57 protein-coding genes, 1 tRNA gene and 2 pseudogenes (2 of these 60 cut by a window edge) are annotated in these 55,954 nt (G+C 61.1%); 33 read left to right on the plus strand and 27 right to left on the minus strand.

The genetic code is table 11. From position 1 onward, the window contains the following. Positions 1-638, minus strand: partial view of a mechanosensitive ion channel family protein gene (locus tag ACX80U_RS11545; RefSeq protein WP_459268512.1) — the 5' portion only. Its footprint begins 130 nt before the window's first position; 638 of the gene's 768 nt are visible here — the first part of the coding sequence; its start codon is at positions 636-638; the stop codon falls past the left edge of the window. A gap of 239 nt (positions 639-877) precedes the next feature. On the opposite strand from ACX80U_RS11545, the gene ACX80U_RS11550 reads away from it, so the two are divergent. From ACX80U_RS11550 to ACX80U_RS11575, 6 genes are all read left to right on the plus strand, one after another. Further along, positions 878-1,501, plus strand: a complete 624-nt coding sequence (locus ACX80U_RS11550; protein WP_459268513.1) for a hypothetical protein — start codon at positions 878-880, stop codon at positions 1,499-1,501. A gap of 156 nt (positions 1,502-1,657) precedes the next feature. Further along, on the plus strand, positions 1,658-2,506 hold the full coding sequence (locus ACX80U_RS11555) for a DUF2382 domain-containing protein (RefSeq protein WP_459268514.1): 849 nt from the start codon (positions 1,658-1,660) through the stop codon (positions 2,504-2,506). A gap of 305 nt (positions 2,507-2,811) precedes the next feature. Further along, positions 2,812-2,946, plus strand: coding sequence for a hypothetical protein (locus ACX80U_RS11560; RefSeq protein WP_459268515.1), 135 nt, complete (start codon positions 2,812-2,814; stop codon positions 2,944-2,946). Positions 2,947-2,957: 11 nt separating this feature from the next. Continuing rightward, complete coding sequence (locus tag ACX80U_RS11565) at positions 2,958-3,701, plus strand: GAF domain-containing protein (protein ID WP_459268516.1); 744 nt, start codon at positions 2,958-2,960, stop codon at positions 3,699-3,701. 107 nt (positions 3,702-3,808) lie between these two features. After that, complete coding sequence (locus ACX80U_RS11570; RefSeq protein ID WP_459268517.1) at positions 3,809-4,474, plus strand: GNAT family N-acetyltransferase; 666 nt, start codon at positions 3,809-3,811, stop codon at positions 4,472-4,474. 186 nt (positions 4,475-4,660) lie between these two features. Beyond that, positions 4,661-4,831 (plus strand): hypothetical protein, encoded by a 171-nt coding sequence (locus tag ACX80U_RS11575; protein ID WP_459268518.1) that lies wholly within the window; start codon positions 4,661-4,663, stop codon positions 4,829-4,831. A 146-nt stretch (positions 4,832-4,977) separates the two neighbouring features. Here the strand turns inward: ACX80U_RS11575 and ACX80U_RS11580 are convergent, their stop codons facing one another. Beyond that, positions 4,978-5,847, minus strand: coding sequence for an ANTAR domain-containing protein (locus tag ACX80U_RS11580; RefSeq protein ID WP_459268519.1), 870 nt, complete (start codon positions 5,845-5,847; stop codon positions 4,978-4,980). A 191-nt stretch (positions 5,848-6,038) separates the two neighbouring features. Between ACX80U_RS11580 and ACX80U_RS11585 the strand changes: the two genes are divergently transcribed. Further along, the gene (locus ACX80U_RS11585; RefSeq protein WP_459268520.1) at positions 6,039-6,305 is read left to right on the plus strand and encodes a hypothetical protein; all 267 of its coding nucleotides are present in this window, start codon (positions 6,039-6,041) and stop codon (positions 6,303-6,305) included. Between the two features lie 507 nt (positions 6,306-6,812). Here ACX80U_RS11585 and ACX80U_RS11590 read toward each other — a convergent pair. The 5 genes from ACX80U_RS11590 to ACX80U_RS11610 all read right to left on the minus strand — a co-directional run bounded on the left by ACX80U_RS11590 (position 6,813) and on the right by ACX80U_RS11610 (position 12,361). After that, positions 6,813-7,268 carry an SRPBCC family protein gene (locus ACX80U_RS11590; RefSeq protein WP_459268521.1) on the minus strand — a complete coding sequence of 152 codons (456 nt, stop codon included), beginning with the start codon at positions 7,266-7,268 and terminating at the stop codon, positions 6,813-6,815. Positions 7,269-7,495: 227 nt separating this feature from the next. Beyond that, complete coding sequence (gene istB / locus ACX80U_RS11595; protein ID WP_459268522.1) at positions 7,496-8,332, minus strand: IS21-like element helper ATPase IstB; 837 nt, start codon at positions 8,330-8,332, stop codon at positions 7,496-7,498. Further along, on the minus strand, positions 8,329-10,110 hold the full coding sequence (gene istA / locus ACX80U_RS11600; protein WP_459268523.1) for an IS21 family transposase: 1,782 nt from the start codon (positions 10,108-10,110) through the stop codon (positions 8,329-8,331). Before istA ends, istB begins: the two co-directional genes overlap by 4 nt. Before the next feature lie 370 nt (positions 10,111-10,480). Further along, positions 10,481-11,689 carry a globin domain-containing protein gene (locus ACX80U_RS11605; protein WP_459268524.1) on the minus strand — a complete coding sequence of 403 codons (1,209 nt, stop codon included), beginning with the start codon at positions 11,687-11,689 and terminating at the stop codon, positions 10,481-10,483. 234 nt (positions 11,690-11,923) lie between these two features. After that, complete coding sequence (locus tag ACX80U_RS11610) at positions 11,924-12,361, minus strand: pyridoxamine 5'-phosphate oxidase family protein (protein ID WP_459268525.1); 438 nt, start codon at positions 12,359-12,361, stop codon at positions 11,924-11,926. Between the two features lie 358 nt (positions 12,362-12,719). On the opposite strand from ACX80U_RS11610, the gene ACX80U_RS11615 reads away from it, so the two are divergent. The 4 genes from ACX80U_RS11615 (at position 12,720) to ACX80U_RS11630 (ending at position 15,306) form a co-directional block, all read left to right on the plus strand. Beyond that, positions 12,720-13,562 carry a universal stress protein gene (locus tag ACX80U_RS11615; RefSeq protein WP_459268526.1) on the plus strand — a complete coding sequence of 281 codons (843 nt, stop codon included), beginning with the start codon at positions 12,720-12,722 and terminating at the stop codon, positions 13,560-13,562. A gap of 219 nt (positions 13,563-13,781) precedes the next feature. Continuing rightward, the gene (locus ACX80U_RS11620; RefSeq protein WP_459268527.1) at positions 13,782-14,183 is read left to right on the plus strand and encodes a cytochrome c oxidase subunit 4; all 402 of its coding nucleotides are present in this window, start codon (positions 13,782-13,784) and stop codon (positions 14,181-14,183) included. 141 nt (positions 14,184-14,324) lie between these two features. Further along, positions 14,325-14,567 carry a hypothetical protein gene (locus ACX80U_RS11625; RefSeq protein WP_459268528.1) on the plus strand — a complete coding sequence of 81 codons (243 nt, stop codon included), beginning with the start codon at positions 14,325-14,327 and terminating at the stop codon, positions 14,565-14,567. A gap of 157 nt (positions 14,568-14,724) precedes the next feature. Beyond that, positions 14,725-15,306, plus strand: coding sequence for a phospholipase D-like domain-containing protein (locus ACX80U_RS11630; protein WP_459268529.1), 582 nt, complete (start codon positions 14,725-14,727; stop codon positions 15,304-15,306). Positions 15,307-15,827: 521 nt separating this feature from the next. Here ACX80U_RS11630 and ACX80U_RS11635 read toward each other — a convergent pair. From ACX80U_RS11635 to ACX80U_RS11670, 8 genes are all read right to left on the minus strand, one after another. Then, positions 15,828-15,900, minus strand: a tRNA-Gln gene (locus tag ACX80U_RS11635). Positions 15,901-15,950: 50 nt separating this feature from the next. After that, a complete protein-coding gene (locus ACX80U_RS11640; protein ID WP_459268530.1) occupies positions 15,951-16,175 on the minus strand; it encodes a TetR/AcrR family transcriptional regulator in 225 nt (74 codons plus the stop codon). Positions 16,176-16,293: 118 nt separating this feature from the next. Continuing rightward, positions 16,294-16,824 (minus strand): carboxymuconolactone decarboxylase family protein, encoded by a 531-nt coding sequence (locus ACX80U_RS11645; protein WP_459268531.1) that lies wholly within the window; start codon positions 16,822-16,824, stop codon positions 16,294-16,296. Positions 16,825-17,615: 791 nt separating this feature from the next. Beyond that, positions 17,616-19,133, minus strand: coding sequence for a glycerol kinase GlpK (gene glpK / locus ACX80U_RS11650; RefSeq protein WP_459268532.1), 1,518 nt, complete (start codon positions 19,131-19,133; stop codon positions 17,616-17,618). 82 nt (positions 19,134-19,215) lie between these two features. Next, positions 19,216-19,962 carry an MIP/aquaporin family protein gene (locus ACX80U_RS11655; RefSeq protein ID WP_459268533.1) on the minus strand — a complete coding sequence of 249 codons (747 nt, stop codon included), beginning with the start codon at positions 19,960-19,962 and terminating at the stop codon, positions 19,216-19,218. Between the two features lie 136 nt (positions 19,963-20,098). Beyond that, complete coding sequence (locus ACX80U_RS11660; RefSeq protein ID WP_459268534.1) at positions 20,099-20,227, minus strand: hypothetical protein; 129 nt, start codon at positions 20,225-20,227, stop codon at positions 20,099-20,101. Positions 20,228-20,240: 13 nt separating this feature from the next. Beyond that, entirely contained in the window at positions 20,241-21,116 is an 876-nt protein-coding gene (locus ACX80U_RS11665) for a lipase family alpha/beta hydrolase (RefSeq protein WP_459268535.1), read from the minus strand. A gap of 241 nt (positions 21,117-21,357) precedes the next feature. After that, positions 21,358-22,326: a sugar-binding transcriptional regulator gene (locus ACX80U_RS11670; protein WP_459268536.1), complete on the minus strand. Its 969-nt coding sequence runs from the start codon at positions 22,324-22,326 to the stop codon at positions 21,358-21,360. A gap of 442 nt (positions 22,327-22,768) precedes the next feature. Between ACX80U_RS11670 and ACX80U_RS11675 the strand changes: the two genes are divergently transcribed. Both ACX80U_RS11675 and trhA read left to right on the plus strand, forming a co-directional pair. Continuing rightward, positions 22,769-24,343, plus strand: a complete 1,575-nt coding sequence (locus tag ACX80U_RS11675) for an alpha/beta hydrolase domain-containing protein (protein WP_459268537.1) — start codon at positions 22,769-22,771, stop codon at positions 24,341-24,343. An 864-nt stretch (positions 24,344-25,207) separates the two neighbouring features. After that, entirely contained in the window at positions 25,208-25,954 is a 747-nt protein-coding gene (gene trhA / locus ACX80U_RS11680; protein WP_459268538.1) for a PAQR family membrane homeostasis protein TrhA, read from the plus strand. 352 nt (positions 25,955-26,306) lie between these two features. Here the strand turns inward: trhA and ACX80U_RS11685 are convergent. Both ACX80U_RS11685 and ACX80U_RS11690 read right to left on the minus strand, forming a co-directional pair. Next, positions 26,307-27,515, minus strand: a pseudogene (locus tag ACX80U_RS11685) (IS256 family transposase); the annotation flags it as partial. A 431-nt stretch (positions 27,516-27,946) separates the two neighbouring features. Beyond that, a complete protein-coding gene (locus tag ACX80U_RS11690) occupies positions 27,947-28,519 on the minus strand; it encodes a recombinase family protein (RefSeq protein ID WP_459268539.1) in 573 nt (190 codons plus the stop codon). Between the two features lie 559 nt (positions 28,520-29,078). On the opposite strand from ACX80U_RS11690, the gene ACX80U_RS11695 reads away from it, so the two are divergent. Next, positions 29,079-31,532: an SIR2 family NAD-dependent protein deacylase gene (locus tag ACX80U_RS11695; protein ID WP_459268540.1), complete on the plus strand. Its 2,454-nt coding sequence runs from the start codon at positions 29,079-29,081 to the stop codon at positions 31,530-31,532. Between the two features lie 100 nt (positions 31,533-31,632). Here the strand turns inward: ACX80U_RS11695 and ACX80U_RS11700 are convergent, their stop codons facing one another. After that, a complete protein-coding gene (locus tag ACX80U_RS11700; protein ID WP_459268541.1) occupies positions 31,633-32,106 on the minus strand; it encodes a hypothetical protein in 474 nt (157 codons plus the stop codon). 239 nt (positions 32,107-32,345) lie between these two features. Here ACX80U_RS11700 and ACX80U_RS11705 point away from each other — a divergent pair, with 239 nt between their 5' ends. Together ACX80U_RS11705 and ACX80U_RS11710 are read left to right on the plus strand one after the other, a co-directional pair. Further along, positions 32,346-33,008, plus strand: coding sequence for a hypothetical protein (locus tag ACX80U_RS11705; RefSeq protein ID WP_459268542.1), 663 nt, complete (start codon positions 32,346-32,348; stop codon positions 33,006-33,008). Then, positions 33,001-34,257 carry an exonuclease domain-containing protein gene (locus ACX80U_RS11710; protein WP_459268543.1) on the plus strand — a complete coding sequence of 419 codons (1,257 nt, stop codon included), beginning with the start codon at positions 33,001-33,003 and terminating at the stop codon, positions 34,255-34,257. The genes ACX80U_RS11705 and ACX80U_RS11710 overlap by 8 nt, the downstream gene beginning before the upstream one ends. Positions 34,258-34,602: 345 nt before the next feature. Here ACX80U_RS11710 and ACX80U_RS11715 read toward each other — a convergent pair whose 3' ends face one another. Together ACX80U_RS11715 and ACX80U_RS11720 are read right to left on the minus strand one after the other, a co-directional pair. Beyond that, positions 34,603-35,445, minus strand: coding sequence for a hypothetical protein (locus tag ACX80U_RS11715; protein ID WP_459268544.1), 843 nt, complete (start codon positions 35,443-35,445; stop codon positions 34,603-34,605). After that, on the minus strand, positions 35,442-36,089 hold the full coding sequence (locus ACX80U_RS11720; RefSeq protein ID WP_459268545.1) for a SatD family protein: 648 nt from the start codon (positions 36,087-36,089) through the stop codon (positions 35,442-35,444). Before ACX80U_RS11720 ends, ACX80U_RS11715 begins: the two co-directional genes overlap by 4 nt. 378 nt (positions 36,090-36,467) lie before the next feature. Here ACX80U_RS11720 and ACX80U_RS11725 point away from each other — a divergent pair, with 378 nt between their 5' ends. The 3 genes from ACX80U_RS11725 (at position 36,468) to ACX80U_RS11735 (ending at position 38,618) form a co-directional block, all read left to right on the plus strand. Continuing rightward, complete coding sequence (locus ACX80U_RS11725) at positions 36,468-37,079, plus strand: recombinase family protein (RefSeq protein ID WP_459268546.1); 612 nt, start codon at positions 36,468-36,470, stop codon at positions 37,077-37,079. Continuing rightward, complete coding sequence (locus ACX80U_RS11730; RefSeq protein WP_459268547.1) at positions 37,076-37,537, plus strand: hypothetical protein; 462 nt, start codon at positions 37,076-37,078, stop codon at positions 37,535-37,537. Before ACX80U_RS11725 ends, ACX80U_RS11730 begins: the two co-directional genes overlap by 4 nt. A gap of 169 nt (positions 37,538-37,706) precedes the next feature. Then, entirely contained in the window at positions 37,707-38,618 is a 912-nt protein-coding gene (locus ACX80U_RS11735) for a DNA/RNA non-specific endonuclease (RefSeq protein ID WP_459268548.1), read from the plus strand. A 451-nt stretch (positions 38,619-39,069) separates the two neighbouring features. On the opposite strand, the gene ACX80U_RS11740 is transcribed toward ACX80U_RS11735, so the two are convergent. Next, a complete protein-coding gene (locus ACX80U_RS11740) occupies positions 39,070-39,345 on the minus strand; it encodes a hypothetical protein (RefSeq protein WP_334210065.1) in 276 nt (91 codons plus the stop codon). 569 nt (positions 39,346-39,914) lie between these two features. Here ACX80U_RS11740 and ACX80U_RS11745 point away from each other — a divergent pair. The 13 genes and pseudogenes from ACX80U_RS11745 to ACX80U_RS11805 all read left to right on the plus strand — a co-directional run bounded on the left by ACX80U_RS11745 (position 39,915) and on the right by ACX80U_RS11805 (position 49,038). Beyond that, on the plus strand, positions 39,915-40,946 hold the full coding sequence (locus ACX80U_RS11745; RefSeq protein ID WP_459268549.1) for a BLUF domain-containing protein: 1,032 nt from the start codon (positions 39,915-39,917) through the stop codon (positions 40,944-40,946). 642 nt (positions 40,947-41,588) lie between these two features. Continuing rightward, a complete protein-coding gene (locus tag ACX80U_RS11750; RefSeq protein ID WP_459268550.1) occupies positions 41,589-42,212 on the plus strand; it encodes an ANTAR domain-containing protein in 624 nt (207 codons plus the stop codon). Positions 42,213-42,517: 305 nt separating this feature from the next. Continuing rightward, positions 42,518-43,219 (plus strand): GAF domain-containing protein, encoded by a 702-nt coding sequence (locus ACX80U_RS11755; protein WP_459268551.1) that lies wholly within the window; start codon positions 42,518-42,520, stop codon positions 43,217-43,219. Continuing rightward, positions 43,219-43,644 (plus strand): hypothetical protein, encoded by a 426-nt coding sequence (locus tag ACX80U_RS11760; RefSeq protein ID WP_459268552.1) that lies wholly within the window; start codon positions 43,219-43,221, stop codon positions 43,642-43,644. The genes ACX80U_RS11755 and ACX80U_RS11760 overlap by 1 nt, the downstream gene beginning before the upstream one ends. 118 nt (positions 43,645-43,762) lie before the next feature. Then, positions 43,763-44,020 carry a hypothetical protein gene (locus ACX80U_RS11765; protein WP_459268553.1) on the plus strand — a complete coding sequence of 86 codons (258 nt, stop codon included), beginning with the start codon at positions 43,763-43,765 and terminating at the stop codon, positions 44,018-44,020. A 51-nt stretch (positions 44,021-44,071) separates the two neighbouring features. Continuing rightward, positions 44,072-44,434: a hypothetical protein gene (locus ACX80U_RS11770; protein ID WP_459268554.1), complete on the plus strand. Its 363-nt coding sequence runs from the start codon at positions 44,072-44,074 to the stop codon at positions 44,432-44,434. A 109-nt stretch (positions 44,435-44,543) separates the two neighbouring features. Then, positions 44,544-45,164, plus strand: a complete 621-nt coding sequence (locus tag ACX80U_RS11775; RefSeq protein WP_459268555.1) for a hypothetical protein — start codon at positions 44,544-44,546, stop codon at positions 45,162-45,164. A 69-nt stretch (positions 45,165-45,233) separates the two neighbouring features. Continuing rightward, a pseudogene (locus tag ACX80U_RS11780) lies at positions 45,234-46,154 on the plus strand (PRC and DUF2382 domain-containing protein). Between the two features lie 268 nt (positions 46,155-46,422). Further along, positions 46,423-46,695 carry a hypothetical protein gene (locus ACX80U_RS11785; protein ID WP_459268556.1) on the plus strand — a complete coding sequence of 91 codons (273 nt, stop codon included), beginning with the start codon at positions 46,423-46,425 and terminating at the stop codon, positions 46,693-46,695. A 61-nt stretch (positions 46,696-46,756) separates the two neighbouring features. After that, entirely contained in the window at positions 46,757-47,017 is a 261-nt protein-coding gene (locus ACX80U_RS11790) for a GlsB/YeaQ/YmgE family stress response membrane protein (RefSeq protein ID WP_459268557.1), read from the plus strand. Positions 47,018-47,628: 611 nt separating this feature from the next. After that, positions 47,629-47,880, plus strand: a complete 252-nt coding sequence (locus ACX80U_RS11795) for a hypothetical protein (protein WP_459268558.1) — start codon at positions 47,629-47,631, stop codon at positions 47,878-47,880. 131 nt (positions 47,881-48,011) lie between these two features. Further along, the gene (locus ACX80U_RS11800) at positions 48,012-48,293 is read left to right on the plus strand and encodes a hypothetical protein (RefSeq protein ID WP_459268559.1); all 282 of its coding nucleotides are present in this window, start codon (positions 48,012-48,014) and stop codon (positions 48,291-48,293) included. Next, a complete protein-coding gene (locus ACX80U_RS11805) occupies positions 48,286-49,038 on the plus strand; it encodes an ANTAR domain-containing protein (RefSeq protein ID WP_459268560.1) in 753 nt (250 codons plus the stop codon). Before ACX80U_RS11800 ends, ACX80U_RS11805 begins: the two co-directional genes overlap by 8 nt. A gap of 120 nt (positions 49,039-49,158) precedes the next feature. On the opposite strand, the gene ACX80U_RS11810 is transcribed toward ACX80U_RS11805, so the two are convergent. The 3 genes from ACX80U_RS11810 to ACX80U_RS11820 form a co-directional block, all read right to left on the minus strand. Then, on the minus strand, positions 49,159-49,935 hold the full coding sequence (locus tag ACX80U_RS11810; protein WP_459268561.1) for a GAF domain-containing protein: 777 nt from the start codon (positions 49,933-49,935) through the stop codon (positions 49,159-49,161). A gap of 799 nt (positions 49,936-50,734) precedes the next feature. Beyond that, positions 50,735-51,232 (minus strand): GNAT family N-acetyltransferase, encoded by a 498-nt coding sequence (locus tag ACX80U_RS11815; protein WP_459268594.1) that lies wholly within the window; start codon positions 51,230-51,232, stop codon positions 50,735-50,737. A gap of 321 nt (positions 51,233-51,553) precedes the next feature. Then, entirely contained in the window at positions 51,554-52,603 is a 1,050-nt protein-coding gene (locus tag ACX80U_RS11820; protein ID WP_459268562.1) for a GAF domain-containing protein, read from the minus strand. Positions 52,604-53,629: 1,026 nt separating this feature from the next. Here ACX80U_RS11820 and ACX80U_RS11825 point away from each other — a divergent pair. Continuing rightward, positions 53,630-53,884 carry a hypothetical protein gene (locus ACX80U_RS11825; RefSeq protein WP_459268563.1) on the plus strand — a complete coding sequence of 85 codons (255 nt, stop codon included), beginning with the start codon at positions 53,630-53,632 and terminating at the stop codon, positions 53,882-53,884. A gap of 500 nt (positions 53,885-54,384) precedes the next feature. Here the strand turns inward: ACX80U_RS11825 and ACX80U_RS11830 are convergent, their stop codons facing one another. The 3 genes from ACX80U_RS11830 to ACX80U_RS11840 all read right to left on the minus strand — a co-directional run. Then, positions 54,385-54,537 carry a hypothetical protein gene (locus ACX80U_RS11830; RefSeq protein ID WP_459268564.1) on the minus strand — a complete coding sequence of 51 codons (153 nt, stop codon included), beginning with the start codon at positions 54,535-54,537 and terminating at the stop codon, positions 54,385-54,387. Between the two features lie 604 nt (positions 54,538-55,141). Then, on the minus strand, positions 55,142-55,480 hold the full coding sequence (locus ACX80U_RS11835) for a hypothetical protein (RefSeq protein ID WP_459268565.1): 339 nt from the start codon (positions 55,478-55,480) through the stop codon (positions 55,142-55,144). A gap of 380 nt (positions 55,481-55,860) precedes the next feature. Beyond that, positions 55,861-55,954: the 3' end of a helicase associated domain-containing protein gene (locus ACX80U_RS11840; RefSeq protein WP_459268566.1), read on the minus strand. The gene runs 632 nt beyond the window's last position; 94 of the gene's 726 nt are visible here — the last part of the coding sequence; its start codon lies off the right edge, out of view; its stop codon occupies positions 55,861-55,863.

The following is a 55,954-nucleotide window of genomic DNA, read 5'->3' on the forward strand; positions in this document are numbered from 1 at the left end:
TGCTCAGCCTTGTTCAGGTAGCCTTCCCACCGGCGGGACATGGGCCCGATGAGCCCGCCGCCGACGCCGACGACGATGACGCCGACAACGGCCGAGAGGACGGCGATGAGGATCGGGGTGGTGACCGTTGTGGCGATCTCGACCTGGTTCAGGGCGGCGATGATGCCGATGCCGAGAATGAAGACGCTGGCGATGTTGGCGAGGATCTTGCCGTAGGACAGGCCACCGAGGGCGTTCTGGATCAGGGACTTCACCGCGGCCGCGATCGCAGCGGCGATGACGACGATGACAATCGCGACAATGATTTTCTGCAGGAACGCGATAATGCCGACTAGCAGGTCACTGACCGGGTTGGGGCCGAAGACGCCGAAGGCGAACTGCAGGACGAACAGGACCAGGAAGTAGTAGACGATCTTCGAGACGATGTCGCTCGCGTCGAGCTTGGACTGCGAGAGGGCTTTCTTCACACCGCCGCGTTCAACGGCACGGTCGAAGCCAACCTTTTCGAGAAGTTTGTCCAGGGCCTTGGAGATGACCTTCGCGATGATCAGGCCGACAACCAGGATGACGAGGAACAGGACGAGTTTCGGTACGAATTCGATCACGGTCGCCAGACCGGATCGGAGTGTTTCTTCCATGCGTGGATGCTCCTTGATGCGAGTGAGGGCCGGTTTTCATGGCGTCCTCCAACGCGACCAGCAGTTGTCAACCCCACCGTAAGGTCGTGCCGAAAACAATGCAAGGGTGCTGATCATCAGCCTCCTTAGGTATCGTTTTTTGGGGGGTATTCTTCCTCGGGCAGTTCCCGGCTCACCTGCCCGAGGGACGGACGCTAGCTGCACACCAGACTCTCGAACCCTGATGCGAAGGACATGACATGGCAGACAAGAACACCTCCGGGGCGAGTACCCCGAAGGCGCGGAAGAATGACGTCGTCGCCGCGGAGAAGGAACGCTTCGGCGGTATCAAGTGGGGTTCGGCGTTCTTCGGCTGGCTGACCGCCATCGGGATGACCGTCATCCTCGGCGCGCTGGCAACAGCGATCGGCGTCGGCGTGGGAGCTGCGAACACCGCCGGCGCCCAGGATGCCGCGAACCAGGCAACCCAGAACGCGGAGACCCTCGGTATTGTCAGCGGGATCGTGCTCGCGATCGTCCTGTTTCTGGCCTACTACTGCGGCGGTTACGTCGCCGGCCGCATGGCGCGCTTCGACGGCGCGAAGCAGGGTGTCGCCGTATGGCTGTGGGGCATCATCATCGCGATCGTGGTGGCGATCCTTGCCGCTATCGCCGGGGATCAGTTCAACGTCCTCTCCAGCATCGGCGGAGCACCGCGCATCCCCGTTGACGGCAGCCTGCTGACCGCCTCCGGCCTTATCGGTCTGGCCATCACCGTCCTGGTTCCCCTGATCGGGGCGATCCTCGGCGGCAAGGCCGGCATGAGCTTCCACCGCAAGGTCGACCAGGTCGGCATCAACCACCAGGCCGGCCTCAACGGCTAACCAACAGCGTCTCTCACTAGAAGCAATAGAGGCCGCCACCACCTACTAGTACCGATAGCCAGCAGTGGCTCCTCGAAAAGGAAGAACGCTGCAGGGGCTGATACTCACGACCAGACCGGCCAACACTCCCGGTCCCATCTACAAAAGGAGTTCCACATGATCACCCAGAACGACATCGACACCCTCCTCTCCGGCCGCGGCCACGTCCTCGCCTCCGATGGCTCCAAGATCGGCTCGGTCGGCCAGGTGTACCTGGACGACCAGACCGGTGACCCCAGCTGGGTCACCGTCAAGACCGGCCTGTTCGGCACCTCGGAGTCCTTCGCACCACTGCAGGGAGCGAACGTCAACGGCAACGACGTCACCATCGGATACACCAAGGAGCAGGTCAAGGACGCACCCCGCATCGAATCCGACGGCGACCTCAGCCCCGAAGAAGAGGACCGCCTCTACCGGCACTACGGCCTCGCCGGTCACACCGGAACCACCAACACCGCCGATTACGCCGGCACCACGACCGGCACCACGACCGGCACCACGAGCGATTACGATCGCGCCGGAACGGTTGGTCACGACACGTCCGGTCCGACCACGGATGACGCGATGACCCGCTCCGAGGAGCAGCTCCACGTCGGTACCGAACGCCGCGAGGTCGGCAAGGCCCGGCTGCGGAAGTACATCGTCACAGAGAACGTCACCAAGACAGTCCCCGTGTCCCATGAAGAGGTTCGGATCGAGCGCGAGCCCATTACCAACGCGAACCGCGGTGACGCCCTCGCGGGACCGACCATCAGCGAGGAGGAACACGAAGTGATCCTGCACGCCGAGCGTCCTGTGGTCGAAAAGGAAGCCGTTCCTGTCGAGCGCGTGCGCCTCGACAAGGAGACAGTTACCTCTCAGGAGACCGTCACCAGCGACGTCCGCAAGGAACAGATCGAACTCCTGGACGACGCCACCGACGGCATCACCACGGACGGCATCGATGGCACCGGTCGCCGCCACTGAGCAACATGCTGGTGGGTGATCCGGCCAGCACAAAGCACGACACCGAGGGGCGCCGCACAAGCGGCGCCCCTTGGCGTGTTCTAGAGGAGCGGGTTCTGAATGAACAGCACTACGGCTCAGTGTTGACGCAGAAACTTACGATGGTGCCGGATCGGTTGCAGGTTTTGAGGCTGGGTATTGATCAGTCGCCGCCTGCAGCAAGAAGGGCGACGGAGGACACATCGAAGTCTAGAATCATTCGGTAGCAGCGATCCTGATGGACGCCGGCCCGGACTAGCCGCAAGAACTTGGTAGAGGATGAAAACGTGCTGGATGAGTATGTGCAGCAGTGGAGCGCGATCCAAACAGTACGGGCATCCGGTCTGGGTTTCGAGGAGGTCTATGAGAACTACTTCGGCATCGGTGGTGATGCGACGAAATCGAGGTCAAAGGGTATCTGACCGGGCTGGTCATGCTCCTGGTGTCCGAGCGGGACCTGCTGGCCCAGGCCATCAACGAACTCCTCGACAGTGTCGGCTCCATGGCCGATGGTGCGCACTACAGCGCTCAACAGGTCGCAGCCTTCTCCGGATACGGCGACTACCTCCGGTCCCTGGCGCTCTCCCCCGATGAGTACGACTTCAACGCCCCACCGGCCGGGGACCACAGCACCAGTGCCATCAACCGCCCTGACCTTCCTGCGCCCGGTTCCGGTGATGCCGCGGGCGGAACTGTCGATGACCTTGACTTGGATGAGGCTGAGTTCCGGCGCCTTCATGCCCTGCACGAGTCGGGGTTGCTCGAGACCGGGGCGGAGGAACGTTTCGACAGGATCACCCGGCAGGCACGGGACTATTTCGGCGTCAGCTCAGCCTCCATCGCCTTGATCACCGAGGACGCGCAGGTCATCAAGTCCGTCGTCGGACCTATCGGGCAGGACCTTCCGCGGGGCATCGCTCTGTGTGCGAGGACCATCGAACACGATCGCACCCTGATCATTCCCGATGCCAGTCTCGACCCGCAGTGGCGGGACCATCCCCTCGTTGCCGAGGGTCCCGGCATCCGCTTCTACGTCGGCCATCCCGTGTGTACGGCCGACGGCTGGCGCATCGGCACTCTCTGCCTCATCGATGACCGGCCGCGGGCCTTCACCGATGAGGATGTGCAGGTCCTCCGGCGCCTGGCCGCGCAGGTACAGATGGAGATCTGGGTCTGACGAGGACTTGAACCTCCGGTGACACAAAAGGGTCGTAAGCCTGCTTAGTTTGATTCCGGGCGTCTCTTCGATAGTGTCCTTAGGACACCGGGGTCTAGACGAAGGCCATGGTTCTGACGAACACGGGAACGGCTATGACAGAACTTTTGAACCCAGTCCACACCGGACCGGCGACGACCACGGCGGACGCTGAGCCGGGCGACGTCCTGACACTGACGGAATTCTCGACCAGTCGCCGGGCATCGGAGGCGCGCACCACGCCTCACCAGCGTGAGAACGCCCTGCCGGACAATGATCTGTCTGCTGAGGACCTCGCAGCCTTGTCGACCCGGCAGTTGCGTGTCATGGTGAACCAGGCTTACAAGCTGATGGATACGCCCTACCCGCCTGCCGGCTCTACCGACTGTTACGAGATGATCGTCGACGAGCTCGAGCATCGAGCACAGCAGGCCATGGATCGCGGCACTGAGCACGCCCACCAGCCCAGGGAGACCTTCCGCGATAACCCCCTGTACTGCCGGTTCGAGCTGTTCATCGACGGAACCCTCGCCGCGTACGTGAAGTACACCATGAACGGCGGCCAGGTCGTCCTCCTCGACGGCGTGGAACAACCAGACTTCCAGGACCAGGGTCTCGACGCGACCCTCATGCGGAATGTCGTACTCAACACCCACAAACGGCGTTTGAGCCTTGTTCCGCAATGCCCGATGGCATGCGCCTTCCTCGCCGACCACCCTCAATACCAGGTTCTCATCGGCCAGCCAGGTCGCTAAGTGCCCAGAGTGAGCGCCTTGACGCACTGTCGATAGTAAGTGGCAAGGACTGCCCCCTTCCGCCCTAGTGCTTTGCGGTTGCGCGGGGACAGTGGAGACTAAAGGGCAATGATGAGGGTGGGAGGGCTCGTGGGTTCTGGTGATCTTGACCGTGTTGTCGCTGCTGCGCAGTCCAACACTTCCCTCATGGACGCAGGCCTTGTTGCGGATCCCTTCCCGACTGAGCTTCAGATGGCCGTTGCGTCAGCTGTCAGCAACGGCGAACCACTGGCCGTGGTCGCCGCGGTCGCTGAGCTGCCGGCACTGGCTGTTCTGGACGCCGTCGACGCACTTCATTCATCCGGGCAGACCAGGTAGGACGCAGTCGAACCGCCACCCATGAGTTGTGCCTCCTAAGGTGCCCTCCTGGTCGGAGTGGTTGGTAGAGAAGCGAATGCTGGTTAGTTTTCGATGATGGGACCGAGCTCGTTCGAGGGAGGAAGGCTGTTCATGAGCATCTTTCGTCAGTCAATAGCGGTTACAAGGTTCTGCGGTCTGAGGGTGTCTGGAAGAGCTCCAGCAGGGTCTGAGTGCGGGGATGATCGCTGCCCTGGGTGAGCCGGTGGGCGCGGTCGATGATTTCCTGGGACACAACGACAACTTTTTCGGTTCGTGGTCTGGCTGCGCCGGCTGATGCGTTCGAACGCCTCCGTTGCATTCAGGCCCGTGCGGCCCATGAGGATGCCCTTGGCCCGTTCAATGACGGTAGAACTCAACGCTGATGCCGCCACGGCCTCATTGGTGATCCTATGGGTGTCCACATGGATGGAACGGGATAGATTCACAACCAGTGCCCACACGCCGACCGGGTTCTCGTCATCCGGAATGAGGTCGCCGAAGATCAGCACCTCGCGGGTGCGTCCACCGGCGTCGAGAAGGGACAGATACATTGAGAGCGGACCACCCGCAGTCGTCAGTGTCTCCCGGAAAGCTCGTGCGGCGTCCCAGTCCTGGGATTGGATGTGGAACGAACCCAGGTCCAGGGTCGGAACAACGTCACCGCGCGCATACCCGTGAACCCGATACAACTCATCCGACCAGGTGAAGGTCGAAGAGTCGAAGCAGTGCTCGACGATACCGGTCGGGCAGTCGATGAAGGACTCGATACTCGCTCGAACGACAACGGGGTCAAGAGTGGATGGTGATGATTGGAAGGCAACGACATGCCCGTAGCCAATCGACGTACTCGAGTCAGGCCAGCGACTTGACCCGACTCCACATCTAAACGATAGCAAGACCCCGATTACCAAAGCCGGAAATCTTCTTTCATCGGGTCTCTTCACCGGGTCTCTCGACCAGGCAAACGGTGGGGCCCACACCTCATGCCCAGGCATCGGAGCTCAGGTGTCCGCAGACCGGGCGACCGACCTCCGGGACCACGTTGACATGGAGGAGCACCAGCACCACATGTTGCCTGCTGCCTGCTGTCGGTCAAGGCCTTCCCCTGTGATCATGTCGATGGTCCGTCTTGCCCTCACTTCCTAGACTGGAAAGAAGTTGGGAACAGTGGGAGCAAGTTGGCGAGATGAAGCACCAGGATCAATCAGACGATGACACGCCGGATGCGCGGTTGCAGCTCCGGACGGCCCTGGCGCTTACCGGCTACAGCATTTCGGATTCGTGGGTGTCGTACTTCGCTCTTGCCGGGGCTGTCGATGAGCAGGACCTAGAAGCCTGGCTTCTAGGAGCGATAGAACTGCCGCGCTTACAAGTCGATCTGATGAGCCTCGCAGCCGATGAACTTCTCGAACTCTCCGGCTACGACCTGCGCGTCTCGTCCGAGTCTTACTGACCACATCTCCAACCCGCGTTTCACCCCCAGCACAAATGCAACCACTGCCCTGCTAGCGCCGCCCGTTCATCAAGCACTCACTGGTCTATCACCGGCTCCTCAGAGGAGCAGATTGCCGGAATTGCATACGGGTGAGAATGTCAACGCGAGTGGAGACCACTTCCGCAGCCTGACTTGAGCCCACCATCCCTCCTGACGACTCACCAGTGGACTAACCGCAGTTTCACTTGAGCCCACCCCACCGCAGGCCGGAAGCGTCGGGACAGGAAGCTATGTAGGAGCCCGCTTCCAAATGCGTTCTACCTGGATCCTCTACCGTCTGCAACTGTGCATCCTTCTGCGCTGGGGAGTACGAGGGCTGGACCGTTTAGCGCATGGTTTCATCAGCGAGGGCTCGGAGAGCAGCAAGGTGAGAGTCCCGCCAGACGATCGACTAGCGGACGTCTTCTAGGAACTCCTGAATCTTAGTTCGAGCCTGAGTCCTGCTGGTGGATAGTTGGTTGGAAACTACTTTTGTGTGGGTTCTTCCACGAGAAACCGGTTCCTCGTCTCGATGAGCTTCTTGAGGTACCGCTCGAGGACCAGTACCTCAACCAGCCGACCTAGCGGACCTAGGGGCGCGGCAAACCGGATCCGATCGACCATGGTCGTCACCCCATCGGCGTGACTAAATTCGTGAGCGTGACGGAAACGGCGGAAAGGGCCTTTGATCTGCTCATCCACGAAGTAGTCCGGTGATTCCATCTCCACGATCCGGCTTGTCATGTGGATTGGAAGGCCGAAGTGCCATGCACGCCACGTCACCTGCTCTCCCAACGAGATGAGGCCGGTGGTGGTACCAGCGATAGCCTTCTCCCTTGAGTGAGCCATAGAGCCAGTGTGAGCATCGATGCTTCGAGAGCGGTTAAACAGCTCCGCCTGGGAAACGTGTGCTCGGGTAGTGCACTCAAAATAGACAGCCATGGACTCAGTTTCGCACCACAGCTCCAACCCTCATCAACCGCCGCTCCTAAACCCGTGAAAGGGACGTTCGTTCATCGCCATGAGAGCTGTCCGGTAGCGGATGGCTCGCCGTGCGTCGTCCGGGATCATCCGCGGGACCTTTTCGCCCGGCTGCAGTTCGAGCCCCTGTCAGAGGCACCCACCTGAGGTGCCGGCAATAGTTGTCGAATCATTGGGAATGAGCAGCCCTAGATTGAGGCCCTGTCATCGATGAGGTGTTGGTTCCGCGTTTGGGCGAGGCGGTAGGAGTCGGTGCCGGTTTCGATGATGGTGCCTTTGAAGGTGAGTCTGTCGACGATGGCCGCGCAGAGGCGGGGGTCGGTGAAGGTTCTGGTCCAGCCAGAGAAGGATTCGTTGGTGGCGATCGCGACGGAGGCTTTCTCTTCGCGTTCGGTGAGGACCTGGAAGAGGAGTTCGGCGCCGCGTTTGTCGAGTTCCATATACCCGAGCTCGTCGATGCAGAGCAGATCGACCCGCCCGTATCGGGCGATGGTGCGGGCGAGGACTTTGTCGTCTTCGGCTTCGACGAGTTCGTTCACAAGTCGGGTGGCGAGTGTGTATTTCACTCGGTATCCCTTTTCGGCTGCCGCGGTCCCCAAACCGATGAGCAGGTGGGACTTGCCGGTGCCTGAGTCCCCGATGAGGCAGAGGGGCTGGCCTTTGCGGATCCAGTCCCCGGTGGCCAGGGTGTTGATGGTGGCCTGGTTGATGTTGGGGTTCGCGTCGTAGTCGAAGTCACCCAACCATTTGTCGCGGGGGAAGTTCGCTGATTTCACTCGTCGCACTGATGAGCGGCGATCCCGGTCGTCGCACTCGGCCAGTAACAGTTCGGCAAGGAATCCCTGATAGGACAGCTGCTCCTTGCCCGCGACGGTGAGTGCTTCACCTAGGACCGCGCGGATGGTGGGTAGTCGTAGCCGGCGGCAGGCCTGTTCGACTGCAGCGGTTGCTGCTTCTTCGGTCAGCCCGCGCCGGCGCCTCAGGGTTGATGAGACGGTGATCGGGTTGGCGTTGGTCGGGCTCATGAGATGGTTCCCCTCGTCTGGCGGGTCGTTCCGGTCAGTCTCTGGTCAGCTGGATCACGGGTGGTATCTGGGGTTCGTCGGGTGAGGAGTTCGTCATAGCCAGCTACGGTCGGCAGGGGGCGGGTGTCCGGTGGTAACCCCGCGATGACGGCAGCAGGGTCAGCCAATCGACGTTGGGTAAGGCTGATGACGCGTTGTTCGCGCGCAACGGGACGCGATGCGTGCGCGCCGATCCAAGCCGGATTACTCAAAGCAGTGACCCGGCGACCGACACCTATTGATTGGGAGTCGCTTTCGGCGGGTGAACGGTTTAGCCGTTCCGCAATGATCCGATCAGTGGCCGCCCGCCGTGCTTCGACAGCGACGACGTCCGCGGTAACAGCCCCTACTGTCAGGGCAGCTGCGATTCCGTCTGCGACGTCAGTAGGGGCCATTGTTCGGTGCAGCAGGAGCACGTTGATTAGCTCCCGTGTTGCGCGGGTGTCTCCGTCGGTGCGACGGGCCGCCGCCCAGAACGCGTCATGCGCGGAGGTGAAGGACCCTGACGCGCGCGCCTGGGCCAGAGCAGTGGAACCCGGGAAAGCTCCGGGCTTGTGGTGAAGGATCTCGAGGTAGTGGTCCAGGTCAACGCAGCTACCATCCCGTGCAACGACTCGTGCGTGCCTGGCGATCAGCGTTCGTCCATCAAAGACCAGCACTTCGGATGCTCGCAGGGAAACGCGCACGGTTCGTCCTATGAAACGAACCGGAACTGAGTACTTCACCATCCGCACCCTGATCAGGGAGGACCGGTCCACTCTCGGGGTGAGCACGATTCCGGGATCGAACACTTCGGCCGGCAGCGGGTTGAGCAGGGTTCGTTCCTGCTCAAGGTCAGCACCTACTGTGGTCAGCTTCCCGCTAATCCTGCGCTTGTTGTCTTCCTCATCCCAGACGATGATCCGGGCGTTGAGTTCGGCAAGAGTATCGACAGCAGGTACGGGCGTGAGCCGGTTCCTGCGGAACCGGCCTATCTCACCTTCAATGCCGCCCTTCTCATGCGCACCTTTGATGCCTGGCTGGCAGTAGAACGCGTCGAATCCGCAATGCGACCGGAACAGGACCCACCTGTCGTTCTCTACCCGCTCACGCGAGGTCCCAAGGACCTGCTTCACTGCAGCGGTCAGATTGTCGTATCGGACATGGCCGGTAGGCACTCCACCGCACGTGGCGAATGCTTCGAGGTGCCCTTCGAGGAACGCTTCCTGCCCTTGGGTCGGATAGACGCGGTGGATGGCTTTACCGGAGTAAGACAAGCGGAAGGCGAAAATGTAGCACTTCGTGCGCACCCCAGCGAGGTCCACCCACACTTCACCGAAGTCCACTTCAGCCTCCGCACCCGGGGCATGTTCTTGCGGGACGAACGCATCCGCCGTGGTTCTACCGGCCTCACGCTCGAGCTCGGCTTTTCGGAACTTCACGTAGTGCCGGACCGTCGAATACGACAGATCCCCGCCGTGCTCGTCGACTAGCCGGTCATGAATGCGCTGAGCGGTATGCCGCTGCTTCCGTGGCGCGCTCAGATCCTCCCGCAGAAAGTCATCGATCAGAACCTTGAACCGGCCAAGCTTCGGTGCCTCCCTGACCGGTGGCTTACGTGGTGGAGGCTCTGCCGAGGTCAGCGCCTGACGCACTGTCCGCCTGGACACGCGGTACTTCCTGGCCAGGGACCGTATCGAGTCACCACTGACTCTTGCGTCCCTGCGGATCTGCTCGAATAACTCCACCTTCGACTCCATCGCTGCCTTCCACCGTTGGAAAAACATCCTGATGAATCAACGGTGGGGTGGGCTCAAGTGAAACTGCGGTTAGTCCACTGGTGAGTCGTCAGGAGGGATGGTGGGCTCAAGTCAGGCTGCGGAAGTGGTCTCCACTCAAGCTCCCATAATCACGGCGGCGCGTCCCTTATCCGCAACCATTGCTTCCTCAAGAACTCTTTCGAGTACCACCTCAAGCGTGGCCATGGTGCCTCCTCTAAAACCGCTGGTCAGGCATGGGTTAGGGTTTCTTGGCCCACTCCGTGATCACTCTGTGACCCACGGCTGATCCTTACGGTGATTGTTAGTGCGGTTCGGTTGTTGGCGGTGATTCGTTGGGTAGCGGCGGTTGCTATTGGAAGTCGGCGAGCCAGAGGTCAGGCCCGAAGACTTCGTACTGGATGTCCTGTGCCGGGATTCCTCGGCTGATGAGGGAACTGCGGACAGCTTGCATGAACGGCAGCGGCCCGCACAGGTAGTACTCCGCACCGGCAGGAAGCTGCACGTCACTGAGGTCCATGAAACCCGTGAATGTGTCGCCTGCCTGCTGTCCGTCGGTGGGGGGCTCCAGGAACCACGTGACAAGGGACGCATTCGGGAGTTGTGCCAGGTCGGCGCGTACCTGGTCCTGCAGGGCGAAAGAGCCTGCGGAGTCGTCGGCGTGCAGCAGGGTTACCTTTCGCTGGGAGCCGGATTGCACGAGGTGGGAGATCATCCCTGCCATGGGGGTGATGCCGATACCGGCGCTGGCGAAAACGATCGGCCGGTCTCCGGGCTTGAGCACGACGTCCCCGAACGGTACCGACAAAACGACCTCGTCGCCGACGTTCACGCTCGAGTGCAGAAGGTTGGACACTTCACCATCGGGTGTCGTCAGGCCGTGGATGCGTTTGACGGAGAACTGCCGGTGCCGGCCATCGTCGGCCCGGGTCAGGCTGTACTGGCGGGGCTGGTGCACACCATCGGGCATCAATGCTTTCAGCGTCACGTACTGGCCGGGCAGGGACGGCTTCACCTCACGCTCATCGGTGCGTTCCACCACGAACGTCACGACGTCCTCGGTTTCCCGGATCTTCTCGACGACCCGCCAGGAACGCCAGATCGTCTCCGGGGCAAGGCCCACAGCCGCATACATCGAACGCTCCTGATTGATCAGGACGTTGGCCATCAACCAGTACACCTCATCCCACGCCGCAGCGACCTCCGGTGTGACCGCATCCCCCAGCACGTCCACAATCGCCCACATCAGATGCTCATGAACGATCTCGTACTGATCCGAGCGCAACCCCAGCGACACGTGCTTGTGGGAGATCCGGGACAGCAGATGATCAGGCAGCTCATCAGGCCTGTTCACCAGATAACCGGCGAACGCAGCAACGGAACCCGCCAGAGCCTGCTGCTGCCTGCCATCGGCCTGATTCCCCCGATTGAACAACCCATCCAGCAGCTCCGGCCTGTCCTGGAACATGTGCGCGTAGAAACGCTCCGCGATGACACCGATATGTTCCCCCACCACCGGCAGAGTCGCTTCGACCACAGGACGGGACGTATCAGAAAGCATCAGCCAACCCCTTCACACATAACGGTTTGATGCACCCATCATAGACCGATTTCTACAGCGTGTAGAAAACCCGCTTGTACGTCAGGCACTTCGCTCCAGCGGCTGCGCATCTCACCCGGAAATGATGCTTACCTTCGGGGCGATCATGGGAGGGGACACCTGTTTGCGGTTCCAAGCGTGCAACACAGCGTCGTCGTCGTTGCTTGCCGTCGTCGTGTGCCGTCGTCCGTCGTTTCAGCTGGTGCCGACGCGGCGGCCGGAAATCGAGGCGGATACTACCTGCACAAGATGACGACGCTCCCCGCCTGCCCACGGTTCATTAGTCATCCGTCCCCATACTGAGGCCGACAGGGCCTCGTCCTGCACGGCCGCCGTGGATCCCTGGACGAGGACGGACCACCCCGACATCCGCTCGGGGGCAACGTGATCGACTTGGAACGCCACCCGATCCAACGGGGAGCGGCCCAGATCACCGGATGCCGAGGTGCGAAAGAAAATCGCCTGGTCGTGGACGAGGTAGTTCACCGGGAAGATGAACACGCGTCCATCCCTGACAAAACCAACCCGACCGGTCAGCCCGGTACCCAGCAAAGCCCAGCACTGCTCAGGCTCGAGGGGCTCATGGGAACGCCCCACTCCTGGCATCTCCCAAAAATCGTCACCGGTGGACATAACCACTCCTTACACCCAGGAACATGAACGTCCTACCAGTATGTAGGCCCTGTCGGATCTTTGTACTCGCAGCCACCGCACCCTGAGCCAAATCTCGCGACCATCCAATATGCAATCGGTCGCCTCGCACCCGGTGCTTGCAGGTGACTGGCGCAGAGGAACCCGGAGGGCTGTGACGTCCTGTCATCGTGTGGTCGCGCCCCCGGTGGTCCTCCCAGTAGCTTTCACACCTGCCACTTGTGCTGGAGAAGAAGCGTGTGCTGGAGAAGAAGGAAGCACGCCGGAGGACTTGGTTATCATCTGATGAGGGAGTCGAAATTCTATAGGCACTGCAGCTACCCGAGGTAGGAGCATCAGCATGGACACCATCAGCACTCAATCGAAACCGGTCATCGTGGGATACGACGGTTCCGACGGAGGCCGGCGGGCCGTGCTGTGGGCAGCCCGACATGCATCGGCAGCAAAGCTTCCTCTCATCGTCGTTCACTGCTGGGTGTGGCCACTCTTCACGCAAGACCTGGGCCCCGTAGCCGGCGTCAAAGACAGCGGACTGCAAAACGATGCAGAGAAGACAGCTGCCGAAGGTTTCGATGTTGCTGCTCAGGCAGAGCCTGGCCTCGAAGTCCACAAACGCCTTGTCGCCGGCTTCCCCGCCGAAATACTGACCAGACTTTCCGCCGAAGCATCCCTGCTCGTCACCGGCACCCGCGGCCTGGGAGGTTTCTCCGGCTTGCTCGTAGGATCTGTCAGCCTGCACCTCGCAGCCAGCGCGTCCTGCCCCATCATGGTAGTGCGAGAGGACCAACCCGCTCACGAGAACGTCCTGGTCGCCGTGGACGGATCTCCCGAGAGCGACCGCGCAGTCATCGTCGCCGCGGACCTAGCAAAGACCTTGGACTGCTCGGTTCACCTTCTGCATGTACAACCTCGGCGCCGGCACACGATCGTTGGCTCCGCCGATGTTGAGCGTGACCCCATCATTCAGCAGTCCCTGAATCTGCTGCCACCTCAAACGGACGTCGTCGTGGTCGAGGACACACTGGCAGCTTCCTCCGTTCCCGGTGCCATCATCGAACACGCTCGCACGGCATCATGCGTCGTCCTCGGAGCCAAAGGGAACAACACCCTCGGTGCCCGCCTCGGATCAACAGTTCACGCCGTCCTGCACCACGCCTCGGGAAATGTCATCGTCGTCCGCTGAGCCCGCGCTGACCCTCCCCTTGACCGAGTTGTGTTGAACTACGTGACGACACACTCCCGACACTCGGGCACGATGACCAAACGCCTGAAGCTTCAAATGCGGGAAGTGGACGACCTGGACCAGGTCATGCGTATCCTGATCAGCACCACGACGCATTTCTCCCAATGACAGCGCGCCGGCAGCATCGCTGGCGTGACAGACCGAAAAGGACGCGGAAGCATGAAGCTCGAAACGAATCTCTTCGTCTACCTGACACCCTTCTTCTTTCTGGTCGGCACTATTTACGGGTTCCTCGTCGAATGGACCGAACCCGTCGGGTTCCTCGCGCTCTACCTCACAGGTGGTGTGACCGCGATGGTCGGCTTTTACCTCGGCTTCACCGGTAAGCGAGTCGGCGACCGCCCCGAGGACCGACTCGACGCCGAGATTCATGAGGGTTCCGGCGAGCAGGGACACTTCAGCCCCTGGAGCTGGTGGCCGCTCGTCCTTGGCCTGGCGGCCGCAACCGGGTTCCTCGGCCTCGCCATCGGCTTCTGGATCCTGTACATCGGTATGGGTTTGGCCGTCATAGCCTTGGTCGGCTGGGTGTTCGAATACAGCCGCGGAGACCACGCACACTAAACCCTCCACACCAGCGAGTTACCCGGGTTGCCGGGCTCCTCGCCGGCTTACTCCGTAGCTGATGGACGGGGTGCGGGAAACTTTTTCGCACAGGTCACGACGCAGGTGATTCCTTGTCGGGCGCGCATCTATGCTTCCGGTATGAGCCTATCTAGCGCCTCACGGCTCATCGTGGCCGGCATCGTCCTTCTCAGTGCAAGCGCCTGCAATGGCGGTGTATCAGCGGAGGAGTTTGAGGCGTGCATGAGCGACGGGCAACACACCATCAGCGCGTCCATCGACGCCGGTTCTGATCCTGAGCAGACATACAAGCAGGCAATGGATGACTGTGGGTTCGGCAAACTCAGCGACGCCGAACGCGACAAGCTCTTCAACGGCCAATGAATCATCATCCGAACCACCACAGACCCAAACCGAACTGCTGCAGCGGCCGGCACCGGACAGGTTCGTCAACCATCAGCCCCGCGCTCAGTACGGTCAGTCACGCGCTCTGCGGTATAAGTCATGAGATGCGACGGTTCAGCGCAGCTAGGCTCGGTCCATGATCCACACCGGTACGAGATTTGATGTTTCTTCGCTTCGGCGTCTGGCGGTGACGTCCATCGTGAGTGGGCTCGCCGTGCAGGGGGCCGTCATCGCGGCACTGGTCACGGTTGACCTTCTCACGAGGAAGAGTCGTGTGAAACGGTCGGGGTTCCCCCGCCCTGGGACGTTCCGGACGGAGGTGGCAGATACAGCCACGACGACCTACACCTATGGAGAGGATCTTTTCAAGGACATGCTTGATGCAATCAGGCATGCCGAGCACCGGATCTTCCTCGAAACCTACCTATGGAAAGACGACGAGGTCGGCCATGAATTCCGTGACGCCCTCAACGATGCAGCCGCCCGGGGGGTCGACGTGTATGTCATCTACGACCACTTCGGGAACCTTGTTGTGCCTTCGTCCTTCTACACCTTCCATCCCGACGTCCACGTGTTCCGGTTCCCGGCCCTGGGACCCTCCCTGCAGTTCGGACCTATCGCAGCGACGGGTCTGACCCACCGGAAGATTCTCTTGGTGGACAACGAGATCGGTTTCATCGGCGGATACACCACCACCCTGGTCATTACCTCCTACTGAACAGGTCGCCGGCAGTGATCGTCTAAGCGTCTTTCAAACGCCTTACAGGAAGTAAGCGCTCCGAGAACTTGCCGTCTCAGAAACCTGAAACTTTCTAAGACAAGTGCAGCAGTCCAAGCCCGATGTCAACCATGCGTCCAGCTTCCGAAGCCCTGCCTCGGACAGGAATTACGCGAACAACTCGGCGCGGTTTGCCTCTATCCCCAGATGCTCGGCCAGCACGAGCTCGCCTGATTCCAGGGGCCCCGCTGCTACGGCGGCCCCAGTAGCGAAACCTCCGCGGACGATTTCCGGCGTCAGCCACGCCGGGAAGCCTTGCACCGGCGTCGGAGACCCTACCCTGACCCTTTCCGTCGCCATACCGGTTACGACCCGCATTTATGCCATGGCACGCTTCTTCGTGCGGGCTCGCTCATCGGCGTCGGAAGCCATTCCAGCCGTAGTTTGCGCCTTACGGAACTGCTTCCATGCGTACCCGAGCACCATCGATCCCTCTCCGACGCATGAATGCGGCCGTTTCGCCGACGCGGCAGGTGCTGCCCCTGCTCCCTCCGGGTCCAGAGCCCAGCGCTCTCGCTGTTGAGCTACACGTCGATGGACTCAATGTAGCGCCTGTCCCAAAGCACACAAGCACTGGGCGTCGACTAGAGCCATGAAGGGCAGGCGAAAAAGAGCTCATCCACTGTCTTGAAGCTTGAGTAGAAGGCACCCCTGGTGAATCCTGTTCGAGTGCAGATTGCTTCCACACTGACATTAGTGATGCCTTGCTCCCTGAATAGTGCTGCCGCAGCGTCGATGAGCTGGGCGCGAGTTGTGGGACGCCGTCGCACCGGCCTGACTCCAAGAGTTGTCGACAACGAGATATTCATGGTCCTTGGTTAATCATGTAACTGTCGGTTAGCAGTTTAGTCTCAACGCAATGGGGCTGACGCACCACCATCATCGCGTTCTGAGTCTTCGTACCTGGAGCTGTTAACGGGCAGCGTTTCACGAATTTGGGCGATGGAAGGCATTGAACACTCGGGCGTTGCTAGGAGCGTCAATCGGAACGTCGAGCACGGTTATCGTCCGTGCGATAAGGAAGTAGTAGCCGGTCTGCACGATGACGTCGACGACTTGCTCGTCGGTGAAGTGGACACGGACGTCACTGAGCATGGAGTGAGGGATCTTCGGATGCACAGCGACGGCTGCAACGAATCTCAACAGGACTCGCTGTTTGGCAGAGAAGCAGCGCGCGACCCAGTCTTGGCTGGTGATCGCTTGCCGCTGCTGCTCGGTGATTCCGAGCGCCCTGGAGAGGGGATCATGCTGCGCGGTTTCGAAAGGTGCTTCGAACAGGGCGCCAGCGGCAAGAGCGGTCATTTCCCGCTCGATGGGCTGCAGAGAGCTGGATTGGAACTGGGCGGCACCTAACCGGATTACTGGGTCGGCTACCTGAGGATTGCGAAGCATCATCCGGAAGACATTAAGGATGCCCCCGTTGTCGGCCATCGCCTGCAAATCCTTGGCCCGGTTCATCACCAATCTCTCATTGGGTGAACCAATCGGGGGTACGACAGCGCTATACGCCTGGACCTTCAGGCCAAGTAATTGGTCCTGCGCTCGGCCTTGTTCTTCACCGTGAGGATTCAATCGACACCACTTTCTCAACTTCGTAATCCGTTCCGGGTTATCGCCTCTGGGTGCGATGACGGTTGTGAGCGCGGGTCGTCAAACCGGAGTATCACCGGTACCGGTATCGATGCCTTTGTATGAAAGCGGTGAGACTGTCCTTCCAAACCGGCCACCCCCTCCCTGACGATGGGTCCGGGAGTCCGCTCCGGGGCCTGGACTTCGTCGATGTGCGGCCGGAGGCGCATGAAGACGACTTCGAGGAAGGATCGAAGTCTGCTCTCACACGCCTGACCAGGATGTAGGTCTGTCAGTTTGTGTGCACCTTGGTTGATGATGGATGCGACCTTCTTGATCGACCGTAGGGCTTTGGGGGTGAATGTCGCTCCGGCGAAGACATGGAACCCGCCCTTGCAGAGTTGTAGCTCAGCTGTCGTCCCGGACTCTGTGGCTTTCGCGGCGAAGCGTGTCGCGGACTGGTCCGACTTTTTCCGACGATCCGCGGGATGAGGTTGGGTTCGAGGATGGTGTCGATGAAGTGCTGCACCTGGTCCCGCTCCGCCTTAGCAGTGCGCGCCGTCCGGTGCCGAATGCCGGGATGCAGGAACCAGGGTGTAGCCGCATACCGGGACATCCCCGGTCCGCCGTAGGGCGGACCGGGGATGTCCCGGTATGCGGCTGCTGTGTGGCTGTGCCGATCAGCTCACGTCCTCGTCGACCCAGTCGAAGGTCTTCGTGACGGCCTTCTTCCACAGGCGCAGCTGGCGGTCACGCTCGACTCCGTCCATCGAGGGGGTCCAGCGCTTGTCCTCGGCCCAGTTGGTAGCGAGCTCGTCGGTGTCCTTCCAGAACCCGACGGCGAGGCCCGCAGCGTAGGCAGCGCCAAGTGCTGTGGTCTCCGTGACCTTCGGCCGGATCACGGGGATTCCGAGGATGTCGGCCTGGAACTGCATCAGGGCGTCGTTGGCGACCATGCCACCGTCGACCCGAAGGTCCTCCATGTTCACCCCGGAATCGGCGTTCGCCGCGTCCAGCACCTCGCGCGTCTGGAAGGCCGTGGCCTCCAGGGCCGCACGGGCGATGTGGCCCTTGTTCACGAACCGGGTCATGCCGACGATCGCTCCGCGTGCGTCCGCCCGCCAGTACGGCGCGAACAAACCCGAGAACGCCGGCACGATGTACACGCCGCCATTGTCCTCGACCGTCGTGGCGAGCTGCTCCACCTCGGGGGCGCTCTTGATCATGCCGAGATTGTCCCGGAGCCACTGCACGAGTGAACCGGTGACGGCGATCGAACCCTCGAGCGCGTAGACCGGCTTCGCGTCCCCGAGCCGGTAGCAGACCGTCGTGAGCAGGCCGTTCTTGGAGTGGACGATCTCCTCGCCGGTGTTCACGATCATGAAGTTGCCGGTGCCGTACGTGTTCTTCGCACCTCCCTTGTCGAAGGCAGCCTGGCCGAAGGTCGCCGCCTGCTGATCCCCGAGGATGCCGGCCACCGGCGTCTCGCGCAGCAGCTGCGAGGTGTGCACCGTGCCGTAGACCTCGGAGGAGGAGCGGATCTCGGGCATCATCGACACCGGCACGCCGAAGTCGGCGAGGATCGACTCGTCCCAGGACAGGGTCTCGAGATCCATGAACAGCGTGCGCGAGGCGTTGGTGACGTCGGTGATGTGCACGCCGCCGTCGGTGCCGCCCGTGAGGTTCCAGGTCACCCAGGAGTCGGTGTTGCCGAACAGGAGATCGCCGGCCTCCGCCTTCTCGCGTGCCCCGTCGACGTTGTCGAGGATCCACTTGATCTTCGTGCCGGAGAAGTAGGTGGCCAGCGGCAGGCCCACTTTGGCCTTGTAGCGTTCGACGCCGCCGTCCCGTGCCAGCTCGTCCACGATGTTCTGCGTCCGCGTGTCCTGCCAGACGATCGCGTTGTAGACGGCCTTGCCGGTGGTCCTGTCCCAGACGACGGCTGTCTCCCGCTGGTTGGTGATGCCGACCGCCGCGATGTCGTGGCGGGTGAGGTTCGCCCGGGACAACGCGGTGCCGATGACCTCACGCGTGTTGTCCCAGATCTCGGCGGGATCGTGCTCCACCCAGCCGGCCTGCGGGAAGATCTGCTCGTGCTCCTTCTGGCCGGAGGACACGATGTCACCCTTGTGGTCGAACACGATGGCCCTGCTGGAGGTGGTGCCCTGGTCGATGGCGATGACGTACTGCTGCGACATGTCTAACTCCTTCATTGGATGTGTCGATGAGTGCGGCTGCACGCGGCCGCGAAGCGGCCCCTAGGCGGCCCCTAGGCGGCCCCTAGACGGGAGGAGCGGGGAAAGAGATGAACTGGATGACGATGCCGGCGAGGACACCGCCGACGATCGGTCCGACGATCGGGACCCAGGCGTAGCCCCAGTCACTGCCGCCCTTGCCCCGGATGGGCAGGAGTGCGTGGGCGATACGGGGCCCGAGGTCGCGGTTCGGGTTGATGGCGTAGCCCGTCGGGCCGCCGAGGGAGGCACCGATGCCGACGACGAGCAGTGCGACGGCGAGGGGGCCCAGGCCGGACGGCGTGTTGCCGAACGACAGGATGACGAACACGAGCACGAAGGTGCCGATGATTTCGGTCACCAAATTCCAGCCGTACGAACGGATGGCGGGCCCGGTGGAGAAGACGCCGAGCTTATTGGCGGGATCCGGCTCCTCGTCGAAGTGCTGCTTGTAGGCGAGCCAGCAGAGGACGGCACCGAGGATCGAGCCGAGCATCTGCGCTGCGAGGTATGCCAGCGTGGTCGCGAAGGTCTTGTCGACACCGGGCGCGTATTCAGCCGCGTCACCGTTGACCAGCAGGCCGACCGTGACCGCGAAGTTCAGGTGGGCGCCGGAGAGGGCTGCGACGTAGACGCCGGCGAAGACGGCGAGGCCCCACCCGAAGTTGACCATGAGAAAGCCGCCGTTATTGCCCTTGGTCCTGGCGAGTGCGACATTCGCGACCACGCCTGTACCGAGCAACAACAACAGCATGGTGCCGAAAGTTTCGGCAACAAATACTTCGAGAGACATCTTGACTCCTCTAACTATTCATTTATCGACGGGTGCCGCCGCCTCGACGGCACCCGTTGGTTCCCCCCGGCAACCACTGCCGTTGGCACTGCACCGCTGCGTGGAGCAGCGGCTCGACCCGGAACGGCGGGCGCCGCTACGCGGTCAGGCTCTTGACCTGCACCCGGTGAGCGTCGACGAGGACCTTCTCGGCGAGCATGATCTCCGCAGCGGAGTCCGCGGCGGTCCAACCCAGCAGCGAAAGGGAGAGCCCTTCGCCGACCAATACAAGGTCGGACCTACAGGCAGCGTGGCTGGTACAGGGGATTGGCAGGAGCACCAATTTGATCAAGTGCGTGCAGTACCAGTTGCTGCACAGCCGGATCATTCGGGAGTTGGTCGTGCTCAAACAAATCAAGCGGGCATTTGTCCTGAATGGTGACGTTGGTGACTTGTCGAGCTGGGCCTGCAAGGTACTGGCTCTGGTAGGGGGTGACGATTTCGTCGTACTTGGTGGAGATCACTGTGTAGGAAGGACCTGTGACGATGTCGCCGATTGAATTGAGCTCCTGCATGAAGGGCGATCCGGCGCCCTGATCGGTGCATGCCTGACAGAGCGAGATCGAACCGGACTCCTGGTTTTCAGAAGTCGGTTCCTCAGCGGTTGACGTCTCGGAGGACTGCGAGGTTAGGTTGTTGCTGGTGCCGTGATTCGAGGGGGCTATGCCGATAAGGTGGTTCACCTTTTTGGCGCCTCCCAGGAAGCCCATGTAGTACCTGGGCATCATTCCACCTTGACTGTGTCCTACAAGGTCGGCTTTTTTCGCGTTGGTTGCGGCAAGAACAGCGTCGACAAAGTCGCCGAGTTCGGCCGCGGAATCTGTCACCGGACCGGTGGCGTGCACGCCATTCGTTGTTCCGTAGTTCAACGAGAAGACACAGTAGCCCGCGTCGGCGAGGATAGGGGACAGCGTGGCCCAGTTCTTGGCCATGCTCTCAAACGTGCCTGGTACAAGGATGACCGGGTAGGGATGTTCTGTGCTGGGCTTGCAGGACCAGTTATTGGCACCGGGTGGGGCAATGTCCAAAGTATCTGCGGCGGCGGGCTGCATACCCACGAGAGAACTGGCAGCAATCGTGAGACTTGCAACAAGAGTGGGGAGGCGTAGCTTCATGTGGTGGTACTCCTTCGTATCAACAACCCCCATTGGTCCAGCTAATAGTGGAAGCGGGCGGCGCTAAAGCGCAACGAGGATGCACAGACGTGCACGTCAGAGGGTGGTGGCGCGGCACGTTGCCCAGTCCAAGGCGCCGAGCATCTGGTTGCCCTTCTTCCACTGCTCCTGCGTCACATCGGCTGGTGTTCGCGTACACAGGCAGGTGTCGTGACGCTCCCAGGAATAATCCGGTCCTTGATCATGCGTCCTTCGTGAGCGGGTTTATTCGGCGCATCAGGGTGCGCGCCGTGATCTCATCGATGACGAGGTCCGTAACAACGCCTGCGCGCAGGGCACCCACCAGTCCCGGCACTTTCTGGTCTCCAGCGACGACGCATAGACGGCTTGGGATTTGTCGTAGCTCCATGGGCGTGGGACCGCTGGCACGTCGATTGAGGTCGATGTCGGCGTAGGTGCCGTCCTCGCGCAGAAAAACGGTGCAGACGTCTCCAACAACACGGTGGGCGGCGAACTGTTTGAATGCGTCTTCTGTCAGATAACCTCCGCTGTAAACCTCTGACCGCGTCGAGCCCTGGAACGCACCGACGCTGAAGAGAGCAAGATCGGCCGAGTTGCGCACGGAGAGCACCCGGCGCACGCTCGACTCGGCCCACATCAGTCGACGTGTCTGCTCATTATCAAAGAAGGCCGGCGTCGGGAACGGGATTAGGCTGGAGCCGAACGCTGCGGCCATCTCGGCCAGGAGTTCCGGTGAGTGCCCCATCTGCGGAGCCCGGGCACTCACTGCTCCGTTCATCTGCACCACTGTGGTGTCCTGGGTGCGTTTGGGTTGAAGATAGGAAGCGACCGCGGAAGTAGTGATTCCCCAGGCCACCGCCAGGGTCATACCGTTCCCAAACCGGTCACTGACCAGCACCGCAGCGTAGCGGGCTGCCGCCTCTAATCGCCTCGCGTCGGAAGCGGAAGCGGACGTTCCGGCTACATGGGCAGTGACGCCGAAAGTGTCCGATAACGTCTGGGCGAGCTCGCTACGAGTATTCATGGGGGTGGACAGACTGATCCTTACAATTCCTCGATCCCGCGCAGTCTGTAGCATGCGGGACACTGTGGACCGCGACACCGACAGTCGGTCTGCCACGGCCTCCATGGTGGCCCCCTGGATGTAGTAGAGTTCGGCCACCCTGTAAAGAGTTGTTTCATCGATCATGGCTCTCCTATGAAGCACGGAATTAGGAATTCTGAGAACTGTACGCAGGCCCTGCGCAGTCCCGTATATCGCTCCTGCGTACATGAACCCCTGCACGCTGTCGGCGAAACGGCAGTATCACGAAGGAGCGCGGTAGGTACAAGCCGCAGTCCCGTTACGCGGCCCGCGTTTGGTCCCAGAGATACCTTCGGTGGCAGCAAGCCTATGGCCACACCAATGTCGGGAAATGGGCCAATGCACGCTTTGGCGGCGAATCGGGGTAGCTTCTGCACGTTATTCCAGATCCTCCACGCCACCCTTGACCACGCCTGTTACGCCTAAATACTGTCGGAGAGTCTCGCGGCCTTCGCCCACATCGGCTTGGGCACGAGCGCACGGCACCGAAGCCGGCGCTCTGCGAGGCCGACCGGGCAATGTTGCCCGGTCATGATCAGGAGTGTCCATGACTACCCTCTTCCACAAATCAGTCCTGTTGTCTCTGTCTCTCGCCGTTATCAGCGCCAGCTTGTCCGCCAGTCCGGCACTCGCGAAGGACACTTCACCGGTTCCGGGCCCAGTTGCTGCCGTTTCTTCCGGCACAACGACCCCGATCCCCGCTGTTCAGGGGCCGCTGAAATCCACCGCTGAAACGTATCCGTTCGGTGCCGCCGATCATCAGGAAGTACCTCAGGATCTGACGAAGCTCGGCTACGTGGAGGAGGAATACCTAGTCAGCGGCACGTCCAACGTCTACACCTGGCCCACGACAGGCCCAGCTCAAATCCGGACCGCCGATGCTCCGTACACCACCCGTGTGCTCGTGCGGAAGCCCGCCAAAGACCAGAAGTTCAGCGGAAACGTCATCGTCGAAATGCTCAACCCGAGCAACCTCTTCGACCTCAACATCGGCTGGGCTATGACACAGGAGCAGATCGTAGCCAACGGCGATGCCTGGGTAGGCATTACCGCGAAACCCATCGCCGTGCAGGCACTGAAGAACTTCGACCCCGAGCGGTACGCATCCCTGTCCTTCGCGAATCCGCTGCCCTTGACCGACCCCAGGAACTGCACCGCTGTCGCCTCGGACTCCTCAAGGACCACCGAGAACGGCCTCATCTGGGACATCTATTCGCAGGTCGGCGCCTGGCTGAAGAGCGACGCTGCGGATAATCCGCTTCGTTACGATTCACCAACCACACGCGTCGAGCACGCATACGGCTTCGGGTACTCCCAGACAGGCGGTTTCCTCGTTAATTACATCAACGGTGTGCATCCGCTCGTGGGCAAGGCCGACGGCGCACCAATTTATGATGCATATATCGTTGCCGTCGCCGGAGGCGCTTTCGCTGGTGCCTACCCCATGAACCAGTGCGAAGCCGCTCCACCTGCCACCGACGCGCGCCGCCAGTTCAAGGACGTCGGCGTCCCCATCATGCGGATGATGTCTCAGTCCGACTACCTCCGGGGTATCGGATCCCGCCGGGCCGACAGCGACGCCCCCGGTGACCAGTACCGCCACTACGAGATGGCCGGAGCCGGACACGCGACACCCGACGAGCTGATCTTCTCTGCATCGTCAGAGGACATCATCGCGGCGGACCGCGCCGTTCCACCCGTGTCCTGCAACGAGGGACCGCGGAGCAGGTTCCCGAGTTCCATCTTCTTCAACGCAGCGCTCCGAAACCTCGACCTCTGGGTGCGCGACGGCATAGCCCCGCCACGCGCCGAGCCAATCCTCGTGCGCGACGGAGCACCAGTGCTCGATGAGTTCGGCAACGTTCAGGGCGGACTGCGCTCCCCCTTCCTCGATGCGCCCACGAGCACCTGGTACGGCACGGCAACCGGGGCCTCGTTCTGCTTCATCGCCGGGTATGAAAGGCCGCTGCCGCAGAACATAATAGACGGCCTGTACAAGAACCACGGCTCATACGTGAAGGCTGTGAAGAACAGCGTCCAGGCGCTCGAGCGCCAGGGCTTCCTGACGGATTACGACGCACGCGACCTGCAGCAAGACGCGGCGAGAAGCGACATCCCCTAGCTGTACTGCTTAGAAACGTTGGTTGATGTGTGATCGGTCGCAGCAGGTTCTGGACGCGAGGAGGACCTCCGGTCGAGTGTGGAGCTATCTAGTTCCGTCCTCGACCAGGAGGTCCTCGTGTCCCACGCCAATGCGGCTCTTGCCCCGATTCAACGTCGGCGGATCGGCAGACCGATTGTCGACAAGGGAACCAGTCGCGCACACGGCGATGTTCATTCACGTGTCATAGCCGACCGCCAAGAGGGTGGGCTGAACGGTACGCGGCCATGGGTGCGGCAGACATGCAGGATCGATCCTCGCGCCCGCACCATAGCCCGATGAGAACCGATCCCAATATTGTGCGCAAGGTCGTACATTTGCAGTGGAATAAGCGCCTCGGATCGATCAAGACCGGAGCAAATCAGCCAGACAGCGAGCACCGGAAATGAGTTGGTGTGTGAACGTTGGTGCGCTGAGCGCAAATCCTCCCGTCATGTGAGCGAGCCGGCAAACCCCAACCCACATTCCTACCGCCCAACAACTTAGAGGCATCGGAGGCTGCGGTTCCTTTATGCCGATGTCGAAAGCGGCTCTGCTGCAGGATGCATAGATGCGCAACGATATTTGGGTAGGTGTGCGTCCCGCCTAGTATCGAAGGTCGGGGGCTAGTGCCATTGTTATGTGGCGACCTGCGGAACGGCTTCTGAAGAGTGAAAGACAGAGGGATATGGCTCGTCACGCGTGGGTTTGAGCGCGCGATCCGATTATGTCGGTTGGGTCTGGGGCGCCGTATCGGACTACACCTCTAGCGCTCGAGAACATCCCGGCTCTCACAACGGGCCTACCGCACCGCGTGCGACTGCGCGAAATTAACAGGAGACACTCGTGGACAACGCAATCTTTCCACACCCTGCTCCGGATCGCGGGGCATCTTCGCATCAGGACCTCCCCCGTGTTCCGTTGGTGCAGGCCGCCGCATACGAACCTCAGGACCCCAAACCGACCTGGCGGGGCTGGATCCACCTCAGCACCGTGCCGGTTGCCCTCGTAGCTGGCATCATTCTCATCACAGCGGGCGACGGAACCGCGGCAAAGACAAGTGCCGCGGTCTTCACCGCCACTTCGCTGCTGCTGTTTGGGATCTCCGCCGCATATCACCGCATCCCCTGGAGCCCCCAAACCAAGGCAGTTTTCCGCCGCCTAGACCACGCCAACATCTTCCTGCTAATCGCCGGCACCTACACCCCCTTGGCCATCAACGCGCTGCCTTGGCCCAAGAACGCTGTCTTGCTGAGCGTGGTCTGGGGGGGTGCACTGCTGGGGATCATGTTCCGCGTTTTCTGGCTGCGCGCCCCCCGGTGGCTCTATGTGGCCCTTTACATCGGCCTGGGTTGGGCTGCTCTGATGTACATCGGCGAGCTGTTTCAGACCAACGCCGCGACGATGATTCTCGTTCTGGCCGGCGGACTCGCCTACACACTGGGCGCAGTCTTCTACGCCCTCAAACGCCCCAACCCCTGGCCCAAACACTTTGGATTCCACGAAATCTTCCACAGCTGCACAGTCATCGCTTTCCTTTGCCACTGGACCGGCATCCTACTCGTGACCATCAACCCCCTCACACACAAGTAGCACTTCGCCAAGCATCTCTACCGCGTCATGAAATCAACAACCATCAACGCCCCGAAACCCAGACCCAATTGACAAAAATAGGAGCGTCGAACAGGGTCCTTCGCCAGTACCTCACGAAGGGCTCCAACCTCCGACGATTCACAGCCGAAGACCCGGACGACATCGCGAACCGCCTCAGCGATGGGCTAGCTTCAACGACCTCTACCGAGCCCACACCACCACCACGAACCCACCAGCGATACCCTCAAAACCACGGGCGGTGCATTGACCGGGACTGTCCGATAAACGGTGTGTGGGGTCCGACGGTTCTCATCAGTGAATGGTTTTCTCGAATCGTCCGGCGAAGGGGAAAAGCGAACGCGTTGAGGGCAGGTTTCCACCTGATCACCCAGCGTGCTCTGCCGCCGCCGGTCGGGTCAAGAGATCGGGTCACGAGGTAAAGGCACTTCAGGGCGGCGGCCTCGTTCGGGAAGTGGCCGCGGGCTCTGGCCCGGCGGTAGCGGGCGTTGATCGACTCGATCGCATTCGTCGTGCAGATGACCCGGCGGATCTCCACGTCGTATTCGAGGAAGGGTACGAATTCTGCCCAGGAGCTCTCCCAGAGCTTCACGATTGCCGGGTACCGTTCACCCCACTCCGCGGCGAACTCCGTGAACCGGCCCTTCGCAGCTGCCTCACTCGGGGCGGTATAGACGGGTTTGAGGGCCTTGACGATGCCGTCGCGGTGCTGCCGACCGGCATAACGGAAGCTGTTGCGGATCAGGTGCACGATGCACTGCTGAACGACCGTCCGCTCCCAGGTGGTCGTGATCGCTTCCGGTAGACCCTTGAGCCCGTCGCAGACGGCGATGAGCACGTCCTGGACGCCACGGTTCTTCAGCTCGGAGAAGACCTGCAGCCAGAACCTCGCTCCTTCACCTCCGTCGCCGGCCCAGATGCCCAGGATCTCCCGTTCCCCGTTCGCGGTGACGCCCATGACGACGTAGAACGGGGTGTTGCGCACCTGCCCGTCACGAACCTTGACCACGATCGCATCAACGAACAGCACCGGGTAGAGCGGATCCAGCGGACGGGAGGACCACTCCGCCAACTCGCCGGCGACCTTCTCCGTGATCCGACTGATGGTGTCCCTGGAGACCTTGGCCCCGTAAACCTCCTCGAAGTGCGCCGCGATCTCCCCGGGCGTCAGCCCCCGGGCGGACAGCGAGAGCACGATCTGGTCGATGCCGTCCAGGCGCGGTTTCCGCTTGGGCACGATCACCGGCTCGAATGACCCGTCGCGGTCTCGCGGCACCTCGATCTCGACCGGGCCGATCTCGGTCAGCACTGTCTTCAATCTTGTGCCGTTGCGCATGTTCTCCGCGATCGGCGTCTGACCGTGCTCGTGCCCGAGGTGCTCGGTCAGCTCGGCTTCCAACGCGGTTTCCAGAACGTTCTTCGTGAGCTGGTTCAGCAACCCTCCGGGGCCGACCAGGCTCACGCCCTGCTCCTTGGCCTGCGCGAGCAGCCATTCGGCGAGGTCCTTCTGATCGATGATCTCTCCTGTCACAGGATCGATCATCGCCTCTGTTGCATCGGTCGTGAAGTCGTTCACGGCCATCTCCTTCCGGATCAGGCCGGACCCTCACACACCGTTTTTCTTACAGTCCCCCTGTCTGGTGTTCGTTTTCAACGGCGAAAAATTTCGCTCGACGAGTGTTGCCAGGGAATGTTGCCGACGGGCGTGCTGTCTTGCTGGCCGTCGGCGGGCTGCTGGTGCACGCCGCCTGATAGTCGCTGCAGCAGCACGGGATGCACAAAGGGGGAGAAAACCGCGGGTTCTCCCTTCCCGTATCTTCGTCCTGCCCGTCGTCGTCAGGAATTAAGGAGCTTTTGTTGCGCTTGCACCCGCTATCGACAGTCCCGGCTCCAGGCAATCAGGATCGTCCGGCCTTATGAACAGCGAACAAAATCTCATCACGCACCGCACAGAAGACCGATTGATGACCCTCGTTAGACGGGCTCACTGCTGTCGATGCTTAGGTAGCGGTAGACGGTGGCGCGGCTGGCCCCGATGATCCTTCCGATGTCAGCTGGTGCGAGCCCTTGAGCTTTCAGGTCCCGGGTGCGCTTGACCTTCGCATGGTCACTGGTGACTTCCCTCCTGCCGGCCTTTCGCCCATGTTCCGCGGCCGCGGCCATGCCTGCCCTGGTGCGCTCAGCGAGCTGGTCACGTTCGAGCTGAGCGAAAGCGGACATAACGGTGAGCATTGCTCTGCCCATCGGTCCGGTGGTGCTAATGCCTTCGGTAACGCTGCGAAAGTGCACACCCCGGTGTTCCAGGTCATCGATGAGGACCAACAGGTTACGGGTGTTACGGCCTAGCCTGTCTAGCTTCCATACGACGACCTCATCACCTTTTCGTAGATGGTCGAGGAGCTTGTCGAGCTCGGGCCGGCTGGCCGTCGTGCCACTCACCCCGTGGTCGGTGAAAATCCGGTTACACCCCGCAGCAGTGAGCGCCGCGTGCTGCAAATCGGCGCTCTGCTCCACGGTGCTGACCCTGGCATAACCGATGCTACCCATTCTTCTGCTCCTCGCACTCATCAAAGGCACTTTTTTGCTTTGTTGAGAATAGCGGATGTGAGACACGTTGTTGGGACAAGACGCGCAGGCAGGAAACGCCGTAGACGCTGGCCTCCACAGCTCCCGGCCGAGATGCCCATTCCGTCCAGTCAAGGGATCCTTTGATTGGACGGCTGTTCAACACTCCGCTGGGACACTGAAGCCACACGCACACTTGGTAGCGCATCACTCCAACACACTGAGTTGACTGATCTAGGAGATCTGGCCCGTAAGACAGGTGTAGGGCGAAGGTCCGAGAGATTTCCTCACGCAGCAGGTCTCGGTCAGCAACGACCCGTTGCGAGGTGTACCCGCGAAACAACCCTTCGCTCAGTGGCCAGGAAACGCGGTAGCTCAACAGTTTGCCGGGAATTGGGCGATAGGGCATCCACGAAACCCTCGCCATACCGTATGGAGTCAAGAACGTCTCCAGCACACCGCTGTAAAGTCGTGACGACAGGGGGAATCGGGGCTATGCGGCCGACGAAGACCGCGGAGTACCACGCGAAGGATGAACTAGATGGATGTACAAGAGCTTGTCCGCCAGATCACGCCGACGAGGACCACCCTCTTGTTCGGAGCCGGAGCTTCAATCCCTTCCGGCGCCCTAACTGGCTCCCAACTAGCCCGCAAGCTCGCGCGCCACTTGAACCCAGAACCCGAAGACGCCGACCTCAGCGAAGTCGCGCAACTCCTAGAGAATCGCAAGGGACGACCCTTCCTCGTTGAGAAGGTGCGAGATTCCCTCATTGACCTGAAACCCACCGCAGGTTTGCTTACTCTGCCAGATTTCGATTGGCACGCTATATACACTACAAATTACGACACCCTCGTTGAACAGGCCTACCGTAAGGCCGGCCGCTCCCTTGAGGTTTATAGGTCCAACTATGACGTGACAAAACCGAGGGGTGAACATACTCCCTTGGTAAAGATACACGGTTGTGTCACGCAGGACACAGCCGACGGCCATAAAAGCCGCATGATTATTACTGAAAGCGACTACGACGATTATCGACTTTACAGGCAGACCCTTTTCAACGGTTTAACTCAGGACATGTCGACATGCGACACTGTCATTGTAGGACAGTCTTTATCGGACCGCCATCTGAAGGATCAAGTTAAGCAAATTATTGGCTTGCGATCACAAGGAGTTGCGACACGCATTTTCCTGATCGTCCACCAATATCAGCCAGACCGCGCCGAGCTTTACACCCGTCTCGGCATAGAGGTCATAGCGGCTGGATTAGACCAGTTTCTACTGGAACTTATGGATGCAGGTAAGACCTCACAAACTCCCGCCTACTCCACGTCTACGGAGCAGGCTCTTCTTTCCCATTCGCTCGTACTAACCACCACCGATGTGCAGCACGCCACTTCGCTATCTTCGAGTGTAACGAAGCTCTTCAATGGATCCCCTGCCAGCTACGCCGACATCAAGAACGGGTTAACCTTCAACCGAACAGCACAAAAAGAACTTGAAGCCTCGCTAACGGGCGTTCGAGGACATTTTAACGTAATTGCTGGCGCGCGTGGCGTGGGAAAGACTACCCTCGCCCGATCTTTCCTTTTAGAACAGACGCGAAAGGGATTGCCTGCGTGGGAACATAAGCAAGACGCCATACTCAACGTAGATGCTTGGGTCGAAGTAGAGAAAAAGCTCAAGTTATCTAAAATTGATGGCTTTCTACTTATCGATGACTGCTCACGCCACCTCAAAGAGGTAAACAACCTCGTGGACAAGCTTTCAGCCCTTGATAGACCAAACCTTCGCCTCGTAATGACGGTTGACGCCGCGAAATGGAAGGTAGCACGAAAGGCTCAAGGACTTTTCGCCAGGGGATCGTTCCTGAGATTGTCGGTCTTGGCCCGCGCCGATCTAGAAGAGCTTGTAGCACTTTTAGATCGGCGCCCCGAAATAAAACAACTAGTTGAACAGAGGTTCTTGGCCCTAGGGCGAGCGGAAAAGCTCGCTCGCCTGAGGAACAAGTGCAGTTCTGAAATGTTTGTATGCTTGAAGAACATCTTCGCTAACGACAACCTCGACGACATTCTTCTTCAGGAATATTTTTCCCTGTCTGAAGAGTCAAGAGAAGTTTATCGATACGTCGCTGCAGTGCAGTCTCTTGGCGGACATGTTCATCGACAGCTGATCGTTCGACTACTTGGCCTAAGCGCCACTGGGCTGGACGCGACCCTATCGCATCTTGAAGGTATCGTTTTTGAGAGAAGTGTTGACTCACGCCAGGGAATCTACGGTTGGGAGACGCGGCATGATGTAATCGCTACAATCATCTCACGGCTAAAGTTCGCCGATCAGGGTGAGTTGGAGCAACTTTTCACACACCTAATTGATAATTTGAATCCGACTATTAAGCTAGAAATTGACACCGCGATCGCCCTTGCAACTGAAGATATGGGCATTGCAAGGCTGACCAACCTTAACTCGCAGATATCTATTCTCCGTAAGCTGATCGAGATTGTTCCATCTCACCACACCCCTCGACGCCGACTCGCAAAGTTGTTCCTAAGTCATGACATGCTCGCAGAAGCCAATCACGAGATTGCGACCTCCCTTCCTGCCCTTGGCCCCGACCCAGTAATGCAGCGATACAAGGCTCAGTCAGCATTGAGAAGAGCAGAAACTATTCTAATGGTTGAAGACTCGGACCGTCTCGCGATGTTGCTTGATGCTGAAAATATAATAAGAGGATGCATCAACAGGTTTGGGGCCGATATGTACTCCTACTCGACGTTGGGAAATATCGGCCTGGCACTTGCCGGTGGCTTCGGAGAATACCGCGCCATCGACGATGCGATGGATCTACTGACTCAGCTAGAGGCGTCCAATGGCGACCCCCAGATTCAAGTCATACATCGGGCATTGCACGATAAACTTCGTCGAGTGGAAAATACTAATGAAGTTTCGCCTTCGGGCGTGGGTAAGTTAGTCGAGTTACTTGTCGACGAGGGCTAATATCTCGTCTGGCTTGTTGGCTTATATGGCATGCGGCGCTGCAGTCATCGTGCAAGTACGTGGTCAAGAGATTCATGAGACATAGCCGTACGATCTGAAGTCAGCAAGGGTTGGAGGTGTACCACCACCACGCCTCCTCCAGCGGCGTCCAGAGGTATCTTCCTCGAACGCGCTTTTGGTACGACTCAGCGCGTTGCTGAAGCTTCAGGTCGTCCCATGAGTAGTTCTGCCAGATCCAGCCGTCACCAAATGGGCCCATGCCGTATGGTTCGTCGCCGTACCCGCCGGGGCTAGCAAAGGTTACGAGGCGGTGTGTTCGCGCTCCTCGAGCAAGAACCAGTGCCCCGGCGGCATGACCGCCTGATTGAGCGTAGATTTCGTCCTGAGCTTGGACTGCAAGCACTCCTTTAGGTCGAAAGTAAGCCTCGTGTAGGTCGTACACAGCGTGCAACCCAAAGTGCGCTTCGATGGCTGCGGCCTCGATGTCGCTGCCATGACAGGCTTCTTTGACGCGTTCAGCTGCAATTTCCAGAGCTCTCAAGCCGAGAAGGTAGATATGACTGACATGTTCCACGCTGCTGACACTAACGGTCGTTCGTCCTGGTGTATCCAGCAGGCTCTGTAGGCAGAGTGCATCGAGCAGCCGATCATCCTTCTGCGTGCGGGTTACAGCGCGTTGAAGAACGTCTTGGCCCTCAACCTCAGCAAACCATCAGGAACTACTTTGGGTTAGCTGATCTATCGGCGAGGGACGGGGCTCTGCAGCCGCTATACCCCTAGGATCACGAATAGTTACTGGTCTAGGGGGAAATTATGGTCACTGTTGATGCCGTCTCGCATGGAATTACTGTGCTTGATATTTATGAAGGGCGCTGGGGGCTCTGGCAGGTATCGGCGGTAGCTCTTACCGGCCCGCTACGCGCCACTGCCACGAACGCCGTTGTCACGGAAGGCTTCGATGAGCGGGCCTTTCGAAGCCTGACCTACAAGCGACCAATCCTGTTGACCGCGCGAGCTGAGCAGGCATGCGACGAGCCGCAGGTCTTCGACGCTCCTATGTTCGACCCGGACACGTTCCTTGCCCACTGCGCCTCCTGGGTGGACATGCTGCAGGAGATGTTCTGGCAGGAGAATGATCGCCGGACCGCCTATAACCAGGCGAAGGTGGCCGAACGCAAGGCAGCGCGCGCAGCTGGCCAGGTACCACCTGATTATCAGCGGCAAGCACCACTGCTGGATATCGATTGGCCCGCAAGTCCTCGCCCGGACGTGTGGACAACGTCGAAGGACTGTACGGATTCGGTGAACGCTGAAGCACTCCGCGTCGCTAACGGTTGCATCAAGCTCCTGAACTTCTGGATCGACATCGAAAATGACCGGCTCCGGAAATCCCGGAAGTACTTCAACGGACTCGGAGGCCCAACGGTCCGTTCCTGGCCGACGCCGGCCTCGGAGTGGGTGAGCGATCGTGGCTGAACCCCTCTTCGCGGTCGTCGACGTCGAAACAACAGGGTTCCGGCCCGGAGGTAACCATCGGATAGCGGAAATCGGAGTCGTGCGAGTCGATGCCTCCGGTCAGGTCGTGGATCGGTGGGAGACGCTGATCAACCCTGGCCGTGACCTTGGACCTCAACGGGTGCACGGTATACGGGCAGCCGACATCCTCGATGCGCCCACCTTCGCCCAGGCGGCACCCACTCTGACCGAGATCCTTCAGGGCTGCATCATGGTCGCCCACAACATCAGCTTCGACGCGGGATTCCTCGCCCACGAGTACAAGCGAGCCAGTATGCACGTACCCGAGCAATTCCTTGCCGGACTCTGCACCATGCACCTCGCCCACGACTACGTGTACGGCAACGGCCGATCCCTCGCACACTGCTGCGAGTTCCTGAGCATCACCGACTACAAGGCACACTGCGCCGGAGACGACGCCTTTGCAGCGGCCAACTTGTTGGGCCGGTACATCGACATGGATCCCGACCGTGCCGACTGGACTATGGCGCTCGAGCGGGCAACAACCATTTCCTGGCCGGCGTCGGGGCCGGGTGCGATGACATCCTTCGCACCCGTCCTGCGGTCCCCCACGGACCGGGTAGAGAAGCACTTCCTCTCCCGCATCACCGCACACATGCCCGAGTACACCGGGCCAACAGAACATGACCAGTACCTGGCCCTTCTCACCCAAGCCATGCTCGACCTGCACCTATCCGTTCACGAACAACGTGACCTCCTCGCCCTCGCCGATGGACTCGGCATCAGCCAGGAGCGATGCCACGATCTACACGTCTACTACCTCGAGCAGCTCGTCCTGGCGGCCTGGGCCGACGGCCTCATCACCGACGCAGAGCAGAACGACCTGTACAAAGCAGCGGATATCCTCGGCGTCGACACTTCCCTCGTGGACACAGCACTTCTGGCCGCCCCAAAACAAGCTACGCAGACACTTGGGGTGGCGGACCCGCGGTCGGTCAAGCCCGGCGCCACGCTGGTACTGACAGGACAAATGACCCGTCCGCGCGGCGAACTCGCGGAGATCCTGAAAGGCATGGGCTACATCGTTGCTGAGAATGCGACGAAGAAGACCGACCTCGTGATCGCCGCCGACCCGGACACACTGTCCGGTAAGGCCGGCAAGGCAAGGAAATACCGCATCCCGGTAGTAGGAGAGCAATTTCTCTACGAGAGGCTCGGCATCCCGGAGGTACACGCGACGGGCAAGTAAAACCACCGGCACGCCGAAGCTAGCCCCTGTCCCCGCTGCAGCAGCAAGGTCACGAGCTCGAGAACCAGCGACCGTTAGGAGCATCAACCGATAAGTGGGGTCCAGCCCACCTGCCGGGACGGTCGAGGCGCAGCCGATGACAACGAAAATCAGTCTCGCTATGGCGAACAGGCTGCAGATTGAGTGAGTCTTTCGTCGACTCGGTCTTCACTTTGCCGAATTAAGCGCCCGCAGCGAGTTCTTCTCTCATCAGCTCAGCGGATGTAGGCCGGAATGCCAGGCTATACGTAGGAATCGTACAAATCGCATCGGGCCATTAGCAAATAGCTAATAAGTATCTGGGTATTAGCCAGAGTGCACTAGAGCTAAAAATAGCACTGCCAAGACAGACAACGTCCAACTAGCGAGGCTCCCAATAAGAAACTCCTCAGCCTTTGAACCCACCCCGCGGTCCTCGGCAATCTCTGGGAACCGCACAATTCCCTTAGCAGCTGCAAGTGCGGCAATAATTTCCGGAGCATCACTGAATGCAAGAACGACGATCAGTAAGCGTTCCAAGGGGCCAATCAAGCGGCCACCTCTCAAAACGGGTCCTAACTTAGGCTTGTCGCCTGGATGAACCTCGACCACTTTCCAAGTGCCAAAAGTTATCTTCCACTGGGGGGTGTGCTCCGCCGATTTAGCGTGTGCGGTATCTTGGCTGGCAGCTTCCTGGTGTGGGCGACCAAGAGCCATAAGTACTATGGTATTAGCGCTCCTTGTGAGAAATACAGTAAGCGCTACTGCCGCTACAACGGTCGACAGAGAAATGGATTCCGCTGACTGGAGCGCAATCAAAGAGTAGGCGTCGACAACAAACCCTGTGGCTGTTTCACCGGTTTGGTCATAGGCAGCTACTCCCAGTACTAGGAGGAATAGCAGGATCACTGGTAGAAGCCGTAGATTGGTGGAGCGCCAACCGCCACAGGAATCTTCCGTCGTCGGAAAAGGAGAGGGCACTGCCCAAACCCAAGTGGTTGCAAGCACTACACACCCTACAACCAGCAGAGTCGGGACGCCCATCCCCCAAATTGCGAGGACCGAGACAGCCGCCAAAAACGCGACTCGAGTAAGTATTCGTTTATTGCGGCTATCACCTGCGACAGTATCTAACAGACCGATCATCAGAATTAACGTTGGACTAATCATCGTTGTAAATCTTTTGGCAGTCTTCGATGAGACACAGCAAGTGCCCCTCCTCCTGAGCGCCTGAGGCTCTGTGAGACCGCGGATTGTGTAACATCCTCCTGACGCGCTAAATCTGTCTGAGACCTGCCGAGCATTATGCCGGCGGTTAACCGGCGTTCGCGCGGTCCCATAGAACTGATTTTTTCATCTCGCAACAGTAAGAAACTGTTAATAAGCGACGTAAAGCCTATTTCATCACGTTGGTCAGATACGAACCAGGAGCGCAGGTACGGCTCGTTGCCATGCTCTCGCTTATGCGTTTCCTCAATCGCTTTCCGTGCGTTCCACCAAGCCGATCCATCTAGGATGGCGCCAGACTCCCCCTCGTCCACATCGGTCGTCTCACCCCTACCTATCCCGAAGCGGCAATCCACATCCTCTGGCAGCACTAGACGAACGAGGGCTGTCGCCAGTAGCGCGTCTCCTATGCCATAGAAAATTGCCTGAAACTCGTCCCCGACGGTGGGCCAGAGCTCGCGCCGCATCGGCCGTTCCTTTTGGGCTCGATTGAAGGCTTCTCGAATCGAATGTTGCGCTGCGCGACGGTCTTCTAGCTTTCGGGAATCAACTATGTCGACAATGAGCGCCGTGACTGTATCGGGCATGCGTATAAGTCTATAGCTGATGCCGGGGTTTCCATAAGCGGTTTCTTCTGCCTGTCAGTTCCAGCGCTCCTTACGAGTACTGGATGCAAACGCGCAGCAGCCTCTTGCGCACGCCTTTCTTGGCCATCAGTGAGATCGCGTGTAACTTGCATACACCCCCCCGGCTCGAGAAGTGGCCGCTGGAGGGTCTCGTTCGATCCTCTCGATCAATCTCGCAACCCGTGGGTAGCAAGACACTAGGACGAGACACCATTACTCCCCCGCCTTTACTACTCCTTCGATGTCTTGATACCCTGTCTCATAAGCAATGGGTCGAAATTGCGACAGAAGCGTTGGTTGCAAGACACTTTTGCGGGGATACCGGCGTGGAGGAGTGGTGTGGGCAAGCTGATCGGGTACGCGCGGGTGTCAACACGCGCCCAGGACACGGACCGGCAAGTCGTTGACCTCATCACAGCCGGCGTCCGCCGCGATGACCTCTATATCGATTCGGGGGTCAGCGGCGCTCACGCCCGACGCCCGCAGTTCGACAAAGCCCTCGGCGCCCTGCAGGAGGGCGACACCCTCATCGTCACGACCCTCGACCGGCTCGGCCGGTCTACCGCCAACATGCTCGCCCTGGCCGACGAGCTCCGACTACGCCACGTGAACCTGCGGGTACTGAACCTCGGCGGCGGGAACGTCGACACCGGCACACCGATGGGATCCATGGTCTTCACCGTCATGGCAGCCCTCGCCCAGATGGAACTCGAGATCAAACGCGAACGCGTCAATGATTCCAACACCAAGCGCCGGAGCGCCGGCATGGATCTTGGCGGCCGACGCCCCGTGTTCAGCGATAGTCAGATCGCCAACGCCCGCCGGCTCATCGAACAGGGCCAACCCGCCTCCCACGTGGCGCGGGACCTCGGTATGTCACGGGCCACCCTGTACCGGAGGATCGCAAACCTCGAAGCGCAGCAGTGGATTACGGCGCACCCGTCCTCATGACCACTGAAACCACAGTGCCCGGAAGGCCTTCGGATACGCCAGAAGATCCAGCGAGCGACGTGCACGCTCACACCATTGAGGACCACAGGCAATGGATCGAGGTTTGGGTCGGCGATGAAAGCGACGTGACTGACGCGGATCTGCTGGCCTTCCGAAATGATCTGGCCGCTACACCGGGGTGGCGCGAAAAGCCGGTCCTTATCCATATGGGGACCTTGCGCGGCGTGAGCCTGGAGGGCCGGCAGCGACTTATTCAGTATCGGCACCCAACACCGGTCGCCGTTTTGGGATCGGGACCCATGGATCGGGTCATGGCGCACTTCATCATCCGCTCTACGCGCGCCCAATATTTCTCAGCGCGCGCCGACGCCCTGCGCTGGCTGGGCGTCGACCACCCGGGCGAACCACGTCAGCCCGAATATTCCACCACCAGCCCCGACTATGTCGAGAGCACCTGAGGTTCCGTGACGCCCGGTACGAAGTCGAACACGAGCACCCCCTTCTGTTCCGAGTACGTCCTGAGCGCAGTTGAACCCTTCCGGGTGCTGGCAAGGATCACCCGTGAGGACCAGGGCAAAGGCTGCGGGTGTTCATCTGAGTGTCATGCGTCACTGGTAGTTTCCGCTCATGGATGAGCTGCTGTCTGCACTGCGTACCCCCCGTGCCGAGGATCTGTCCGACAGGGTGGGCTTCGATGAGCAGTTCCTGGGCCGCCGGGTACCCATCCCCACCCTCGACGACACCGACACGGTTTTGCTGCCCTACACGCACTTCTCCGTCCTGATGCGGACCGACAAGCGTCTCGCGGCCATCACCGCTCTCGGTATCGACGGGGCGAAGCTGATGGACCTCGACCGGTCAGGTATCGACTGGCGGCTGGATCCGCGTCTGCCAGAGGACCAGCAGACCGGGGAACGGGTCTACGCGCGCAACGACATCGACCGCGGGCACCTCGTCCGCCGGGCATCCGCCGTCTGGGGCGACACCCGCGCCGAAGCCGCCCGGGCGAACGAGGACACCTTCCACTACACCAACGCCGCCCCGCAGGCAGCGAAGTTCAACCAGGGCCTCGAGCTCTGGCTGGGCCTGGAAACTTATCTGCTCGAGAACGCCGCCGACAACGGCCGGCGCCTGATCGTGTTCACCGGGCCCATTTTCAGCGACGTTGACCCCGTCTACCGGGGCGTGGAGATCCCGCTGCGGTTCTTCAAGGTCGCCGTGTTCCTCAACAGCGGATCCCTGGCCGCAACCGGCTACGTCGTGGACCAGACACCGCAGCTCAAAGACCTCCCGGACGTGCCACGGCCGGGCGCCCTCAGTGAGGGAGATGACGGGGACGCTCCCCCGCTGGGCCCGTTCCGCACCTTCCAGGTCCCCATCCGCGACATCGCCGCCCTGACCGGGCTGGACCTGGCGCAACTGATCGCCGTGGACCGGATGCCGATCGCCACGGCACTCCCAAGCGCGCGCGTGGCTTCGGCGTGGCGGGAGCTCACGAGCCTCGAGTCCCTAGACCTGGACTTTGACCTCAGAGGCTAGAACCAAGCCTCAGGCGAGCGATGAGAGTGCACGGCCTTTCCGGTTGCTGGTTTGGCTGGCGTTCTGTACCAACTGCATTACCCAGGAAGCGCCGTTCGTGCAGAGAGGGTCATCCACCTGTGGGCGGGTGGAGCCCGAAGGGTGGAGCTCAAAGCCGTCCATCTGTGGGTGAGCCGGCATTGATCTGGGGAGTAGGTGCGGCCGCTGCGTCGAACAGGCGGTACCGAGCAACAGAAACACGGAAAGACGGAAACACGGATGGTTCGATAGGTATTGAGTGCAGTGCGTGGTCCAACGCCGACATGACGGATCATGTACGGCGTCGTCATCGCGCCCTATGTTCGCTGGTGACCCGCGGAAACGGTGACTGGGGCGGGCGCCGTGAGCCGCCCCTGTCACCGTCCAGACGGTAGTCTCCGGTGGTTTCCCGGACCTGAGAGATGCTCTTGGGCTAGTGGTGCCCGGCTTCTGTTGTGCCGAACATCAGGGTCCGGCGTTGGACGTCGTAGTAGACGGTCTCCGCCGAGGAGAGCAGGTCCTGGAGGTTGTCGGCGTCATCGGCGTCGATCGTCAGTACTTCTTCCCATGCTCCCTGGTCGAGGACCAGTTGCAGGGTCCAGGATCCGGGTTGGCCCGGGTCGCCGGCGACCCAGCTGAACTGGTAGTGGCTGAGCTGGCGGACTTTGATGCTGTCATCGGTGACGGGCTGATTCAGGTTCTGTGCCATGGTGACGGGTTCCTCCTTGAACGACCCACCAAGGTGGGTGCTGTGGCCGGTTTGGACAGATACCGGAAGAACCCAGTTCTCGGTGACGACGTGCATCGGGCTCGCCCGGATGGTCCTCAACGTAGCGCCCTCGTCGGCGCCGGTAAACGCTCAATACCAGCAGCCGAAGCCTTGACGCCTGGACAGCCTCTCGTGCCGGCGGCCAGAGCCCGGGCAGCAACGATCCCTGTTCCGTTGTTCCGATTAACGGCGCCAAATCATGGGTTGAGACGTGTGGTGGTCAGGATAGGACGCTTTGCCGCGCTTGGTCGCTCTGCCCTTGTGGCCTCAGGTCCGGCAGTGAAGGGTGAAAGTAAGGCGGCTTTCCTTTTCCTCCTACTCCTTTATCCCCAGGCAGACAGGAGTACCGTCTTCTCGCTGAGGGGTTGTGCCATAGGGGCAGGGACTGTTTCAAGGCCTTTGTGCCCGCCCATCTCGGAACTCTGGCTCGGACTCTGGTTCGATACGGTGGACGCGTCGATGTGAGGTGGGCTTGCGGACGTGTGAGCAGTTGGCGGGGTTGATGCGGCATGGGTGATTGGTGCGACGATTCTGATCAGGGCCCGGATTATGAGGCCGGTGGAGTTTCCGAGGACAGCGATGAGGACTTGGCTTATCGGGGGCAGGCTGATCAGGATCAACACGCCCTGACCTTGAAGGTCATGCGCCGTTTCGGTATCCCCGTGAGCGACCTGTGGACGTATTACCTGGGCGTGGGCGGTGACGTTGATGAGTTCGAGGTCGACGCATACCTGCATGGACTGATCCGCCTTCCCGCTCTCGACCGGGACCTGATCGCCCATTCGGTCAATGAGATGATCGATGACATGTGCCGTGAAGCTCGAGCCCCCTACAGTTCCAGCAGAAACGAGACCACACCCACCAGCCACCACACCAACCGCGGGACCGCCCCAGAAGCCAACCCAGAAGCCAATCCGGGAGCCGACCCGGGGGTCGACCTGGGGGTCGACTTTGATGAGCAGGTAAGAGCTGCCCTTCGACCCGGCGGCGATCGCTCGAATAACCAGGACAGCCAGGACAACCGGGACAGCCAGGACGGGTGTGATTCGCCTGAGGGCGACGGGATCCTCGCCGGCGTCCAGGGCACCGACGGGGCGGCCCGGAAAGAGCAGGTGCTCTCCATCGTCTACTCCAGCACCGCGACCCGGCCCTTCAGCGACGCTGATCTAGCGGAGCTGCTTGCTGCGTGCCGCCGCACCAACAACTCCTCACACCTGACAGGGATGCTGCTCTACCGTCAGGGTCGTTTCCTGCAGGTCCTGGAAGGCCCCGAAGCGACAGTGCGGGACCGGATGGACATCATCAGGGCCGACCCCCGCCACACCCGGATACGGGTACTGATCGACGACACCATAAACGAGCGGCAGTTCCCGGACTGGACCATGGGCTACGAGCCCCTCAGCGCCACCATGTCCGATGAGGTCCCGGGATATGAGAGAACCTTCACGGACGCGGACAACGATCCGGACCCCACCACCACCATCCAGGTCCTCCTCAAACTCATCCGCTGGTTCCAGGACCGCGCCATCCCCCTACGATGACACCGCCAGCGAGAACCGACGGGAGCTAGTGACGTCGGCACCTGACCCAGAAACCTTTCCAATCAGCTCCTTTCAGGGTCGGTATCCGCTGGTGTCTGACCGTCCCGTTGCGTCACGCGCCTGCCGCGCTCGGCGTGATAGAGGTCTGCTCGAGCATCGTCGATGCGTTCTCGAGCGAGGACCACACTCCTGATCAACTCCGCTAGGCCAGAAACACCCCTGGGGTACCTTCCGGGCCTCCGATACCTCGCAACGCATCAGCAACAACGTCAGAGCATCGCACGGGAGGTGGGATGAAGCGGGATACCGTCGGGGTGGCCCGCGGAATTCTCAGGCACTGCTTCGATCTGGGTCGGCAGGTGACCAGAACCCACCTGTTCGAGCTGACCGCCGACGCACACCACCACCGGCGCCATGGCTGCCATACTCAGTGAGCGTCAGGACGGCAGAGGCGGAGTGGGCAAGAGGAAACCCGCGGTCCGCCGGCCCGGGACCGTGAGGTGCAACGAGGCGAGGGTCTTGCTAATCTGTCGGTTTGGATACGGGTTAAGACGCTAGCCCGGGTCGAGCACGTCGAACGGCTTTGTCATGTCCTCCACCGTTGAACCCACTGAGTCTCCATCTGTCCCCCTGTCCGGGGCCGTGTCCAGTGTCGAATACTTCATCGACTGTTCGACCGGCACCGTTGAGCACTACTTCGCCGACGACACCTATCACTGGTCGGATGAGCTGTACCGGATCCACGGCTATGAACGCGGCGACGTCGTCCCCACCCTCGAACTCGGCATGTCCCACTTCGTGGCCGAAGACCGCGACGCCGTCCGGGCGTTTTGGACCCAAGTCACCACGAGCGGTGGGCCCTCCTCCATTTACGCCTCCCTGCGCGACCTCACCGGGCGCACGCACAAGCTCCTCATCTCCGCGGACCTGATCCTCAATGATGAGAAGGAACCGGTCGGGGTGTGGGCGCTGGTCGTCGACCTGACCCGCTCCATCCACGCGGACACCCACCGCCTCGCCAACGAAGCCGTCGCCGCGTCCGCGGTGAGCCGGGCCGTCATCGAGCAGGCCAAGGGCATCCTCATGGGACGCGCTGGCCTCAACGCCACCGAGGCCTTCGACCGGATCAGCTCCTACAGCCAGCGAACCAACCGCAAGGTCGTCGTCATCTCCCAGGAAATCATCGATCGAGCCGTGAAACTCACCCGCGAGAAGCAACATCAGTCCCGCACCGACGCCCTGATAGACCTCTTCCAAGCCCTCTGAGCAGCCCTTCGCCCAAAAGGGTTGCCAGAATTTGGTGGAAGATTTACCACTGTCTTTAAATACTGGGCGCGTCCATCGCGCACCGCCCCTAGAGACCTGGCCGCGAAAAAGTTTCCAAGGCACTGGGGTAGCAGCAGTACAGTTTTGAAGTAGATGTTGCGTTAGCGCGGATCTATCGGGGTTGAGCAGACAGCCCTCAACCGGCAGGGGTGGCACCCCTGCAGGACAGGTGAAGGCCCACCGTGAACACCACCCCCCAACCCTCCCCCTCCTCCTCTCGTCCTCCGGAGCTTCCTGCTGAGTTGTTGGCGGTCTTCGGGCGCACCAACGGTTACCTCCTCACCGAGCAGACCGCCCACGACGCCGTCGACGGGCTCGCCGAGATCGCCCGTGACATCATCGGCGCCGCTGAGGGCGCGGGTGTGAGCATCATCGACACGGACGGCACCCGGATGAGTGTCGGCGCGACGAACCCGCGCGTGCTCGAAGCCGACAACCTGCAGTACGAGTTCGGGGAAGGGCCGTGCATCACGGCTTGGTCGCTGGGCGAGCCCGTCTACATCCCCGACACCCGCACAGAGCCCCGGTTCCGGACCTGGGCGTCCGCCGTGACCGATGTCGGTATCCGCTCGTGCCTGAGCGTGCCCCTGCTGAATACGCCGGCAGGACTCGGGGCGATGAAGGTCTACTCCAGCACCGTCGACGCGTTTACCGACGAGGACCGGCGGCTGCTGACCAACCTCGCGCGCTCCGCCGCAGCCCTCCTCGGTCATATCCAGGCCAGCGACACCCCGCAGCGGATCAGCAACGACGTCAAGGCGTCCCTGGCCGAACGGGACACCATCGGCGTGGCCCGCGGCATCCTGATCGAGCGCCTCGACCTGGACCGGCAGGCGGCCATGAACCACCTGATCGGCCTCGCCACGGACGCGGACACCACGATCGGCACCATGGCCGCCAGGATCAGCGAGCGTCGGGACGGCTCGAACCCCGCCCCTGGTGCTTGATGACCCGGTACTCTCCCGAGGAGCAACGACAGCGCACGTTGCACGCCATCCACGCCAGCGGGCTCGACGTGCAAAGTGTCTGGGTCCGTTATTTCTCCCTCACCGGGAACGTCGACGAGTTCGAGGTCGATGCCTACCTCAACGGGCTGATCATCCTGACCCCAGCGGATAGGGACCTCGTCTCCCACGCGGTCAACGAACTCATCAGCGAGACACGACCCCCCACCGCCCCCTACAGCGACGACCCTGACCTCGATGACGCGGAGGTTCTGGCTGCCCTGAACGCGCTGACCAGCCTTTACCACCGGAAGGACCAGGGTGACCGGGATACCCGGAATGGCCTCGATGACCGGGGTGACCGGCGTAACCGAGAGGATCACCGGGGGGATGATCTGGGTGAGAACGGCCGTGGACGGGGCAGATGAGGCGTGGTGACGGGCGGGCTATCGTTGATGCCGCGAGGGCGTCTGCCTGCTGGGACGCACGATCCGAGCATGCCTTGAGAGGACACTGCGGCTCAGCGAGGACCGCGTCGAGCACACTATGAGAGAACCGGCACAGCTGCAGGACCTCGTCCTGGACAGTACGGACCTCGAACGATTCCTGACCAGGCTCGCCGTGTTCGCGGTCGCCACCTTCACTGACGAGACATGGGAAGTGTTCTGCGGCATCACGCTGCTACGACCCAAGAGCAAGAGCGTCATCGCCAGCAGCAGCAACCAGGCCAGGAACCTCGACGAGGTGCAACTCGCCTTCGATGACGGTCCGTGCCTGCGGGCGGCGCGCGAAGGACAGATCTAGGTCATCGAGAACTTCACGACCGAAGACCGCTTCGGCGACTACTCTCCGGTCATGCTCAGCCACGGAATCCGCTCCGCCCTGGGTGTGCCCATCGTCCCGGACGGGCATGCCGCAGCGGGCCTGAACCTCTACGCGACCACCCCGGACGTCTTCGACCCCACTGCCCTGGCCGCAGCGGACACGCCCGGTAAGGAAGCATCACAACTCCTGCGGATGGCCGTCCACATCGCCCACCTCACGGCCACCAATCACCACCTCACCCAGGCCATGAGCACCCAGACCACCATCGATGCCGCCGCGGGCATCATCATGGCCCAGAACCGGTGGCGTCCTTCAACGCGACCAGCAGATGCCGACCTCGCCGTAAAGTTCTTCAAACAAGAAAGCAAGGGTACTTATTATCAGCACCCTTAGTTACTGTCGATGTGGGGGCGTTCCCCTCGGGAAGATCCCGGCTGACCTGCCCGAGGGATGAACGCAAGCTACAGACCGTACTCGCAAACGCCTATGAGAAGGACACATCATGGCAGATAACACCTCTGGGGCCAGCACCCCCAAGCAGCGGCGCCACGACGTGGTTGCCGCCGAAAAGGAAGCCTTCGGTGGCATCAAGTTAGGTTCCGCCTTCTTCGGCTGGCTCACCGCCATCGGCATGACCGTCATCCTCGGCGCCCTGGCAACAGCCATCGGTGTCGGCGTCGGAGCGGCGAACACCGCCGGCGCGCAGGACGCCGCGAACCAGGCCACCCAGAACGCAGACACCCTCGGGATCGTCAGCGGCATCGTGCTCGCCATTGTCCTGTTCCTGTCCTACTACTGCGGCGGCTACGTCGCCGGACGTATGGCGCGCTTCGACGGTGTGAAGCAGGGCATCGCCGTATGGCTGTGGGGCATCATTGTCGCGATCCTCGTCGCGATCCTCGGCGCTATCGCCGGCAGCCAGTTCAACATCCTCTCCAGCATCGGCGGCGCACCGCGGATCCCCGTGGATGGGAGCCTGCTCACCGCATCCGGCCTCATCGGCCTTGCCATCGCCGTGCTCGCACCTCTCATCGGGGCCATCCTCGGCGGCAAAGCAGGCATGCACTTCCACCGCAAGGTCGACCAGGTCGGCATCGACCACCAGACCGGCCTCCACGGCTAACCAACCGCACCCACTTCCGGTCCCCCATATGGGCCTGAACATAGATTCACCATCACGAAGGAGTTCCCTATGATCACTCAGAACGACATCGACACCCTCCTCTCCGGCCGCGGCCACGTCCTGGACTCCGACGGATCCAAGATCGGTTCCGTCGGTCAGGTGTACCTGGACGACCAGACCGGTGACCCGAGCTGGGTCACCGTGAAGACCGGCCTGTTCGGCACTCACGAGTCCTTCGCACCCCTGCAGGGCGCGAACGTCAACGGCAACGATGTGACCATCGGATACACCAAGGACCAGGTCAAGGACGCACCCCGCATCGAATCCGACGGCGACCTCAGCCCCGAAGAAGAAGACCGCCTCTACCGCCACTACGGACTCTCCGGACACACCGGAACGACTGGAACCACGGGCACGACCGGAACAACTGGTGGGGACTTCCTCGACACCGACACCACCCGCACCACCACGACCAGCGCTGGAACGAGCGGGTACGAGCCCGGCTTCCAGGCCGACGATGAGCGGCTGGACCGCCGGGATCAACCAGGCACGGTCGGTCACGACACCTCCGGTCCCACTACGGATGATGCGATGACCCGCTCCGAAGAGCAGCTCCACGTCGGCACCGAACGCCGCGAAGCCGGCCGCGCACGCCTGCGCAAGTACGTGGTCACCGAGAACGTCACCAAGACCATCCCCGTCACGCACTAGGAGGTCCGCATCGAGCGTGAGCCGATCACGAACGCCAACCGGGGCGACGCCCTCGACGGCCCGTCGATCAGCGAGGAGGAACACGAAGTCATCCTGCACGCCGAGCGTCCCGTCGTGGAGAAGGAAGCTGTTCCGGTCGAGCGCGTCCGCCTCGACAAGGAAACCATTACCGAGCAGGAAACCGTCACCAGTGACGTGCGCAAGGAAAAGATCGAACTCCTCGATGACACCACCGATGGCACCACCACTGGCACCGGCACCACCAACCCGCGCCACTAGGTTGATCGCCGGCCGTTTGCTCGGAGCACGCGGACGGCGCTGAAAGCTTTCGTGAGGGTGGAGTACCGCAGATAGCGGCACTCCACCCTCACGTGTTGCAGCGTCTGTGTTGCAGTGTCGGCGGCAGCAGGACAACCGAAACTTCAGGACCCGTGGTCCTACTGAGGAACCGGACTAAAAAGGGCCGCCCCAAGCGGTCAGCAGTAGAGGCAATGGCCCGACCTGCGGCACGACAGGTGGGATGACAAGCAATGCGCGAGAGGAAACGATGAACGCCCCATTCGTGGTTCTGGATGCGAACTCGACCGGTGGAACCAAGTTCCTGGATGAACAAGGCAACGTCCTGGCCTTCTTGAAGGCCGATGTCTTCCCACCCGTCGGCACCGACGTGCTGTTGCCAGACGGCAGACACGTCCACGTTGAGCGTCTATGGCTGGACCTGCACAGTGATGACCAGACAGCACAAATTTCCGTCACGGTGAGCGACAACTCTCCTGCCACAGCCCACGGAACCACGCCACGGGCCGGTAGGCGGCTCTGATGACCACACGAGGCGGTCCTACACGGATAACGGGCCGCCCTACTCATAAGGGGTGTGTCAGGTGATTGAATTCGCCGCTGTCGGACTATTCGTCGGCGGCATATCCCGACTGCTCAGGCCAAAACACCGGCACCTGAGCGCACTGGTAACGCTGTCTCTGGGACTGGCAGGTTCACTCCTGGGCGCCCTGATAGCAAACATGCTGGGAACAGGACCGCTCTTCGAACTCAATCTTGCTGGTTTCCTCATCGCCTCCCTGGGAGCAGCACTGCTCATCGCTCTGCCGAACATGATCGCCGCTCAGTGCACGCCCGGCCGGTGACCAACGTACTGAACCCACATCGTGTGGCTGCAGGCATGTTCGAGAACAAAGGACTTTGCTAAGGCGCCTAGAAACCTTATGCTTTTTCTTGGTCCTGCAAGTGGCCACTGGAAACTCTTCTCGCGGAGCTCTCATGCACCCCCGTCTCCAGGCCCTTGTACGGGTCGACCTGTCTTGCACATCTGCCATCATCGACGTCAGAGGCAGCTTCACCACCACCAACTACCGGGGTCTTCTCCCGGTCATTCGGCGTGCCCACGCCCTGCCGGGGCATCCTTCGATCACCGTGGACCTGACACGGGCGCCCTTCACCGATCCGAAGGCGTCCGAGCTCCTCATCCAAGCGTGCGCCGCACTGCCGTACCTGACGGACGCAGACGCGATTCCTCTGCGCATCGTGGATAACAACGCGTTCACACGGCGTGAGCGAACCGCACGGATCTCGCTTGCAGCAGCAGCCTCGCCGTATCCCCTGGCATCCTGACCGAGCCCACACCCTATGTGCGCTGCTTTCCATCTCAATCCCCCTTGTTTCACCTCGTGCAGCCCGTTCCACCCTGGATTCGGGTTGACCGCGCTAACCCGTTCGGTTCGTTACTGAAGGAGACATCATGAACAGCAAGCTTGCCCCGACCGATGCTTTTCCCGACGACCTCGCAGTACTGAACGACACCGACATCCAGATCCTGCACAGCCGGCTCCAGCGCCAGCAAGACTTCGAGTACGTCCACGCGTTCGAAGCGGACCCGGAGACCGAGTTTCGCCTTGCGGAAGTCCTCGAAGAACTCGACCACCGCGAAAGCTCCGTCCACAGCAGCCACATACCTGACACCGCTTTCATGCCAGTGAGTCTTCTGGTCTGATGTTCCACTGCGCCGCGCGCACCGCGGCGGCGTGCAGCACTCAGTAGAATAAGCGGTCATAACTGGGACCGCTCCGCAGGCGGCTATCTGCGAAGCGGCTCTACCCTTCTAGCGTAAGAATTGAGCATCTGATGAGTACGAGGATCACCCCCGACGAGCCCTTCCCCGAAGACCTCGGCGCGCTGGCCCAACCGGAGGTCGAGGTGCTCAACAGCAAGCTGCACCGGGAACTCGATCATGAGTACGTGCACGAGGGTAGCCCGTCGCCGGAAACCGAGAGCCGGCTCGAGGAAGTCACCGACGAACTCGACTTCCGGGACCTCGCTCCGGACAGCGCTTCTGTGCAGGTAGACCCTGCGGCAGTCACCTCCGCGCAGGGCTCGAACGGTCAGGATGCGCAGTCACGTGCCTGATGAGCAGGAGCTGACCCGCGAGGTCGAGCAGGACACTGTGACCGCGATGCTGCAGGACATGGTGATGGACAGCGATGACGTGCAGGAGTTCCTCACCGGTCTCGTGCAGGTCGCGTCCCGGGCTTTCACCGGCGCGTATGGTGAGGTGTTCTGCGGGGTGACGTTGCTGCGGCCCAGGTCCATGGTGACGGTCGCCGCCAGCAGCGCCGAAGCACAGCGGATGGATGAGATTCAGTACGGGTTCGACGACGGGCCCTGCCTGCGTGCAGCCCGCGAGGGCATCACCGTGCACATCCCGGACTTCCATACTGAGACGCGTTTCCCTGAATACAGGGAAGCAATTGCAGCGAACGGCTTGCGCTCCGCCCTGGGTATCCCGATTCGGCTTGACTCAGGGGCCAGCGCTGGCCTGGACTTCTACTCCACCGAACCCAATACCTTCGACGACAAGGGCATCGCCGTCGCTGAAGGTTTCGCCCGGGACGCGTCCCGCTCCCTCCGCCTTGCTGTTCGGATAGCCCAGCTCAGTGACGAAGCACGGAACCGGCAGGTGGCGATGGAGTCCCGCACAGCCATCGACATGGCCGTCGGAGCGATCATGGCGCAGAACCGGTGCGGGCAGGACGAGGCCATAGCGATCCTGCGGCGGGCTTCCAGCGGGCGGAACATGAAACTCAAGGATCTCGCGCAATCGATGCTGAGCTCCCTCGGTCACACCGGCCCCGTCCGAACCCATTTCACCTGACAGATCACCCCCCGCATGCAGGTCAACGACACCCGCCGGCCCGCTCCCACCCCTCCCACGGCTCCACCGTGACTTCACCGAATCCACCGTGTCTTTTCTGTGGTTGCAGGCACGTCAGTGTCAGGTGTTGATGTCGTCCTCGACGAGTCGGGCGAGATGCCGGAGGAACTGTTCGTCTTGAATGGAGAAGTCGCGGGGCTTTTGGTCCATGACACATAAGGTTCCAACGGTCCACCCGCCTGGACCCCGGAGCGGGTGCCCGGCATAGAAACGAATAAACGGCTCCCCCAGGACCAGGGGGTTGGTGCTAAAGCGTTCATCCTCGAGAGCGTCGGTCACGATGAGAGGCCCCCCACTCCGGATCGTCGCGTGGCAGAACGTGATCTCCCGCGGCAGGTTCTGCTCCATTGCACCGACAACGGACTTCAGGAATGTGCGGCGGTCATCAATCAGCGCGACGATCGACGAACTGACAGCGAAAAGATCCCTGGCGTGTTGCGTGTGCCGGTCGAACCGCTCCTCCGCAACCGAATCAAGCAGATGCGTACGATCGAGGGCAGACAACCGCTCCGCCTCCTGCTCGTCCTGCGTGAAGAGAAACGCACCCATTGCACCAAGCTCTCGCCGTGAATCCCCTGCTGCCTGATCCGCTTCATCCTCGCCACCGACCGGCACCCGAACCAGCACCTGGGTCGCCTCGAGCAACTCGTTGGCTGCCTCCGCAAGCAACCGTCGATCAGAGGAAAGCAACTCCACCAGGCCCGACAAGTAGGCCTGAACTTCGAACAACGACATGAGACCACCGAGCGCGTAGTACCGCACCCACAGGTCCTCCACGCTCAGCTGCGCCTCGGCCAGGGCAAGCGTCGTGATCTTCACCTGCACTTGCCCGTCCATCCCAGCCTCCACACCATTTCCGATGACGCATCGAGAACTCCGGAGCGATCTTCCAGAACAATAATCAGCACCCTTAGTAATTCAGGGTATCGCGCCCCTCCTCGCTGGACCAACATCCATGCCGACCGACCCGGACTGTAGGCACAAACCTCACCTCAAGCCCACCCCAGCACTCGGCGACCTCATCATCCAATAAGCCCACGCATGACGAGACACCCCAAAACCCCGGCTGCGCCTCATTTGGGCCGTGCGTAGCAGCAACGTTTCACCACACCTACCTGCGTCATTAACACCGGCTATATGCCTTAGTGGACGACGGATGTCCACGCACAGCCCGCTGAAACCCGCTGGGTAAAGGTGCAGGAACATAGCGGGCGTGCCGAAGGGGCCACGCAACCTTCGGCATCGTCTGGGGCCAGCAGGATGCACCTTGACCGGGGGCTTGGAGTCTTGTTGCGGTCGCGCATCATCGGCATCCCTGATCCATCCGCGGTACGTACGCTCGAAGGAAGAACTCGAGCACGACACTCAAGAAGCGATGAAACAAAGGCAAGTCATGACTGGAAGCACTAGGAAGCCCTAGGAAGCACCGCACGACGAACAGTGAACGAGACAACGCCTGGACATCAGATGCGTGCTCCTCGGGGCAGGCCTGGGCATCCTGACCGGCTGTGCGACGGGAGCGGAGGACATGCCGGGTTCATCGGATGATGACCCGCTAGTAGTGAAGGACTGGATCTATTCGCGGCCAGCGCATGGTTGACCAGCCGGCGCGGTAGGTGCTGCCCGTCGGGTTCTTTTAGTGCCGAGGTTGGGCGGTGAGGGGCTCGTACTGGGGGTTGTCAGCCAGAAACGAGAGGGCCATGGGGCACCGCGGAACGAGGCCGAGGCGTCGCTTGTGAGTGTTAAGAACGACGTGGCGCATCAAGGGCACATCGAGACCCTGATCCCGGAAGGCTGGCTGCTCCACGCCGTCGAAAAGGATGACCTGCCCACCGTTGATCCGGTATCGCATGTACGCGGCGAGGTCTCCATCGATGAAGAACTCGAACCTGCAGTACACGGGGTTGTCGCGGAACCCCTCCTTGATGTGGTGCACCGAGCCGGTATCAGGACCGCGTCCTGCAGCGTGCTGTGCACGAAGCTCAAGTTCCTCGACGAGCATCTCGTAACGGTCGAGGGCGCCGGCCGGTGGGTAGTCGACATCCATCAGCTTGTAAGCCTGGTTCACCATGACCCGCAGCTGCCTGGTCGACAGTGCCGGGAGATCCTCAGGTGTCACCGCGTCGTCCAGCATCACGCTGTGATGCTCATGACGAGGAGCCCGATCTTCGGGTGCCCGAACCTTATCGGCGGCATCGGCCTGAGGGGTGTGGGTCGCTAACGTAGGAGAAACCGGGCTCTTGGAGAGCTGGGGGTGGATGGGGTGCAAAAGTTTTGTCATGGCGTTCCTGTGCTCGTCAGGACCATGGCCTTTGTCTGGACCTCGGTGTCTTGTGACACTATCGACAAGCCGGTGGAAAGCACACCCGGCCGGCTGATCTTTCGACGGCAGGATTGACTTCTCGGCCTTGTCGTGTTGGTTCCGGTCGTGTTGGTTCCGGTCGTATTGGTTCCGCTAGACCCACATCTCGAGTTGCACTTGCGCGGCGAGGATCCTCAGGACTCGCGCATCGTCCTCAGTGAAGGTCCTCGGCCGGTCGTCAATCAGGCAGAGGGTTCCGATACGCCAGCCATCGACTGTGCTGATGGGGTGGCCGGCATAGAAGCGGATCCGGGGCCCGCCACTGACGAGGGGATGATCCCGCCACTGCGGGTCGGTGGTGGCATCGGGAATGACGAGAGTGCGCTCCCTTTCGATGGTCTTCGCACACAACGCCACAGCCCGCGGAAGGTCCTGGCCGATAGGCCCGACGACGGACTTGATGACCTGCGCGTCCTCCGTGATCAAGGCGATGGAAGCCGAACTGACGCTGAAGTGGTCCCGAGCCTGCCGGGTGATCCTGTCGAAGCGCTCCTCCGCACCGGTCTCGAGCAATCCCGACTCATACAACGCGTGGACGCGCCGGAACTCGGCCTCATCCACCTCGGCCCTATCTAAGGCGAAACCATCCAGGCCCGCATCATCCCCTGCTCCCGCCTCGGCAGCACTAGCATTACCGGCATCACTGGATTCGGGGGCGGTCATCTCCGTGCTGGTGCCGATGCTGGTGCCGGTGGTGCTGTGGTCTCCTGCCGGCGGGGCGGTGAAGTCGTAGCCGTCGGGGGAAAGGGCCAGGTCGCGCAGATAGTCGCTGTAGCCGGAGAGCGAAGCGACGTCCTGATCGCTGTAGTGCGCACCATCGGCCGTGGAGCCGGTACTGTCGAGCAGTTCGTTGATGGCCTGGGCGAGCAGGTCCCGCTGCGCTACCGGGAGCATCACCAGGCCGGACAGGTATCCCGCAACCTCGAGCTCGTCGGCATCACCTGTGAAGCCGAGGTACGCCACGAACACGTCCTCGGACCTCAGACCGGCGGCCCGCACTGTCTGAATCGCACTCCACTGCTGAACATACTCATCCAGCACGTTCGATCCTCCACTAACTTCTTGCCTGTACCCCGCCTCAGCACATACCAGGTTGCGGCTATCGACCAACCTTAGGCTCTCGTGCACTACCTCGTCGCTCATCTGTTGCCGACACAGCTGATCGACATTTCACCACAATTCTGCAACCAAGGGCAGGAGCGTCACGAACCAATCAGAGACTCGCCAACCTACGCTGAGCCCTGTCGCCAGGAGGCTCCGGTAGACACTGGCTCTCCCACCAGGCCGGACGAGCGATATCACGTCCCGCACCGCAGCCGGCTTTGCTGCACTGTACAAATCCCGGAAACTTGCCGTGGCACAAGGGCTTGGCGCCCAAATGAGTCTTTTGGGCTGGCTCAGCGATGGACGGTCCGGTGCCCGGCTCCGTCACCCTTCCGGTTGAAGCAACCAAGGGTAGAAGCATGCAGTTGGGCTGCACGATCGCGCGTTATGCCGAGGATCTTGATTCCTCGTGGGTATGGTCGTCCGGGGCCACCGCGTGGTGATCTTCATGCTATTGGGTAGGTTCGAGGTTCTACCGACACCTCCGACCCGTTGCAGAGTGATCCAACCTCATGCTCGGGCAGTTGCTAACTGTTAGTGAGCGAAAGTACCTTCCATGACTGATAACGAAACGCGTCACCATGGCGGACCGGCGTCCCTGCCTGACACGGGGATAAATGGCGCGTTGCCGGCATGCAGTGAGGGCCCGGTCGAACCAAAGAACACGCGAGATCAATTGCGGAAGGTCGAGGAGTTCATTGGTGCCATAAATGACGTCGTGGCTGACCTCGCCGGGCGGCCATCAGCGGATGCTGAGGCTCATGCGAACAGCGAAGCGGTGGTGTGGGTTCGTCGCGCCCTGAAGGACGTGTTGGCCACCTGCACCGGCCTACACCTCAGCTCACAGCAGGATGCACCGGCACGGCCCCCCTCCTCGACAGCGCGCTGACGGACACCATGTCGTTCAAGGGTGCTGCGCCGGCCCTGATGCCCGATTGTGAACAGATCAGGTTCCGCTTGACCATTTGCAAGGACCTTCCTCCGCGGCTCAAGCTCTGCGGCACCGGGGCGGTTGCGCCTACCGTGGATGACCATGAACCGGTCGCATCAAAGGAGTGAGCACGCATGACGCGGGAACGAACCTCCGCCGAGGAGCAGCGCGTCGTTATCCTCGAGGCAACCAGCGAAATCGGCGTCGACGCTCACAGCCTCTGGAAGTACTACGCCAGCCTTGGTGGTGGTAGAGACGCGGGCGAGATCGACGCGTACCTGCACGGACTCATCCCCTTACCGACTAGGGACCAGGCCATTCTTACCCAATCCGCGTGGGAGATGAGCCTGAACTTCTATCCGCCCGGGCATGCCTCCATCCACGCCTGAACCACCGACCGCACGCATCAGCTGACCTAGAGGCTCGGCGGCCACTTCGGAGGGCGAGACGAAATTCGAGCGTTCAGCAGCTCACCATGAGTTTCGAAGGGCCTGGGCTTAGACCTGCCCTCGCTGGCACGAAAATGGTTCAGCACACGACTGAGGATGCTTGAGCCTCGCAGAGCTTTCGCTCGTTTGACGGCCACGTTCGCACGCTGCCTGCTTTAGCACGTTCGAGGATCTTCATGACGTGAGGTTTCCCCGTAGCCCACAACGAAGCCCAATGGATTTACTGGAAGTAGCAGCTCCATCTGTCTAGCAGTGGGCAGAAGGCGCTCGGGGGCGGCAGGAACGCTGTGCAACGCACGTGTCCTGCCGCCCCGCCTCACGACTAGGAGCCAGGACTCAGGACAGCGACTGTTCTTGTACCCGGTTAGCTGGTGCGGATCAGCACCATCGGCTCAGGCTGCACTTATTGTGCCCAGACGGTCCTGGACTCATCCGCGCCGTCACGCCTTGTGGGCGTGGTCGGGGCAGTAGTAGCGGCCGACGTCGACGGTGATCGTCCGGTACAGCCACCCCTTGGGTAAGGGCTGGCCCTCGTCGATCAGCTTCGTGGTCGCGCGGCAGATACAGCACTGTGCCAGCGCCGGAATCATCATCAGGCAATCCTCTCCACCCCGTAGCTAGCTGGGGAGCGCTCTCACCGAGTACAACTATCGGTGAAGGCCCTGGTCGCCTACGTGTTTTCCCCCATTCACGCAGTCCGCCGGGGCTTTCCTCTATTCTTCCTCGAACGCTTCTGGCGGTGGTGGCGGCTTGATGTCGCCGCGCCATCCATCTAGCTCGCCTCATTTGTACCTCTGGATATGTCCTGCCAGCCCTCCGGCATCCGCAGCTGCACAGCTCCGCAGCTGCACAGCTGCGCAGCGGGCAGCGGGCAGCGGGCAGCGGGCAGCAAATGATGTGCGCGGGCTAGTTCCTGCTGCCCGTCCGCCCCAGTGCCGAGTACCAGGCCGGACGATGATTATGCGTACCGGCCCTAGTTTCTGCATGGCAGAGGCGGCAGATAACTTTCCGGATAGAAGCAGCCGGTGTGCCGTGCCACACCTAGGCACACTGAACGCCGGCTGCTTTCCTCCTTGCCAGAACCTGTGGCATAGCTTCACACCCACTTCTATACCGCCGCTACCTAGGCCATCGAGCTACCTTCTGGCGGGTTCCGCAGTGGAAACAACATCGAATCCGGCGCTGGCGAGGAGGCCGTTAGTAGCCTCCGTGGGGCCAATCGAAGCGTGCACGCGCTTCCTGCACAGGGAGCCGAAGGATTCGTGCGATATCGTGCCAGCTGGCGCCCTGGTCGCGGGCCAGCTGCGCTGCGGCTGTCAATTCCCGCTCGGCGCGCACGGACTGCTCCTGCCGGTTTTCCAGCAGGGCCTTCCAGTCCTCGATGAGCCACCCACGGCGGACCAGATCGTCATCGCTGGAGAGCTCGAAACAGTCTCCAAGAAGCCGGTAGGAGTGAAGCCGCTTCGAGGCCTCGTCCGGTGTGAGGCCGTCGAATCCACTGGGGTCATCCGGTCCCGCATAGGGCGGTCTCCTCATAGGATCCCCTCCTCGACCGTCGAACCGGTGGGAAATCACCCACCCGGGCGTGGAACTGCAGGGAAGGTCCCGGATGCCGGCGTCTTCGTCCCCTTCAGGCAGCCCGCCGGGGCCCTCACTCCTACCTGGAGTCCATGGTCTCGCACTTCTGAATGATCTGGCCCTGGCGAGAAACACATTTACGCGACTTTTGGACCCCTGTGCGCGGTACCAGGTTTGTCCACGCTGTGCTGCTTGTCCTGCGCAGACCCGGCCGCCAGGACATCAGCCTGGGAACCACACCTAGCTTCGTCCTCCGTCCGTCACCGGTCTGGCTTGCGCATCTTGAGTGCGCGGTGCCCATGATGAGGCTTTCCAGGGAGGCGGGGAGAGTGGGGTGACTAGGGGACAGCATTCCCGGTAGCAGGGCTTTGCTGCCGGCTCATGGCGGGCGCATGCCAGCCGGGCATCACCCGGTTCAGGTTTTCCTGTCGG

It is taken from the genome of Arthrobacter sp. TmT3-37, from assembly GCF_054510835.1.

Excerpts from the sequence above, each read along its gene's own strand:
- ACX80U_RS11550 (WP_459268513.1), top strand. The coding sequence starts at position 878 with ATGGCAGACAAGAACACCTCCGGGGCGAGTACCCCGAAGGCGCGGAAG.
- ACX80U_RS11555 (WP_459268514.1), top strand. The coding sequence starts at position 1,658 with ATGATCACCCAGAACGACATCGACACCCTCCTCTCCGGCCGCGGCCAC.
- ACX80U_RS11565 (WP_459268516.1), top strand. The coding sequence starts at position 2,958 with ATGCTCCTGGTGTCCGAGCGGGACCTGCTGGCCCAGGCCATCAACGAA.
- ACX80U_RS11570 (WP_459268517.1), top strand. The coding sequence starts at position 3,809 with ATGGTTCTGACGAACACGGGAACGGCTATGACAGAACTTTTGAACCCA.
- ACX80U_RS11575 (WP_459268518.1), top strand. The coding sequence starts at position 4,661 with ATGGACGCAGGCCTTGTTGCGGATCCCTTCCCGACTGAGCTTCAGATG.
- ACX80U_RS11580 (WP_459268519.1), bottom strand. The coding sequence starts at position 5,847 with ATGCCTGGGCATGAGGTGTGGGCCCCACCGTTTGCCTGGTCGAGAGAC.
- ACX80U_RS11585 (WP_459268520.1), top strand. The coding sequence starts at position 6,039 with ATGAAGCACCAGGATCAATCAGACGATGACACGCCGGATGCGCGGTTG.
- ACX80U_RS11590 (WP_459268521.1), bottom strand. The coding sequence starts at position 7,268 with ATGGCTGTCTATTTTGAGTGCACTACCCGAGCACACGTTTCCCAGGCG.
- istB (WP_459268522.1), bottom strand. The coding sequence starts at position 8,332 with ATGAGCCCGACCAACGCCAACCCGATCACCGTCTCATCAACCCTGAGG.
- istA (WP_459268523.1), bottom strand. The coding sequence starts at position 10,110 with ATGGAGTCGAAGGTGGAGTTATTCGAGCAGATCCGCAGGGACGCAAGA.
- ACX80U_RS11605 (WP_459268524.1), bottom strand. The coding sequence starts at position 11,689 with ATGCTTTCTGATACGTCCCGTCCTGTGGTCGAAGCGACTCTGCCGGTG.
- ACX80U_RS11610 (WP_459268525.1), bottom strand. The coding sequence starts at position 12,361 with ATGTCCACCGGTGACGATTTTTGGGAGATGCCAGGAGTGGGGCGTTCC.
- ACX80U_RS11615 (WP_459268526.1), top strand. The coding sequence starts at position 12,720 with ATGGACACCATCAGCACTCAATCGAAACCGGTCATCGTGGGATACGAC.
- ACX80U_RS11620 (WP_459268527.1), top strand. The coding sequence starts at position 13,782 with ATGAAGCTCGAAACGAATCTCTTCGTCTACCTGACACCCTTCTTCTTT.
- ACX80U_RS11625 (WP_459268528.1), top strand. The coding sequence starts at position 14,325 with ATGAGCCTATCTAGCGCCTCACGGCTCATCGTGGCCGGCATCGTCCTT.
- ACX80U_RS11630 (WP_459268529.1), top strand. The coding sequence starts at position 14,725 with ATGATCCACACCGGTACGAGATTTGATGTTTCTTCGCTTCGGCGTCTG.
- ACX80U_RS11640 (WP_459268530.1), bottom strand. The coding sequence starts at position 16,175 with ATGAATATCTCGTTGTCGACAACTCTTGGAGTCAGGCCGGTGCGACGG.
- ACX80U_RS11645 (WP_459268531.1), bottom strand. The coding sequence starts at position 16,824 with ATGAACCGGGCCAAGGATTTGCAGGCGATGGCCGACAACGGGGGCATC.
- glpK (WP_459268532.1), bottom strand. The coding sequence starts at position 19,133 with ATGTCGCAGCAGTACGTCATCGCCATCGACCAGGGCACCACCTCCAGC.
- ACX80U_RS11655 (WP_459268533.1), bottom strand. The coding sequence starts at position 19,962 with ATGTCTCTCGAAGTATTTGTTGCCGAAACTTTCGGCACCATGCTGTTG.
- ACX80U_RS11665 (WP_459268535.1), bottom strand. The coding sequence starts at position 21,116 with ATGAAGCTACGCCTCCCCACTCTTGTTGCAAGTCTCACGATTGCTGCC.
- ACX80U_RS11670 (WP_459268536.1), bottom strand. The coding sequence starts at position 22,326 with ATGATCGATGAAACAACTCTTTACAGGGTGGCCGAACTCTACTACATC.
- ACX80U_RS11675 (WP_459268537.1), top strand. The coding sequence starts at position 22,769 with ATGACTACCCTCTTCCACAAATCAGTCCTGTTGTCTCTGTCTCTCGCC.
- ACX80U_RS11690 (WP_459268539.1), bottom strand. The coding sequence starts at position 28,519 with ATGGGTAGCATCGGTTATGCCAGGGTCAGCACCGTGGAGCAGAGCGCC.
- ACX80U_RS11695 (WP_459268540.1), top strand. The coding sequence starts at position 29,079 with ATGGATGTACAAGAGCTTGTCCGCCAGATCACGCCGACGAGGACCACC.
- ACX80U_RS11705 (WP_459268542.1), top strand. The coding sequence starts at position 32,346 with ATGGTCACTGTTGATGCCGTCTCGCATGGAATTACTGTGCTTGATATT.
- ACX80U_RS11715 (WP_459268544.1), bottom strand. The coding sequence starts at position 35,445 with ATGATTAGTCCAACGTTAATTCTGATGATCGGTCTGTTAGATACTGTC.
- ACX80U_RS11720 (WP_459268545.1), bottom strand. The coding sequence starts at position 36,089 with ATGCCCGATACAGTCACGGCGCTCATTGTCGACATAGTTGATTCCCGA.
- ACX80U_RS11730 (WP_459268547.1), top strand. The coding sequence starts at position 37,076 with ATGACCACTGAAACCACAGTGCCCGGAAGGCCTTCGGATACGCCAGAA.
- ACX80U_RS11735 (WP_459268548.1), top strand. The coding sequence starts at position 37,707 with ATGGATGAGCTGCTGTCTGCACTGCGTACCCCCCGTGCCGAGGATCTG.
- ACX80U_RS11740 (WP_334210065.1), bottom strand. The coding sequence starts at position 39,345 with ATGGCACAGAACCTGAATCAGCCCGTCACCGATGACAGCATCAAAGTC.
- ACX80U_RS11745 (WP_459268549.1), top strand. The coding sequence starts at position 39,915 with ATGGGTGATTGGTGCGACGATTCTGATCAGGGCCCGGATTATGAGGCC.
- ACX80U_RS11760 (WP_459268552.1), top strand. The coding sequence starts at position 43,219 with ATGACCCGGTACTCTCCCGAGGAGCAACGACAGCGCACGTTGCACGCC.
- ACX80U_RS11765 (WP_459268553.1), top strand. The coding sequence starts at position 43,763 with ATGAGAGAACCGGCACAGCTGCAGGACCTCGTCCTGGACAGTACGGAC.
- ACX80U_RS11770 (WP_459268554.1), top strand. The coding sequence starts at position 44,072 with ATGCTCAGCCACGGAATCCGCTCCGCCCTGGGTGTGCCCATCGTCCCG.
- ACX80U_RS11775 (WP_459268555.1), top strand. The coding sequence starts at position 44,544 with ATGGCAGATAACACCTCTGGGGCCAGCACCCCCAAGCAGCGGCGCCAC.
- ACX80U_RS11785 (WP_459268556.1), top strand. The coding sequence starts at position 46,423 with ATGAACGCCCCATTCGTGGTTCTGGATGCGAACTCGACCGGTGGAACC.
- ACX80U_RS11795 (WP_459268558.1), top strand. The coding sequence starts at position 47,629 with ATGAACAGCAAGCTTGCCCCGACCGATGCTTTTCCCGACGACCTCGCA.
- ACX80U_RS11800 (WP_459268559.1), top strand. The coding sequence starts at position 48,012 with ATGAGTACGAGGATCACCCCCGACGAGCCCTTCCCCGAAGACCTCGGC.
- ACX80U_RS11810 (WP_459268561.1), bottom strand. The coding sequence starts at position 49,935 with ATGGACGGGCAAGTGCAGGTGAAGATCACGACGCTTGCCCTGGCCGAG.
- ACX80U_RS11815 (WP_459268594.1), bottom strand. The coding sequence starts at position 51,232 with ATGCTGGACGACGCGGTGACACCTGAGGATCTCCCGGCACTGTCGACC.
- ACX80U_RS11820 (WP_459268562.1), bottom strand. The coding sequence starts at position 52,603 with ATGAGCGACGAGGTAGTGCACGAGAGCCTAAGGTTGGTCGATAGCCGC.
- ACX80U_RS11825 (WP_459268563.1), top strand. The coding sequence starts at position 53,630 with ATGACGCGGGAACGAACCTCCGCCGAGGAGCAGCGCGTCGTTATCCTC.
- ACX80U_RS11830 (WP_459268564.1), bottom strand. The coding sequence starts at position 54,537 with ATGATGATTCCGGCGCTGGCACAGTGCTGTATCTGCCGCGCGACCACG.
- ACX80U_RS11835 (WP_459268565.1), bottom strand. The coding sequence starts at position 55,480 with ATGAGGAGACCGCCCTATGCGGGACCGGATGACCCCAGTGGATTCGAC.